Annotated in this window: 31 protein-coding genes and 2 tRNA genes (1 of these 33 only partly in view); 14 read left to right on the top strand and 19 right to left on the bottom strand. The window is 42.9% G+C overall.

What is annotated here, in order from left to right; all coding sequences use genetic code 11:
• The 3 genes from fabD to AC2HW8_RS06915 form a co-directional block, all read right to left on the bottom strand.
• Window positions 1-385: the 5' end (the start) of an ACP S-malonyltransferase gene (gene fabD, locus AC2HW8_RS06905; RefSeq protein WP_484327334.1), read on the bottom strand. It extends 518 nt beyond the left edge of the window; 385 of the gene's 903 nt are visible here — the first part of the coding sequence; its start codon is at window positions 383-385; its stop codon lies off the left edge, out of view.
• Entirely contained in the window at window positions 373-1323 is a 951-nt protein-coding gene (gene fabK / locus AC2HW8_RS06910; protein ID WP_021883534.1) for an enoyl-[acyl-carrier-protein] reductase FabK, read from the bottom strand. Before fabK ends, fabD begins: the two co-directional genes overlap by 13 nt.
• 210 nt (window positions 1324-1533) lie before the next feature.
• A complete protein-coding gene (locus AC2HW8_RS06915) occupies window positions 1534-1863 on the bottom strand; it encodes a hypothetical protein (protein ID WP_484327335.1) in 330 nt (109 codons plus the stop codon).
• Window positions 1864-2187: 324 nt separating this feature from the next.
• On the opposite strand from AC2HW8_RS06915, the gene AC2HW8_RS06920 reads away from it, so the two are divergent.
• Genes AC2HW8_RS06920 through AC2HW8_RS06930 form a run of 3 tightly spaced genes read left to right on the top strand, consistent with a single transcriptional unit; the run spans window position 2188 to window position 7152 of the window.
• On the top strand, window positions 2188-4641 hold the full coding sequence (locus AC2HW8_RS06920) for a transglycosylase domain-containing protein (RefSeq protein ID WP_484327336.1): 2454 nt from the start codon (window positions 2188-2190) through the stop codon (window positions 4639-4641).
• A gap of 45 nt (window positions 4642-4686) precedes the next feature.
• The gene (locus AC2HW8_RS06925) at window positions 4687-5922 is read left to right on the top strand and encodes a homoserine dehydrogenase (protein ID WP_021883530.1); all 1236 of its coding nucleotides are present in this window, start codon (window positions 4687-4689) and stop codon (window positions 5920-5922) included.
• 24 nt (window positions 5923-5946) lie between these two features.
• Window positions 5947-7152, top strand: a complete 1206-nt coding sequence (locus AC2HW8_RS06930; RefSeq protein ID WP_015522647.1) for an aspartate kinase — start codon at window positions 5947-5949, stop codon at window positions 7150-7152.
• 288 nt (window positions 7153-7440) lie between these two features.
• Here the strand turns inward: AC2HW8_RS06930 and AC2HW8_RS06935 are convergent, their stop codons facing one another.
• From AC2HW8_RS06935 to nrdD, 3 genes are all read right to left on the bottom strand, one after another.
• Window positions 7441-8154: a zinc ribbon domain-containing protein gene (locus AC2HW8_RS06935; protein ID WP_304007506.1), complete on the bottom strand. Its 714-nt coding sequence runs from the start codon at window positions 8152-8154 to the stop codon at window positions 7441-7443.
• Between the two features lie 138 nt (window positions 8155-8292).
• Window positions 8293-8829 carry an anaerobic ribonucleoside-triphosphate reductase activating protein gene (nrdG, locus tag AC2HW8_RS06940; RefSeq protein ID WP_046431920.1) on the bottom strand — a complete coding sequence of 179 codons (537 nt, stop codon included), beginning with the start codon at window positions 8827-8829 and terminating at the stop codon, window positions 8293-8295.
• Window positions 8829-11000 (bottom strand): anaerobic ribonucleoside-triphosphate reductase, encoded by a 2172-nt coding sequence (gene nrdD / locus AC2HW8_RS06945; protein ID WP_117522792.1) that lies wholly within the window; start codon window positions 10998-11000, stop codon window positions 8829-8831. The genes nrdG and nrdD overlap by 1 nt, the downstream gene beginning before the upstream one ends.
• Window positions 11001-11269: 269 nt before the next feature.
• Here nrdD and AC2HW8_RS06950 point away from each other — a divergent pair, with 269 nt between their 5' ends.
• From AC2HW8_RS06950 to ptsP, 6 genes are all read left to right on the top strand, one after another.
• On the top strand, window positions 11270-11911 hold the full coding sequence (locus AC2HW8_RS06950; protein WP_021883526.1) for a Crp/Fnr family transcriptional regulator: 642 nt from the start codon (window positions 11270-11272) through the stop codon (window positions 11909-11911).
• 390 nt (window positions 11912-12301) lie between these two features.
• The gene (locus AC2HW8_RS06955; RefSeq protein ID WP_021883525.1) at window positions 12302-13069 is read left to right on the top strand and encodes a DeoR/GlpR family DNA-binding transcription regulator; all 768 of its coding nucleotides are present in this window, start codon (window positions 12302-12304) and stop codon (window positions 13067-13069) included.
• Complete coding sequence (pfkB, locus tag AC2HW8_RS06960) at window positions 13047-13952, top strand: 1-phosphofructokinase (RefSeq protein WP_015522641.1); 906 nt, start codon at window positions 13047-13049, stop codon at window positions 13950-13952. The genes AC2HW8_RS06955 and pfkB overlap by 23 nt, the downstream gene beginning before the upstream one ends.
• Before the next feature lie 15 nt (window positions 13953-13967).
• The gene (locus AC2HW8_RS06965) at window positions 13968-15893 is read left to right on the top strand and encodes a PTS fructose transporter subunit IIABC (RefSeq protein WP_117979572.1); all 1926 of its coding nucleotides are present in this window, start codon (window positions 13968-13970) and stop codon (window positions 15891-15893) included.
• 146 nt (window positions 15894-16039) lie between these two features.
• On the top strand, window positions 16040-16303 hold the full coding sequence (locus AC2HW8_RS06970) for an HPr family phosphocarrier protein (RefSeq protein WP_015522639.1): 264 nt from the start codon (window positions 16040-16042) through the stop codon (window positions 16301-16303).
• 35 nt (window positions 16304-16338) lie between these two features.
• Entirely contained in the window at window positions 16339-18039 is a 1701-nt protein-coding gene (gene ptsP / locus AC2HW8_RS06975) for a phosphoenolpyruvate--protein phosphotransferase (RefSeq protein ID WP_021883523.1), read from the top strand.
• 100 nt (window positions 18040-18139) lie between these two features.
• On the opposite strand, the gene AC2HW8_RS06980 is transcribed toward ptsP, so the two are convergent.
• The 4 genes from AC2HW8_RS06980 to AC2HW8_RS06995 form a co-directional block, all read right to left on the bottom strand.
• Window positions 18140-18769, bottom strand: a complete 630-nt coding sequence (locus tag AC2HW8_RS06980) for an epoxyqueuosine reductase QueH (protein WP_295024494.1) — start codon at window positions 18767-18769, stop codon at window positions 18140-18142.
• Between the two features lie 4 nt (window positions 18770-18773).
• On the bottom strand, window positions 18774-19433 hold the full coding sequence (locus AC2HW8_RS06985) for an HAD family hydrolase (RefSeq protein WP_484327337.1): 660 nt from the start codon (window positions 19431-19433) through the stop codon (window positions 18774-18776).
• 10 nt (window positions 19434-19443) lie between these two features.
• A complete protein-coding gene (locus AC2HW8_RS06990) occupies window positions 19444-20037 on the bottom strand; it encodes a cyclase family protein (protein WP_021883520.1) in 594 nt (197 codons plus the stop codon).
• Window positions 20038-20303: 266 nt separating this feature from the next.
• A complete protein-coding gene (locus tag AC2HW8_RS06995) occupies window positions 20304-22196 on the bottom strand; it encodes a dockerin type I domain-containing protein (protein ID WP_303665483.1) in 1893 nt (630 codons plus the stop codon).
• Between the two features lie 227 nt (window positions 22197-22423).
• Between AC2HW8_RS06995 and AC2HW8_RS07000 the strand changes: the two genes are divergently transcribed.
• Window positions 22424-23800: a glycine--tRNA ligase gene (locus AC2HW8_RS07000; RefSeq protein ID WP_117520919.1), complete on the top strand. Its 1377-nt coding sequence runs from the start codon at window positions 22424-22426 to the stop codon at window positions 23798-23800.
• A 329-nt stretch (window positions 23801-24129) separates the two neighbouring features.
• On the opposite strand, the gene AC2HW8_RS07005 is transcribed toward AC2HW8_RS07000, so the two are convergent.
• The 7 genes from AC2HW8_RS07005 to AC2HW8_RS07035 all read right to left on the bottom strand — a co-directional run bounded on the left by AC2HW8_RS07005 (window position 24130) and on the right by AC2HW8_RS07035 (window position 37078).
• Window positions 24130-25320 (bottom strand): LL-diaminopimelate aminotransferase, encoded by a 1191-nt coding sequence (locus AC2HW8_RS07005; protein WP_117839113.1) that lies wholly within the window; start codon window positions 25318-25320, stop codon window positions 24130-24132.
• Window positions 25321-25363: 43 nt separating this feature from the next.
• Window positions 25364-26986, bottom strand: coding sequence for a CTP synthase (locus AC2HW8_RS07010; protein ID WP_303664520.1), 1623 nt, complete (start codon window positions 26984-26986; stop codon window positions 25364-25366).
• A 2-nt stretch (window positions 26987-26988) separates the two neighbouring features.
• The gene (gene carB, locus AC2HW8_RS07015; protein ID WP_484327338.1) at window positions 26989-31041 is read right to left on the bottom strand and encodes a carbamoyl-phosphate synthase large subunit; all 4053 of its coding nucleotides are present in this window, start codon (window positions 31039-31041) and stop codon (window positions 26989-26991) included.
• A 70-nt stretch (window positions 31042-31111) separates the two neighbouring features.
• Window positions 31112-32194, bottom strand: a complete 1083-nt coding sequence (locus tag AC2HW8_RS07020) for a carbamoyl phosphate synthase small subunit (RefSeq protein ID WP_021883514.1) — start codon at window positions 32192-32194, stop codon at window positions 31112-31114.
• 38 nt (window positions 32195-32232) lie between these two features.
• Window positions 32233-32802 (bottom strand): ANTAR domain-containing response regulator, encoded by a 570-nt coding sequence (locus tag AC2HW8_RS07025; protein ID WP_187300442.1) that lies wholly within the window; start codon window positions 32800-32802, stop codon window positions 32233-32235.
• Between the two features lie 348 nt (window positions 32803-33150).
• Entirely contained in the window at window positions 33151-34851 is a 1701-nt protein-coding gene (locus AC2HW8_RS07030) for an ammonium transporter (RefSeq protein WP_484327339.1), read from the bottom strand.
• 133 nt (window positions 34852-34984) lie between these two features.
• Window positions 34985-37078, bottom strand: a complete 2094-nt coding sequence (locus tag AC2HW8_RS07035; RefSeq protein WP_015522628.1) for a glutamine synthetase III family protein — start codon at window positions 37076-37078, stop codon at window positions 34985-34987.
• A gap of 619 nt (window positions 37079-37697) precedes the next feature.
• On the opposite strand from AC2HW8_RS07035, the gene gltB reads away from it, so the two are divergent.
• From gltB to AC2HW8_RS07055, 4 genes are all read left to right on the top strand, one after another.
• Window positions 37698-42239, top strand: coding sequence for a glutamate synthase large subunit (gltB, locus tag AC2HW8_RS07040; RefSeq protein ID WP_270204182.1), 4542 nt, complete (start codon window positions 37698-37700; stop codon window positions 42237-42239).
• A 13-nt stretch (window positions 42240-42252) separates the two neighbouring features.
• Entirely contained in the window at window positions 42253-43737 is a 1485-nt protein-coding gene (locus tag AC2HW8_RS07045; RefSeq protein ID WP_015522626.1) for a glutamate synthase subunit beta, read from the top strand.
• A gap of 183 nt (window positions 43738-43920) precedes the next feature.
• On the top strand, window positions 43921-45090 hold the full coding sequence (rlmD, locus tag AC2HW8_RS07050; RefSeq protein ID WP_484327340.1) for a 23S rRNA (uracil(1939)-C(5))-methyltransferase RlmD: 1170 nt from the start codon (window positions 43921-43923) through the stop codon (window positions 45088-45090).
• A 377-nt stretch (window positions 45091-45467) separates the two neighbouring features.
• The gene (locus AC2HW8_RS07055; RefSeq protein WP_117951103.1) at window positions 45468-46307 is read left to right on the top strand and encodes a hypothetical protein; all 840 of its coding nucleotides are present in this window, start codon (window positions 45468-45470) and stop codon (window positions 46305-46307) included.
• A 597-nt stretch (window positions 46308-46904) separates the two neighbouring features.
• On the opposite strand, the gene AC2HW8_RS07060 is transcribed toward AC2HW8_RS07055, so the two are convergent.
• Window positions 46905-46989, bottom strand: a tRNA-Tyr gene (locus AC2HW8_RS07060).
• Between the two features lie 51 nt (window positions 46990-47040).
• Window positions 47041-47116 (bottom strand) — tRNA-Thr (locus AC2HW8_RS07065).
• Window positions 47117-47848 lie beyond the last annotated feature (732 nt).

The following is a 47848-nucleotide window of genomic DNA, read 5'->3' on the forward strand; positions in this document are numbered from 1 at the left end:
CACCCGGATTTTCCGTTGCGGCTTTGTCCATAAGCTCGCCTCTTTTGCAAACGAGTCTGAAAGCCTCTTCATCGGAAAGGATTCCCGAAAAAGCAAGTGCAGAAATCTCACCGAGTGAAAAGCCGGCTACGCAATCGGGAGTGATACCCTTTTCAACAAGAGCTCTTGCGGCCGCAAGGTCGGCGGTAAAAATACACGGCTGTGTATTTACTGTCTTTGAAAGCTCCTCCATTGTACCCTCAAAGCACTGCTTTGAAGTGTTTTCTCTTATAGAATCAGCCATTTCGTAAACAGCCTTTGCGGCAGGCGAATTATCGTAAAGATCCTTGCCCATACCGCTGTACTGTGCGCCCTGACCTGAAAAAATAAATGCTATTTTACCCATTTTGTTGCTCCGTTCAATACTTCTTCTGCCTGTGAGAACATCTCTTCAATCATTTCTCTTGCCGGCTGTTCCTTTTTAACCATACTTGCAACCTGTCCTGCAAGAACGGTACCCTGAGAAACATCGCCCTCTCTCACGGCTCTTCTGAGTCTGCCGAGTCCCATATTTTCAAGCTCCTCATCGGAAACATTAGCCGAATCGTACTCAGCCTTTGTATATTCACGGGTAAACGAGTTACGGATTGAACGAACAGGATGACCGAGTCTTTTACCTGTTACAACCGTGTCAATATCTCTTGCTTTGAGAATTTTGTTCTTATATTCCTGAGAGATAGTACATTCCTTTGCAACGAGAAATCTTGTGCCGACCTGAACGCCCTGAGCGCCGAGCATAAATGCTGCGGCAATCTGTCTGCCGTCTGCAATACCGCCTGCGGCAATTACAGGTATATTTACTGCATCAACAACCTGAGGAACAAGAGCCATTGTTGTGAGATCACCGACATGACCGCCTGACTCGCCGCCCTCTGCGATAACGGCAAAAGCACCGTCTTTTTCCATTTTCCTTGCAAGTGCAACGCTAGGAACAACAGGAATAACCTTGATGCCTGCCTCAAGCCACTTTGCCATGTACTTGCCGGGGTTGCCTGCACCTGTTGTGATGACCTTGATGCCCTCTTCAACTACAACATCGCTTACTTCCTCTGCAAACGGACTCATAAGCATGATGTTTACGCCGAAAATTTTATCGGTCATTGTTTTGCACTTTCTGATTTCCTCACGGAGCTGTTCACCGTTGGAATTCATAGCTGCAATAATGCCGAGACCGCCTGCGTTTGAAACACCTGCGGCAAGCGATGCATCAGCCACCCAAGCCATGCCTCCCTGAAAAATAGGGAACTCAAGACCGAGCGACTGGTCAATGACAGTAGAAATCATATGTAATATCTCCTTTTCTGCATTTTTACTTGATTTTCAGAAACAGAAAATTTGCAAGATTTCATTATTTTGAAAAATTTACGGCAAATTCTGCACCTGATACCATACTTTATGGCATATCAGTCTGATTTTACTCCAAAAGCACAGAAAAGTCAATATAAAAGCACAGAAAAGTCAATATATATGAAGAATTATCTTACCATTAAGCCTTTAACTGCAATAGTCCTCAAGAGCCCTCATAAGGTTTTCTTTCCCCTTTATTTCAATTCCTCTTTCAAGGTAAAGTGCGTCGCCTTTCGGAAGATTTGATACTCTGCAGTCGGTTGTCAGATACGCTTTGTCCTCGCCTTTTTTGTACACTACAATATACCCTTTTTCAGCTTTTATGATGTAATCTCCTTCCGTTATACCGTTATTCTGCGATGACGAATAATTGCCTGTTGCAGAGGTGTTTTCCGCAGAATTCACGGGAGCAAAAAGCGAGCTTATCATCATACACGCAATCAGAATCACACCTGTTAATCCAACTATTTTTTTCATATTACAGCACTCTTTCCGTCAGTTTTTACTTTTATTTTTTCCCGAACCAACGGTTATATTCATCATTTTTATAAAATTCCAACCAAAAGGCCGCCTTAATTCTGCATATTTTTTAAGAGAAATTTGCATTAATATATTTATTTTTTTCTTTTCAGGTGATATAATAATCAAATGAGTATTTCTGCTTGTAATTTTGAACATATATGTTATTATATAATTTATGTATTACAGCCGGCGCACTGCGTTTGTGCAAATCACTCAGACAAATTACAAACCGACGGTTGTTCGTTTAACCGTAAATTGTGAATTGATAAAGGAGATAATATGCGAAACAAGCGTGAAACTGACATCAGTCAGTATAAGAAGGATATTCAGCAAAATGAATTATCCGAAAAAGCTGACGGAGGTGTAAAAAGATTTTTCAGGGGTTTTGGCAAGTTCCTGATTACCGTTTGTTCGGTATGCCTGGTTGCTCTGCTTATTACGGGCATTTCACTTGCTGTCTACATTTTCACCATTGCGTCCGAGCCTACGGGCATTGACCTCAAGGCAAAGTCTATGAACCAGACAAGCCGAATATATATTCAGAATGAGGATACAAAGGAATTTAAAGAGTATCAGAAACTATACGATACCGAGAACAGAATCTGGGTTGACAATCAGGATATTCCTCAGGCAATGAAAGATGCGGTTGTCGCAATTGAGGACAAGCGTTTCTTTGACCACAACGGTGTTGACTGGGGCAGAACACTTTCCGCCGTTGCAAATCTTGCAACCGGTTCGGACTCATACGGCGGTTCAACAATCACCCAGCAGCTCATTAAGAACATTACAGATGACAACGAGGTTTCAATTACAAGAAAGCTTCGTGAAATCACAAAGGCACTAAAGCTTGAACAGGAATACACAAAGGATCAGATTCTTGAAGCCTATCTCAATGTTGTAAACTTCGGCAATAACTGTCAGGGCGTTGAATCTGCGGCTCAGCTTTACTTCGGCAAGAGCATAAAGGACTGTTCAATTGCGGAATGTGCGGCAATTGCGGGAATTACACAAAACCCGTCAAGATGGAATCCGCTTGTTTTCCCCGAAAACAACAAGGAGCGCCGTGAAATCGTTCTCAATGAAATGTATGATCAGAAAAAAATTTCTAAAGACGAATTTGATGCGGCTATGAAAGAAAGTGCCACAATGAAATTTGTCGGCTGGCAGGCATCCGATGACGATGACGACAATGACGAGGCTGATGTTCAGAACTGGTATATTGATCAGGTCTTTCGTGATCTTCAAAAGGACATTGCAGAATATTACAACATAAGCGAATCTGCGGCATCTTCAAAGCTTTACACAGAGGGACTTAAAATCTACTGTGCAATGGATGAAAATGCTCAGACCTACCTTGAAAATGCGGCACTCAATATTGATAAATCAAATGATTCCGACCTTCAGATTGCGTCAACAATTATGGGATATGACGGCAGAGTAATCGCAACAGTCGGCTCTTCAACAAAAAAAGAGGGCGCTCTCAGCTGGGACAGATCCTACAACTCCGTACTTCAGCCGGGTTCTTCAATCAAGCCTGTTGTTGTCTACCCTTATGCAATCGAATCAAAGAAGCTTTATTTCTCATCAATGGTTCTTGATGAACCGCTTGACAACTATCGTACAAATGAAAGCGGTCAGCTTGTTTCGGGTCCTAACAACGCATACGGCTACTACAACGGCAATATGAGTCTTCCCGATGCAATCGAGTGGTCATCAAACGCAACAGCTGCTCAGACAATGGAGCTTATCGGCGGTCCGAGCGTTGCTTATCAGCAGGTTGTTACAAAAATGGGATTCCAGAATCTTACGGAACAGGATGCACAGAATACGGGTGCTCTTTCAATCGGCGGTATGAACGGCGGTGTTACAGTAAGAGAAATGGCGGCTGCTTACACATATCTCGGCAACGGCGGTCTTTACTACGAACCGTACACATACTACTATGTAACCGACTCAGAGGACAACATAATCATTGATAACCGTGACGCAGTTCCGAAACAGGCTTATTCAGCCGAAACAGCAGGAATCATGAACCGACTGCTTCACTACAATGTTACAAACAGCGCTCACACAAACGCACATTACGCTCAGATTTCAGGCTGGGACATTATCGGCAAAACAGGTACAACCGATGACGATAAGGATTCATGGTTCTGCGGATGTTCACCATATGCCGTAATGGCTACATGGTGCGGTTTTGATAAGCCTAAAACCATTTCCTACAGCGGAAGAACAACGGCAACAAAATTCTTTGCAAATGTTATGGGCAAGTACCTTAAAGGCAAAGAAAACAAGGAATATAAAATATCCAATAACCTGATTGAGGCAACATATAATCCTACAACGGGACTTATTGTTTCAACAGATAATATTTCGGGACGGTATGTGGGCTACTACACCGAGGACAATATGCCGAGTTCGGGAGGTTCATATTACAGCGGTAACTATGAATACGGCTCAGATGTCTCAGACTCCTCAAGCTACTACAATCCCAATTACGGCGGTGACAACAGCGGTAGCAATTACGGCGGCGACACAAGCAACAGCGGAGGAGATAATTCAGGCGGCGACACCTCCGGCGGAGGAGATAATTCAGGCGGAGAACCTTCCGGCGGAGGAGATAATTCAGGCGGAGAACCTTCCGGCGGAGGGGAATCCTCAGGCGGAGGCGAAAGCTCCGGAGGCGGTGAATCGTCAGGCGGCGGTGAGGAAGCTCCCCCTGCCGCAGAATAAAATAACAGGTTAAAACCAAAAACTCGAAAGGAAAGGTTTTTAGATATGGTTTCAATAGCAATTATGGGTCACGGTGTTGTAGGTTCGGGCGTTGCCGAAATCTTTACAACACACAAACAGAAGCTTTATGCAAGCATCGGTGAAGAGGTTTATGTCAAGAAGATTCTTGACCTTCGCGAATTCCCCGACAGCCCGCTTGCAGACAGATTCACAAAAAACTTTGAAGATATCATCAACGACCTCGAAATAAGAGTTGTTGTTGAAGTTATGGGCGGTCTTAATCCTGCTTATGACTTTGTAAAGAGATGTCTTAAAGCAGGTAAGAGTGTTGTTACTTCAAACAAGGAGCTTGTTGCCGCTCACGGTGCAGAACTCCTTGAAATTTCAAAGGAAACAAACACAAACTTCCTCTTTGAAGCATCGGTAGGCGGCGGTATTCCGATTATCCGCCCGATGAGCCAGTGTCTTGTTGCAAACAATGTTGACGAGATTGCCGGTATTCTTAACGGTACAACAAACTTTATCCTTACAAAGATGATTGAAGACGGTATGCAGTTTGACGATGCGCTCAAACTTGCTCAGGAGCTTGGCTTTGCCGAGAGAAATCCTGCCGCTGATATCGAAGGTCACGACGCTTGCCGTAAGATTTGTATTCTTGCATCTCTTGCATACGGAAAGCATGTTTATCCCGACTCTGTACATACAGAGGGCATTACAAAAATTACACTTGAAGATGTAAGATACGCTGAGGCTTTCCATTGCGTAATTAAACTTATCGGCAGTGTTAAGCGTCTTGCGGACGGCAAGATTGACATTATCGTTGCTCCTATGCTCGTTCCGAACAAGAGCCAGCTTGCTAACATTGACTATGAGTTCAACGGCATTATGGTAAGAGGCGACTGCACAGGCGATGTAGTATTCTACGGCAAGGGTGCAGGCAAGCTTCCTACAGCAAGCGCAGTTGTAGCCGATGTAATCGACTGCTGTAAGCACCTCAAGACAAGAAAGTTCCTTTACTGGGCAGACGGCAACGGCAAAAACATTCTTCCTTGGGAGGAGTCAAGCCGTGCCATGTATGTTCGTGCAAACGGCAGTAATGTTGCAGAAAAGGCAGAAAAATTATTCGGTGAGGTAACAGTAATCAATAAGGCTGACGCACCTGCCGACGAAAAAGCATTTGTTGTCAAGGCTATGCCGTACAACGAATTTGCCGAGAAGATTGCTCAGCTTGAGGCTGACGGTGTTTCGGTACTTTCAAGTATCCGTGTGGCTGATTTATAATTTTACAGAGGGAGTATTAAGTACATGAGTTTGATAGTTCAGAAATTTGGCGGCAGCTCTGTTGCCAATGCCGAAAGAGTAATGAATGTTGCATCAATCGTAACAGACACTTACGCAAAGGGCAATGATGTTGTAGTTGTTGTATCCGCTCAGGGCGACACAACAGACGATCTCATTGAAAAGGCAAACGAAATCAATCCAAAGGCTTCAAAAAGAGAAAAGGATATGCTTCTTGCCGCAGGCGAGCAGATTTCTATTTCACTTCTTGCAATGGCAATCGAAAAGCTCGGTTACCACGCTGTTTCTCTTCTTGGCTGGCAGGCAGGTTTCAATACCACTTCTGCTCACACAAGCGCAAGAATCAGAAAAGTTGAGCCTGACAGAATTAAGAAAGAGCTTGACAAGAAGAACATTGTAATCGTTGCAGGCTTCCAGGGCATTTCAAAATACGGCGATATTACAACACTCGGCAGAGGCGGTTCAGACACAAGTGCCGTAGCTATTGCGGCTGCAATGCACGCTGATCTCTGTCAGATTTTCACCGATGTTGAGGGTGTTTACACAGCTGATCCGAGAAAGGTTAAGAACGCTAAGAAGCTTCAGGAAATCTCTTATGACGAAATGCTTGAGCTTGCTACACTCGGTGCTCAGGTTCTTAACAACCGTTCGGTTGAAATGGCTAAAAAATATAATATCGAGCTTGAAGTGCTTTCAAGTATGACAAAGGCTTCGGGTACAATTGTAAAGGAGAAAACTAAAATGGAAAAAATGTTAATCAGCGGTGTTGCTAAAGATACAGATGTTGCAAGAATTTCTGTTATGGGTGTTCCGAATATCCCCGGTCTTGCTTTTAAGATGTTCTCAAAGCTTTCTGCTAAAGATATCAATGTTGACATTATTCTTCAGTCAATCGGTCATGACGGCAAGAAGGACATCAGCTTTACAGTTGCCAAGAACAGAGGCGAAGAGGCTGTTGCTCTTATGAAGGAATACACAGAGAACCTCGGTGCAGAGGAAATTCTCTATGACGATAAGGTAGCTAAGATTTCAATTGTCGGTGCAGGTATGGAAAGCCACGCAGGCGTTGCTACAAAGATGTTCGAGGCTCTTTATGACGCTCAGGTCAACATCCAGATGATCAGCACAAGCGAAATCAAGGTTTCGGTTCTTATTGATTCAGCAGACGCTGACAAGGCCGTAAGCGCTATCCACAGCAAATTCTTTGACTAATAGAAGAGCCGAGGTTCGCAGCCCTAAAATAACGACCGACGAGGACTAAGCCGTGAAAATTACGCAAGTAATTGAAACGGATTAGACGAGTGGAAGTTATTTTAGGAATAGCGGAGAACAACGAGGCTTGACATTAGAAGAGCCGAGGTTCGCAGTCCTAAAACTTTTTTATAACGCAAATGAAAATCCCTGTCCGTTATGGACAGGGATTTTTTTGTATCGGTAAACTTTGTTTTTAACATTATAAAGCTCTCTGTACGAATTTGGTACAGCGATTCACCGTTAAATTTAATGATAGTAATATCCTGAATTGGAAAATTCGTTGAAGATACTGATACCGCAGACTGCAAGTATAATTGAAATAACTACCACAAGCACAACTCCGATAAGAGCCAGGATAAGAGCGGCTCTTGCATAGTTTTTGAGTGACTTCTTTGTTGATGAGCTGAACGCCCAAACAAAGAGCATAATGAGGTTTACAATCGGCAGACAGGTTAAAAGCATAACGCCGATCCAACCACCTATGCTTACAGGCTGAGTATCCGGAGTACCGTATGGCGGTGCAACGGGCGGTACAGGTTGTGAGTTGTATGTCTGCTGATACTGCGTGTTGTACTGCTGATTATAGCCGTTGTTGTAGCTCTGATATTGATTGCCGTACTTGCTTTGATTTGCGCCGTAATCATTGTTCGGTGAGTTTGTAAACTGCTGACCGTATGAAGTTTTGTTAGACTGCGGTTGTTGATAATAAGTTTGATTTGGCTGACCGTACTGCTGAGAATACGGATTCTGCTGTGGCTGACTGTCGGCAGTCGGCTGTGCGTTATCAACCTCAGGCTGTGTAGTCTGCACATTCTCGTAAGGGTTCTGCGCAGCATCTTCGGTTGAAGCATTTTCAACAGGCTGTGTTTCAGGTTCCGGAGTCTGCTCAACAGGTGTTCCGCAGTAAGTACAGAACATTGCTCCGTTGTCAATTTCGTGATTGCAATTTTTACATACCATATATAATCGCTCCTTGCATAATATTCTATAAATAGTATGCTATCATTTTACACTATTTGCCTTACAAAATCAACAACATTCCACGCAATAATTCAATAATATTACAAAAAGCGACAGTTTTACGGCTGTCGCTTTTTATTACACTCCCCTTTTCATAAGCTTGTGGGGAATTATTTTATTTTCTTTGAGTGACGCTTTTACATCTATAATACGCTGATTTGACGAGCCTCTGAACGCAAGGCTTATATCGTGAAGAGCCTCAACAAATTCACCGTCAACAAGCACATCAATCATTGAAAGCATTTCATCCGTACATTCACACCTTGCTCTGCTGTCGGAAAGAAGCTCCTTGTCAAACAAATAGCCCGAATAACACCAAATTGTTTTGTCGGAATATTTTTCTCTGACACGCTTTAAAAACGGCACTAAGGCTCTTTGATTTGAAGGTTCAAAGGGTTCTCCGCCGAGCAATGACAAGCCGTCAATATATGACGGTTCAAGCTCTTTGAGAATTTTATCCTCAACCTCTTTTGTAAAAGGTTCGCCGTAATCAAAACTCCATGTCTGCGGATTAAAGCAGTTTTTGCAATGATGCGTACAACCGGATACAAAGAGCGATACTCTTACTCCCTCACCGTTTGCAATATCGCAGAGTTTAATTTCTCCGTAATTCATCAAAGATGAAGCACCCTTTCCTCAATTTCCTGAGTTCTGCCCTGATTCCAGAACTGAGTTCCGATATATCCACAGGTTCTTCTTGCAACATTCATCTTATCCTGATCACGGTTGCCGCAGTTAGGACACTCCCACACAAGCTTGCCGTCATCGTGAACGATCTTGATTTCTCCGTCATATCCGCAAACCTGACAGTAGTCGCTCTTTGTGTTAAGCTCTGCATACATAATGTTATCGTAAATGAACTTGATAACCTGTAAAACAGCGGGAATGTTATCCTGCATATTCGGAACTTCAACATAGCTGATTGCACCGCCCGGCGACAAAGCCTGAAATTCGGATTCAAGCTTCAGCTTGCTGAATGCGTCAATATTCTCGGTAACATGAACATGATAGCTGTTAGTGATGTAGTTTTTATCTGTTACGCCCTTGATAATGCCGAAACGCTTTTGAAGACACTTTGCAAACTTATATGTTGTGCTTTCAAGAGGAGTACCATAAAGGCTGTAGTCAATGTTTTCAGCCTTTTTCCACTTTGCACAATAGTCGTTTAGCTTCTGCATAATTTTAAGACCGAGTTCTTTGCCCTCTTTTTCTGTGAGCTTTTTGCCGATAAGGCTGTAAACGCACTCCCAAAGACCTGCATAACCGAGTGAAAGCGTTGAATAACCGCCATGGAGAAGCTTGTCAATCTTCTCACCCTTTTTAAGTCTTGCCAAAGCACCGTACTGCCACAAAATAGGAGCGGCATCCGAAAGAGTGCCTGTAAGACGCTCGTGACGGCACTGCAATGCTCTGTGGCAAAGTTCCATTCTCTCGTCAAAAATCTTCCAGAATTTATCAAGATCCTTGCCTGCGCTGAGTCCGATATCAATAAGATTTACAGTCACAACGCCCTGATTGAATCTGCCGTAATATTTCGGCTTGCCGTTTTCGTCAACATAAGGAGTAAGGAAGCTTCTGCAACCCATACAGGTAAAGCAATGGCCCTCACCGTTTTTATCAATTTTGCTCTGGAGCATAACCTTCTCCGAGATATAGTCGGGAACCATTCTCTTTGCGGTACATTTTGCAGCAAGCTCCGTAAGATACCAATACTTGCTGTCCTCTGTTATGTTATCCTCCTCAAGCACATAAATAAGCTTTGGAAACGCAGGTGTAATCCACACACCCTTTTCATTTTTTACGCCCTTGTGACGCTGTTTGAGTGTTTCTTCAATAATCATAGCGAGGTCGTGCTTTTCCTGCTCGTTTTTAGCCTCGTTAAGATACATAAACACGGTTACAAACGGAGCCTGACCGTTTGTTGTGAGCAAAGTAACAACCTGATACTGAATGGTCTGAACACCACGGTTTACTTCTTTGCGAAGTCTTTGCTCAACGATATCGTTGATTTTCTCTTCTGTGGGATGAACACCGAGTTCTTCGATTTCCGCAAGAGTTTCTCTGCGGATTTTCTCACGGGAAACCTGAACAAACGGTGCAAGATGAGCAAGGCTTATGCTCTGACCGCCGTACTGGTTACTTGCAACCTGTGCAATAATTTGAGTTGCAATGTTACACGCCGTTGAAAAGCTGTGCGGTCTTTCAATAAGCGTATCGCTGATAACGGTACCGTTTTGCAACATATCCTCAAGGTTTACAAGATCGCAGTTGTGCATATGCTGTGCAAAATAGTCCGAATCGTGGAAGTGAATAATACCTTCCTTATCAGCCTCAACAATATCAGCCGGCAAAAGCATTCTTCTTGTAAGGTCACGACTGACCTCACCAGCCATATAGTCACGCTGAACGCTGTTGACGGTAGGGTTCTTGTTTGAATTTTCCTGCTTTACTTCCTCGTTATTGCACTCGATAAGCGAAAGAATTCTGTTATCGGTAGTGTTTGCCTTACGAACAAGCGAGCGATTGTAGCGGTAACGCACATATCTTCTTGCAAGCTCAAACGCACCCTTTGCCATGAGCTGATCCTCAACCATATCCTGAATTTCTTCAACGGACACTGCTCTCCTGATTTTGTTGCACTTATATTCAACATAGTCGGCAACATCCTCAATCTGTTCGTCTGTAAGGAACTTGTGTTCCCCCGAACCGTTTGCTTTTTTAACGGCATTAATAATTTTTTCAATGTTGAAATCTTCTTCTGAGCCGTTACGCTTAATAATTCTCATAATCCTTCCCCTTTTTATTATTTTGCGGTACTTCCTTGGTAAAATATCCTATATCTGTTAATCCGAATAAAAAAATAAATTTTTCAATAATGCCGTTTAAAAAATGCGTTGTGCAATAAAATTGCAAGGAACCAAACCTTCCTTGCGATGTAAGACTAATTATACAATAATTGCAATATAAATACTGTTGCACAGGCAACAATTATGTGATATACTATACTATATCTTGTGGCAAGATAAAAAACGCCACACATTATGGAGTGTTGCAAATGATAGAAGAAATAGGCGGTGCAAGGCTTAAAAAATCAGATTTCATCGGGATAAACGAGTGTTTTAAACCTATTGAAAGAGAGTATAAAAGGGGTGAAATCATAACTACATATTCACCCGAAAATGACACAATTTGTATCATAAAAGAAGGAACTGTTTATCTGACAACCGACAATGCCGAAAATCAGCGGAGAATTATTTCTTTTTATGAAAAGGGCGACATAATCGTCACCTGCATTGTACCCGAATCAGACAACAGAATTTTTTATCTGAGTGCCAAAACAAACTGCAAAATTGATTTCGTGAAATACTCAAAATTTACAGCCTGTTGTGAAAAGCATTGCAGTAAACACCAGCGGATTATAAGTGCATACATCAAAAAATCTCATAAAAAAAGTCTTGCTCACACAGACATTCTCTGTCAGCAGACGCTGAGGAGCAAGCTTTTGACTTTTTTTGAATACATTAAAACCGAAAAAGGAAAAAACACCTTTTATCTTCCTCTCCCTCTTTCCGACCTTGCAGATTACCTTTCTGTTGACCGAAGTGCAATGATGCGTGAAATAAAAAAGATGAATGAGGAAAATATTATAATCTCCGAAAAACGAAAAATCACAGTCATTGAAGATTTGTCAGAATGACATATGACATATATGTATAAAAAAACATAAAAAACAAAAAATATAAATGCGTGATTTCGCCGTTTTGAGCCTGCAAAAAACTTGCAGGCTTTTTTTGTACACAACGATTAATATTGTAGTATAAAAACACCTTGCAGTCAACACGCTAAAAGAATTATAATCAAAATAATTAATTTGACTGATTTTGAATGAAGAAAAACAAAAACACCAATTTTAATTGCAAAAACGGTAAATTTATACTGTTTTTAAATAACGCTCGACACTTTTTTTGTTAGCTAATTTTGCTGTCTTTAAATTTTTTTGAATTTTTTTGACCGATTTTGCTTGACTTTTAAAAAACGGGTGTTATAATATAGTCAAGATAGTCAAGATAGTCAAGAGGTGAGGATAATGCTTACACAGGACAGATATCGTGCAATACTTGATTTGCTCGAAGAAAAAAATTCGGTCACGGTGTCGGAATTAACAAAGTTACTTGACTCATCCGAGTCAACAATAAGAAGAGATCTTTCCGCTCTTGATGAGATGGGAAAGCTCACAAAGGTTTTCGGCGGTGCAACTTCAATCACCAGAAACGAGGGCGTTTTTGAAGATGCGGTAAGCAATCGTGAAACCGTTATGAGCGATGAAAAAGATGCGGTTGCAGAATACTGTGCAAAGCTTATCCATGACTCTGACTTTGTTTATATTGACGCAGGAACAACAACATTAAAGCTTGTTGACCACATTACAAATACAAACGCAACATATGTTACAAACGGCATAACACACGCCAGAATGCTTATCCACAAGGGTATGCAGACATATATAGTAGGCGGAAAAATAAAACCGCTTACCGAGGCTGTTGTGGGTGCCGAAGCAATAAAAAGCATAAACTGCTTTAACTTTACAAAAGCTTTTATGGGAGCAAACGGAATTGACATCGGTTCGGGATTCACAACCCCCGACATTGAAGAAGGTCTTATAAAGGAAACGGCAATCAACAAATCTTATATGGCATTTGTTCTTGCAGACCATTCAAAATTTCGCAGGGTGTATTCCGTAACATTTGCCCCTCTGCGAAAATGTTGTATAATCACCGACAAACTGCCTACGCCGGACTTTTCGCAGGCAACGGTGATAAAGGAGGTAAAAAATGATTTACACCGTAACGCTTAATCCGTCAATTGACTACATTGTCAGACTTGATTCACTTGTTCCGGGAATAACAAACCGAACAACCGCCGAAGAATATTACTACGGAGGTAAGGGAATCAATGTTTCATGCGTACTTGCAGAGCTTGACCTTGAAAGTACGGCATTCGGATTTGTTGCAGGCTTTACGGGTGACGCCATTGAAAAGGGTATTCGCAACGACAGGATTATCACCGACTTTATTAAGCTTGAAAGTGGAATTTCAAGAATCAACATAAAAATCAAAGCCGGCGTTGAAACAGAAATCAATTGTCAGGGACCTCACATAAGTGAAGGCGAACTTGAAAGGCTGTTTTCAAAAATTGACAGAATATCCGACGGCGACACAATCGTAATTGCAGGAAACATTCCGAATACGATGCCTGATGATGTTTACGAAAGAATCCTTGAAAGAATCAAGGGCAAGGATGTACGAATTGTAGTTGACGCAACAAAAAAACTTTTACTCAACGCACTCAAGTACAAGCCGTTCCTCATCAAGCCGAACAGACAGGAACTTTCCGAAATGTTCGGAGTTGAAATCAACACCGAGGATGATATTGAAAAGTATGCAAAAGAGCTGCAGAAACTCGGTGCAAAAAATGTTCTGATTTCACTCGGCGGTGACGGAGCAATGCTCATTGACGAATTTGGAAAAAGGCACAAAGCAGGAGTCCTCAAAGAAAAGGTAATTAACACAGTCGGTTCGGGAGACTCAATGGTAGCAGGCTTTGTGGCAGGATATGAAAAAACAAAAAGCTACCCCTATGCGCTGAAATTGGGCAGTGTGTGCGGAAATGCAACGGCATTTCTTGACGGACTTGCCACAAAAGAAAAAATAAATGAATTGCTTGCAAAATTCAATTAAAAAGGAGAGAAAAATATGCGTATCACAGATTTATTAAAAAAATCGGGTATTGCTCTCGGCGTTAAAGTTGCCGACAAGAGCGAAGCAATTGACAAACTTGTTTCATTACATGAAAAATGCGGAAACCTCAAGGATGTTAAAGCCTACAAAGAGGGAATCCTCAACCGTGAAGAACTCGGCACAACAGCCGTAGGTATGGAGGTTGCAATTCCCCATGCCAAGAGCGAAGCTGTAAAAGCTCCCGCCCTCACAGCTATCACAGTCCCCGACGGTGTAGATTATGACTCGCCCGACGGTAAGCCCTGTAAGCTGCTCTTTATGATTGCCGCAACAACAGACGGTGATGTTCATCTTGAAGTACTTGCAAGACTTATGCAGCTTTTGATGCATGAAGATTTTACCGCAAAGCTTAAAGCCGCAAAAACTCCGGAAGAATTCATCTCGATTATTGACGCAAGAGAAACAGAAAAGTTCCCCGATGAACCAAAGGCAGAAGTTCCTGCAAAGAAGGGTTACAGAGTTCTTGCTATCACAGCCTGTCCAACAGGTATTGCTCATACTTATATGGCGGCTGAATCACTCCAGAAAGCCGGCGACAGCCTTAACATTCCGATTAAGGTTGAAACAAACGGTTCGGGCGGTGCAAAGAATGTGCTTACCGAAGAAGAAATTGCAAATTGTGACGGTATCATCATTGCCGCTGACATCACAATAAATCTTGCCCGTTTTGACGGCAAGCCCGTTTTACAGTGTGCCGTTTCAGACGGTATTCATAAGCCGGAAGAGCTTATCAACAAGATTGTAAACAAAGAAGTTCCCGTATATCATCACAAAGGCGGTTCTGCAGATGCTCCAAGGAAGAGAGGCGGCGCTTACGGTCACCTTATGAACGGTGTATCACATATGCTCCCGTTCGTTGTAGCAGGCGGTATCTTCATTGCAATCGCATTCCTCATTGATATTGCATGCGGTGTTAACGCACAGGAGGTTGGCAGTGCATTCGGTACGGTAACTCCAGCAGCCGCATGGTTTAAGACACTCGGCGGTGTGGCATTTAACCTTATGGTTCCTATCCTTTCAGGCTTTATCGCAATGTCAATTGCAGACCGTCCCGGTCTTCTCGTTGGTCTTGTAGGCGGTTTCCTTGCAACATCAGGCGCAACCTTTATGGATCCTGCCGCTGCAGAAACAGTTCCGTCAGGCTTCCTCGGCGGCTTGCTCGCAGGTTTCGTAGGCGGTTACTTAATGCTCGGTATTGAAAAAATGTGCGATAAGATGCCTAAGGCTCTTGAGGGTATCAAGCCCGTTCTCATCTATCCGCTTCTCGGACTCGGCGGTATTCTCGTTGTAATGTGCGCAGTCAACCCATTCATGGGTATGATTAACTCAGGTATGTCAAACGGCCTTAACGCTATTGCCTCTAACCCTGCAATGATGGTTCCGCTCTGTGCGCTCCTCGCAGGTATGATGTCTATCGACATGGGCGGTCCTTTCAACAAGGCAGCTTATGCATTCGCAACACTTAACCTTGCAAACGCAGACGATCAGGCATACATCATTATGGCAGCAGTTATGATCGGCGGTATGGTTCCTCCAATCGCAATCGCTCTTTCAAACACATTCTTCAAGAATCGTTGGACAGACGAAGAAAGAAAGAATGCTCCCGTAAACTATGTAATGGGACTTTCATTCATCACAGAAGGTGCAATTCCTTACGCAGCAGGTCATCCGCTTCAGGTTATCCCTTCATGTATCGTTGGTTCTGCAGTAGCAGGCGCACTTTCAGCTCTCTTTGGCTGTAAGCTTATGGCTCCTCACGGCGGTATCTTCGTATTCGCAACAATGCAGGGTACATGGTATTTCTACCTCCTTGCTCTTGCAATCGGTGCAGTAGTTACAATGCTTATGCTTGCACTTCTCAAAAGACCGATTAAAAAATAATTAATTTGCTATTACCCGTTTTTTGAAATGTTTTGTTCCTCGGCACCGGTGTAAAAGCCGGTGCCACCCCTCAAAACTCAAAGAACTTTCACGACATTAGATTCAAAACTTCAAAACACAAATTTATTTATAAAGGAGATTTTATTATGGTATCAAAAGAACTCGTACTCACAAATGCGCAGGGATTCCATATGCGTCCGGCATCGGTTTTTGCAACAGCTATGGGCAAATACAGCTGTGATGTAACAATCAAATTCAACGGCAATCAGTACAACGCAAAGAGCCTCCTCAACATTATTGCGGCTTGCATCAAGTGCGGCAGTGAAATTGAAGTTGTTTGCGACGGTGCTGACGAAAACGAGGCACTTGCAGAGGCAGTACAGCTCATTGAGAGCGGTCTTGGCGAATAATGGCCCTGACAGACCAGTTACAAGAGGTGAAGATTATGCTACACGGAACAGCCGCATCCGAGGGTATCGGAATCGGTAAGGTAATGCTTATTGAAGAACATTCGCTTGAATACACTCCACGAACAGTAACAGATACTGAGGCAGAGTCACAGCGTTTTAAGGCAGCAGTAGATGCTTTTTGCTACAATACTGAAAAACAGGCAGAAAATCTTCGCAGTTCAGCCGGTGAAAAAGAGGCAGAAATTCTTGCAGGTCACATTCAGATTATCAAAGATCCGTATCTCAGCGGTGAAATTGAAAAGCTGATTGCAGACGGTCAATGTGCGGAATCTGCTCTTGAGCATATGTGCGATATGTTTATTGCAATGTTCTCGGCAGCTGACGATGAGCTTACAAAACAGCGTGCGGCTGATGTCAGAGATATCAAGAGCGGTGTTCTTGGCATTCTTCTCGGAGTAAACGAAATTAAAGTAAGCGATGCGCCAAAAGGCACTGTGCTTGTTGCAAGGGAGCTTACTCCTTCTGTTACGGCAGGTATTGTAAAAGAAAACATAGCAGGCATTATTACTGAAACAGGCGGAACAACTTCCCACTCTGCAATTCTTGCAAGAGCGCTTGAGATTCCCGCCGTACTCAGTGTTGAGGGTGTCGCATCAAGCCTGAAAAACGGCGACACAGTTGTAGTTGACGGCAGTGAGGGTGCTGTAATTGTTAATCCGGATGATAACACAGTTGCAGAATACTCCAAAAAGCGTGACGCTTTTCTTGCAGAACGCAAAGAGCTTGAAAATTACAGGGGACGAGAAACAAAATCCGCAAGCGGAGAAGTTTATGAACTTTTCTGCAACATAGGAAAACCCGAAGACGCTGTCAAGGCGGTTGATGCAGACGGCGAGGGTGTCGGACTTTTTAGAACAGAGTTTCTGTTCATGGACAGAACTTCAATTCCGACAGAGGACGAACAGTTTGAGGCCTACAAAAAGGCGGCTCTTATCTTAAAGGGCAAGTCGCTGATTATCAGAACACTTGATATCGGCGGTGACAAGGACATTCCGTACCTTGGACTTGAAAAAGAAGAAAATCCGTTCATGGGATTCCGTGCAATCAGATATTGCCTTAAAAACCGTGAACTTTTCAAATCACAGATTAAAGCCATTTTGCGTGCAAGCGCATTCGGTGACATCAAGATTATGTTCCCGCTCATCACAACTATGGATGAACTTCGTGAGGGAAAAAAGCTTGTCGCAGAATGCAAAGCCGATTTACGCAATATGGGCATAAATTTCAACGAAAACATTCAGGTTGGTGTTATGGTTGAAACAGCGTCTGCGGCAGTTATCGCAGATATGCTTGCAAAAGAGGCAGACTTCTTCAGCATCGGCACAAATGACCTTACAGGCTACACAATGGCTTGTGACAGAGGCAACAACGATGTGTCTTACCTCTACTCCCCCCTTCAGCCAAGCGTTCTCAGAATGATTAAGCGCACAATTGAGTGCGGTGTTCAGAACGGCATTTCAGTCGGAATGTGCGGTGAGGCTGCCGCAAACAAGCTGATGATTCCGTTGCTTATTTCATTCGGACTCACAGAATTCAGCGTTTCCGCTCCGTCAGTTCTCAATGTGAGAAAAATAATTTCCACATGGACAAAAGAAGAGGCAGACAAAGTTACTGCAAAGGTGCTTGAAATGAGTACACAGCAGGAAATTGTCGAATACCTCAAATCGGTTGTGTAAAACAACCAAGTTAATATGCGTTAATCTCAGTTAAATAATTTGCAAACACGATTAATCCCCGTCAGAAATTCTGACGGGGATTTGTCTTTTGGTATATTAATTAGTTTTTTCTCTGCATACTATCCCTTTTTGAAAAGACGCAGCCGCAGTAGTTTTGGCGGTAGAGGTCATATTCTTTTGAAAGGATGATTGAACGCTTGTAGCCTTCACGCTTTTTGAAGTCGCTGTACAGCCACGAAATGCCGTACTTCTTGGCAAGCTCCGCACCGATTGCATTAAGCAACTGCGCATTTTTCAGCGGACTGATTGTAAGCGTGGTTGTGAAATAATCAAAGCCGTGTTCCTTTGCGTAGCGTGCAGAGGATTCAAGTCGCAGTCTGAAACATTTTTCACACCGCTTTCCGCCCTCGGGTTCATTTTCAAGACCTTTGACATACTCAAAGTAATCCTTGGGCAAATATTCGCCTTCAATTACCTTTACAGGATGTTCAAACGGCATAAGCGACACAAGACGCTTTTCTTCGCTCAGGCGGTAATTATACTCATCTGCAATCGAAATATTCGGATTGTAAAAATAGACCGTGATATCAAAATATTTTGAAAGATACTCAAGGCAGTATGACGAACATGGGGCGCAACACACATGCAAAAGCAGCTTCGGGACTTTTCCCTCCCCCGTTATTTTGTCAATTATCCTGTCGAGTTCTTTCTGATAGTTTATCTTGTTCATACTATTATATAAATTTGCAAATGTAATCAAAAAGTTCTTCGGCTGTGTCTGCAACAAACGGCGCACCTGCGTTCATAAGCTCGTTTTTTCCCCTGAATCCCCATGAAACACCTGCCATTTTTACACCCGCATTGTTTGCCGTAAACACATCGACATCGCTGTCACCGACATAGAAACATTCTTCGGGAGTTACACCGCTCGTATCGAGGAGTGCAAGCAGAGCATCAGGCTCGGGCTTTGTCTTGTACTGTGGTTTCTGCCCCCATGCCTGAGTAAACCTGTGATTTGGAAATGCTTTTTTTAGCATTTTATCAACAAATTCATCGGGCTTGTTTGAAAGCACACCTGTTTTTACACCCTTTTTTGCAAGCTTTTCAAGCATTTCGGCACAACCGTCATATGCGGCAGTGTGGTCGTTGCAATGAACGGCATAGTGTCTGTCGTAATCAGCCTTGACCTTTTCAAAAAGCTCGTGGTCGGTCCACGCATCTCCCATTGCCCTTCTGATGAGCATTTCTCTGCCGTTTCCGACATATGTTTTATAATTTTCAACCGGCTTTTCTTCAAGACCGTTAAGCTTCAGACCGTAGTTCACACTTATAGCAAGATCGGTAAGCGAATTCATAAGCGTGCCGTCAAGATCAAATACTACCATTTTTACCATAAATATCACCTTAGTTTAATCCTTTTTCCTGTTCAAAGAGTATTGCTCTGCATGGTGCCGCCTCAACTCCGCCGAGCTTTATCGGAAACGCACACAAATCATATTCGCCGTCAGCCACTCCCGAAAGATTGAGATTTTCGAGAACGGCAATATCCGCTCTGCCAAGTTCAAGATGTGTTTTAACTTCATCAAACGGAGGTGCGATTGACTCGGCATCCGTACCGACAAGCACCACCCTGCTTTGTGCAAGCACAATTGCGGCAGAATGTGAAAGGTATGTTTTGCCGTTCCCACGAAAGAGTATGCGTTTTCGGCAATACGGCAACAGCTTGTCCATATCTTCGCCCGTCAGCACACCCTTGACCGTTATTACGGTGCATTTTCCGTAGAAAGTGTTGAGCCTTAAATCGGTTATCCCTTTGCCGTCAGGGCAAAAGTGGAGAGGAGCGTCAATATGCGTGCCTGCATGAACGCACATAGAAATCTGCGAAAGATTGCACTCGTCATCTTCATCAATACTTCTCAGCGGAGTTACAACCGTTTCAGGATCACCCGGATATGTTTCGGTTGTAAGAGTGTCTCTCGAAATATCATGAATATACATACATCCTTCGCCTCTTTTCTTTTTGAACATTTTTAATTCACGCAGAGCATCAGCTCCTCGGAGTCTAAGAAAAATATAACTCTGCTTAAATTCAGAACGAACCCATAGTATGAGTAAAGCGGAACATCTGCACTATGATTATACCACATATTACTGCATTTTGCACCTTTATCGGCAAAATTTCCTTGTTTTACGGCAAAAAAATAACCCCACAGGAAAACCCTGTGGGGTAAATTGCAATTGTGAATTTAATCAACAGCGATTAATTATTCAACAGAAATCGGTAAACCGACATTGCCTGTTTCGTAACCGCCAACGATGTACTTCTGAACGAGAGTAGCATCCTTGATTGAGATTCTGCCATCCTCGTTAGCATCGCATGCCTTGAATGCGTTTGCATCATCAGCAGCAATACTCATAAGGTTGATAGCAATCTTCTGAATTGTTGTAGCATCTACAACTGTAATTGAGTAGTCACCGTCAGCATCGCCGAGAAGCGGAACACGGGCACCGTCAATCTTAATATTAGCCTTAGCACCTGAGCGTGACGGATAATCAAACTTAGTAAGATCAAGTGTGATTGTTACATCAACGAGTGAATCTTCCGGATAACCGGCAGAAACTGTGTTAAGGAGCATATTTTCACCATTGAATGTAAGGTCAAAATCTTTGCCTATAGTAGCTGCGCTCTGCTCAGGAAGACCCCAGTTAGCTGCCCAATCGTCGTTAACTGCAAACTTGAACTGGTATGCAGCATCAGCAGATTCAACACCTGTGTATGTAATCTGATAAACCTTGTCAGCAATCTGAGTCATGTGGTTAACTTCAGCGTCAACGCCCCATGCTACACCGTTAAGCCAGCTGTTTTCGCCGTTACCAACAACTGTAATGCTGTTGATTTCAAGGTCTGTAACCATTTTAACACCGTCACCTGTTACAGCAATCTCGTTTGTAGCAGGATTGAAAGTTACAGTTACATCACAAGCACTTTCTACATCGAAAGTTACATTGTTGTCTGTACCGTCAAGACCGATCCACTTCTGCTCGTCGCCTGTGTTTGCAACGACCTTGAGCTGATAGCTTTTGCCCACCGGAACAGCTGTAAATGTCTTTGTATAAACATCGCCGCTCTTTGTCATTACATTTTCGGGAGCGAGTGCAGGAGAACCCTGCCATTCATAACCTGTGAGTGACTCAACACCTGCTACAACATACTGTGTTGCATCAGCAGGCTCTGTTGCAGGTTCTGTAGTGGGTTCTGTTGTGGGTTCAACAGTTGTAGGCTCAACAGTTGTTGGCTCAACAGTTGTAGGCTCAACAGTTGTAGGTTCTTCTGTTGCAGGAGCTGTTGTACCTGAAGGATCAACACCGAGAAGTGTAGCTACTGTTGTAAGCGGAGCACAGTCGGGATAAGCTACGGGATCAGCAAGCTCTGTTGCATACATTTCAGCATAAGCGTTGTAAACATCCATTGGCTCAGCCTCAACCTGTGCACAAATGTCAGCTACAGTTTCGGGAGTGTAGTTTTTAGGATTCTTAACAGCCCAGTTGAAAATAGCCTGTGCAACCATTTCTGCTCTTGAAAAGTAAACCGGGAATCTGCCCTCAGTTACATGACCGAGTGATGTGATTGCAGCCTTTGGACCGTAGTTATCACTGTTATTCTTCCATGTTGCAGCAAAGTCACGCTTTGATGAATCTTCGGTATTCTCAACTGTACCGCCTGTGAGGTAAATTGTGTCGCCGAGACAAGGCTTGCCGAGTGTTACATTACAGGTCTGGTGACTCTGTGATTTAGTATCAATTGTTGAGAAAATTACAGCATAGTCAGCGTTGTCTTTAAGACCGCCGTGATTTGTGCCGTCAGCTGACTTCAATTTTGCAGTATCGAAGTAGTAAAGACCTGTAGCAGTATCCTTCTTACATTTCTCTGCCTTACCCTGCCAAGATGTTTCAGGTAAATCATCGCCTGCTACAGCGTAAAGGTGACAGTATACTGTCTTTGTTGTTCCCCACTCTGCAGGGAGATTAGATGCGTCAAAATAGATTTTTGTGTCGGTTTCTTCAGCTGATGCAGAGAATATGGTCAAGCCTGAAAAACAGGATACAGCCATAAGAACTGCAAGCACCAAACTGAGAACCTTGGATGATTTTTTCATCGCTAATTCCTCCTTTTTTGTTACTCAAATTTCGAGTAATTACATTATATATCAAAATGCTCACATTTACAAGTGGTTTTTGGCAAGTTTGTAAATTTTTTCTAGTTCTTGTTTTAAACCTATTGTTATGCGCTAACATTTGGTGTTTTTACTTGACAACAGTTGCAAATAATTGTATTATTTTAATGGTTATTTTTATCTATCTATCTGTTAAGAGAGGTTAAGTTATGGAAAACAGCAAAAAAACCATGGATAAAATCGTTGCCCTGTGTAAAAACAGAGGCTTTGTTTACCCAGGCTCCGAAATTTACGGCGGTCTTGCAAACACATGGGATTACGGTCCGCTCGGTGTTGCACTTAAAAACAATATCAAAAACGCATGGCTCAAAAAGTTTGTTCAGCAGAACAAATATAATGTAGGTCTTGACTCTGCAATTCTTATGAACCCGCAGACATGGGTTGCATCGGGTCATCTCGGCGGTTTCTCTGATCCGCTTATGGATTGTAAGGAATGTAAAACCCGTCACCGTGCCGACAACCTTATTGAAGATTTTGACGGCACAAATGTTGCAGGCTGGACAAATGAAGAAATGATGAATTACATCAAGGAAAAAGAAATTCCGTGTCCTAACTGCGGCAAGCACAACTTTACCGACATTCGTCAGTTCAACCTTATGTTCAAAACATTCCAGGGCGTTACAGAGGACAGCAAGAATGAAATTTATCTTCGTCCCGAAACTGCTCAGGGCATTTTCGTGAACTTCTCTAACATTCAGAGAACAAGCCGTAAGAAAGTTCCTTTCGGTGTTGCACAAATCGGTAAATCTTTCAGAAACGAAATCACACCCGGTAACTTTATTTTCCGTGTTCGTGAGTTTGAGCAGATGGAGCTTGAATTCTTCTGCAAGCCGGGCACTGACCTTGAATGGTTTGAATACTGGAGAGGTTTCTGCCGTGACTGGCTCTATTCTCTCAATATTAAGGAAGAAAATCTCCGCCTTCGTGACCATTCAAAAGAGGAGCTTTGTTTCTATTCAAAAGCCACAACAGACTTTGAATATCTCTTCCCGTTCGGTTGGGGCGAGCTTTGGGGCGTTGCCGACAGAACAGACTATGACCTTACACAGCACAGCAAAACAAGCGGTAAGACACTTGAGTATTTTGATCCGACAACAAACGAGAAGTACATTCCGTATGTTATTGAGCCGTCACTCGGTGTTGAGCGTCTTTTCCTTGCTCTTGTTGTTGAGGCTTACGATGAAGAAGTTATTGACGAAAAGGATACACGAGTTGTGTTAAGACTTCATCCGACACTTGCTCCGTACAAAGCTTGCGTTCTTCCGCTTTCTAAGAAGCTCAATGAGCAGGCAGGCAAGGTTTACGAGCAGCTTTCAGCCGACTTTATGACTGATTATGACGATGCCGGTTCAATCGGCAAGCGTTACAGAAGACAGGACGAAATCGGTACTCCGTTCTGTATCACATATGACTTTGAGTCTGTTGACGACGGTTGTGTAACGGTTCGTGACCGTGACACAATGCAGCAGGAAAGAGTTGCAATTGACAAGCTCAACGATTATATCGCTGAAAAGATTAAGTTCTGATTATAATATGATATCAAAAGGACATTCCAAATGGAATGTCCTTTTTTTATTGCGTATTGCATTCATCAGATGCCGAAAAATTTTCTATCAAGATTGAATTTATAAATGGCACAAATTAGTAGCGGCGAACCTTGTTCGCCGCTACAGTATGACAATTATTTTGCGGCATTTATATAATCTGTCTTATCACAAATATTGTGCCGTTACTTAGCGGGCGCCCAATGAGCGCCCCTACTGATAATAACCGATAACAAAAACAGCGGATAACCTCAAAATTAGGGTTATCCGCTGTGTGTTTTATTCAATATAATAATCTGAATTCAATCAAATTACTTTGAGAGGTTTGTGAGAACCTTTTTGATTCTCTCAACAGCCTCAATCGTGTTTTCTCTGTCACCGAATGATGTAAGACGGAAGTAGCCGGCACCGTTTTCGCCAAAGCCCTCACCCGGAGTACCTACAACATTTGCCTCGTTGAGGAGAAGGTCAAAGAATTCCCAACTGCCCATATTGTTCGGACACTTGAGCCAGATGTAAGGTGAGTTCTTACCGCCTGTGTAGTAGATGCCGAGTTCATCAAGAGCAGATGCGATAATTCTTGCATTTTCCTGATAGTAAGAAATGTTCTCCTTGATCTGCTTCTGACCTTCTTCGCTGAATACAGCGGCAGCAGCACACTGAACAGGCCATGAAACACCGTTGAACTTTGTTGCCTGACGGCGGTACCATGTTGCATAGATATTGTGACCGTCACGCTCAAGCTCCTTAGGAATTACTGTGTAACCGCATCTTGTACCTGTGAAACCTGCTGTCTTTGAAAGTGAGCACATTTCAATTGCACACTTTCTTGCACCTTCGATTGCAAAAATTGAACGAGGGAGATCCTCTGTGATGAACGCCTCATAAGCTGAATCGTAGAGGATTATTGCATCGTTTTTGAGAGCGTAGTCAACCCATGCCTTGAGCTGTTCGGCGTTGTATGCAGAGCCTGTCGGGTTGTTAGGTGAGCAAAGGTAGATGATGTCTGCCTTTACATTTTCATCAGGAAGAGCGGCAAAGCCGTTTGCCTCATTTGACGCGGCATAAACGATTTCTCTGCCTGCCATAATGTTTGAGTCAACATATACGGGGTAAACAGGATCGGTTACGAGAACAATATTATCTTTTGAGAAGATGTCGCCTATGTTACCGCAGTCAGACTTTGCACCGTCTGATACAAAAATTTCGTCAGCGCCTACTGCAACACCAAAGCTCTTGTAATAATCTGAAATAGCCTGTCTGAGAAACTCGTAGCCCTCATAATCGGGATAGCCCTTGAAGGTTTCCTTGTGAGCAAGATCCTCTGCGCCCTTTTTCATTGCCTCAACAACAACAGGAGCAAGCGGAAGGGTTACATCACCGATACCAAGCTTGATAACCTTTTTATCGGGATGAGCCGCAATATATGCATTTGTCTTTTTTGCAACATCTGCAAAAAGATAGTTAGGAACGAGATTGTCAAAATTTCTGTTAATCTTCATTAAAATCAGTCCTTTAAATCTGAAAGTTAAGTGGAAAAATCAATTACTTTTCAAGTGATGCCTTAATAAATTCTCTGAAAAGCGGATGAGCACGGTTCGGGCGTGACTTGAATTCGGGATGATACTGAACAGCAACGAAGAAACGGTTGTCGGGAACTTCAACAGCCTCAACAAGAAGTCCGTTAGGTGAAGTACCTGTAATCTTCATGCCTGCATTTTCAATTTCCTCTCTGAAATCGTTATTGAACTCATAACGATGACGGTGACGCTCTGAAATTTCATGCTGACCGTAAGCCTTAGCCATAAGCGAATCTGGATTGATAACACACGGATATGCACCAAGACGCATTGTGCCGCCCATATCCTCAATGCCCTCCTGTTCAGGCATAAGGTCAATAACATTATGCTTGCCCTCTGGTGTAAACTCACCGCTGTTGGCGTCAGCATAGCCGAGAACATCTCTTGCGTATTCGATTACTGCAGTCTGCATACCAAGACAGATTCCGAGATACGGAATATCATGCTCACGGGCATATTTTGCAGCCATAATCTTACCTTCGATACCTCTGTTACCGAAGCCGCCCGGAACAAGAATACCGTCAACATCACCGAGAAGCTCGTCAACCTTATACTTTGTGAGAAGTTCGCAGTCAACCCACTTGATTTCAACATCGGCGGAATTTTCATAGCCGCCGTGACGAAGTGCCTCTGCAACAGAAAGATATGCGTCATGGAGAGCAACATACTTACCGCAAAGAGCAATCGTGCATTTCTTTGTGCGGTTGTTGATACGGCTAAGCATTTCTTCCCACTCGGAAAGGTCAGGCTTTTTGTCTGTTACAATATTGAGCTCACGACATACAACATTTGAGAAATTGCTCTTTTCAAGCATAAGAGGTGCCTGATAAAGCGTTGGGAGAGTAATATTTTCGATTACACAATCCGGCTTTACATTGCAGAAAAGTGCAATCTTGTTGAAAATGCTCTCCTCAAGAGGTTCGTCACAACGAAGAACGATGATATCTGGATTGATACCGAGTGAACGAAGCTCCTTTACAGAATGCTGTGTCGGCTTTGATTTGTGTTCCTCACTGCCCTTGATATAGGGAACGAGAGTTACATGAATAAAGATGCTGTTCTCTCTGCCGACTTCAAGAGATACCTGACGGATAGCCTCAAGGAACGGCTGGCTTTCGATATCGCCCACCGTACCGCCGATTTCCGTAATTACAACATCGGCATTGGTCTTTTCACCTACATTGTAGATAAAAGACTTAATTTCATTTGTGATGTGAGGAATTACCTGAACTGTCTTACCGAGATAGTCGCCGTGACGCTCCTTTTCAAGAACATTTGAGTAAACCTTACCTGTTGTGAGGTTTGAATACTTGTTAAGGTCCTCATCAATAAAACGCTCATAATGGCCGAGGTCGAGGTCGGTTTCTGCACCGTCCTCCGTTACATATACCTCGCCGTGCTGATACGGGCTCATTGTACCCGGATCGACATTGATATACGGGTCAAGCTTTTGAGCAACAATCTTGAGCCCTCTTGCCTTTAAAAGTCTGCCGAGAGATGCGGCTGTGATACCCTTGCCAAGACCGGATACGACACCGCCTGTTACAAATATATATTTTTTATTTTTCTTATGTTCGGTTATCTCCACGATTACACCTCAACTTCGCCTTCAAATACTTTTTCCGCATTACCTGTCATATATACCGTTTCATCAGTATAGTTGATAATAAGATCGCCGCCCTTGAGCTTAATCTTGATGTCTTCGCCCTTTTTGCAAAAACCGTTTTCACAAGCGGCAACCGCAACGGCACAAGCGCCTGTACCGCAAGCCCATGTTTCGCCTGAGCCACGCTCCCACACTCTCATCTTGATTGTATGGTCATCGAGAACTGTTACAAATTCTGTATTCACTCTTTCAGGGAAGAGCTTATCGTTTTCAAACTCCGGTCCTACGGTTTCAATGTCAAGATTATCAATATCGTCCATAAATACCACGCAGTGTGGGTTGCCCATTGATACGCAGGTGATGTTATAGTTCTTGCCTGCAATTTCAACAGGTCTGTCAACAACCTTGTCACCGTCGAGAACAACAGGAATTTCCTTCGGATCAAGAATAGCCTTGCCCATATCAACTCTGAGGCGGTTAACCTTTCCGCCTGAAGTATAAGCCTTGAGTTTCTTGATACCGCTGAGTGTTTCAATTGTAATTTCGTCTTTTTCGTTGATATCAACCATACCGTGGTCATAGAGGAACTTACCTACGCAACGGATACCGTTACCGCACATCTTACCCTCTGAACCGTCAAGGTTGTACATTTTCATCTTTGCATCTGCAACCTTTGAAGGACAAACAAGAATAATACCGTCGCCGCCGATACCGAAATGTCTGTCGGAAAGTCTTACGGCAAGCGCTTCGGGGTTGCTGATTTCCTGATCAAAAGTGCTGCAATAGATATAGTCATTGCCTATACCCTGCATCTTAGTGAATTTTAACATAAGCTTTTCCTCTCTCATGTGGTTAATGTCGATAAGCTCCGTGCTGTGCTGTGAATAGTGGCTCTTGAGGCAATCTGCAAGTGCATTTGCCGTATCAAGAGATGTAAGACACGGAATATTTCTTTCAACAGTCTTACGACGGATTTTAACAGAATCTCTTGAAGGAATTCTGCCCTTTGCTGATGTTGAAATAACATACTGAATCTTGCCCGATTCAATGAGTGTAAGAGTATTGTTTGTCTTGGACTCGTGAATTTTCTTTACGCTTACGGCATCGATACCATACTTCTTGAGTACATCCGCTGTACCCTCTGTTGCGTAGATTCTGAATCCGAGGTCGTAGTATTTCTTTGCGATTTCACCGATTTCAGCCTTATCAGAATTACGGACTGTGATGAACACACCGCCCTTTTTCTTCATCTTGTAGCCTGCACCGATGAGTCCCTTATAGAGAGCCTCCTCAAGTGTGCCTGCAACACCGAGAACTTCACCTGTTGACTTCATCTCGGGACCGAGGTGGTTATCAACATTGATAAGCTTTTCAAAGCTGAATACGGGAACCTTAACCGCAATGTAAGGACTCTTTCTGTAAAGGCCTGTGCCGTAGCCCATATCTTTGAGCTTTTCACCGAGCATTGCTCTTGTTGCAAGGTCAACCATAGGAACGCCTGTTACCTTACTGATGTAAGGGATTGTTCTTGAAGAACGGGGATTTACCTCGATAACATAGAGTTCGTCTTTATAGATAAGGTACTGAATGTTTACAAGTCCCTTTGTACGGAGTTCGATTGCAAGGTTCTTTGAGCTTTCAATAATAATCTGAGTCATTCTGTCAGAGAGATTCCATGCCGGATAAACCGCAATTGAGTCGCCCGAGTGAACACCGGCACGCTCGATATGCTCCATAATACCCGGAATAAGAATATCTTCACCGTCACAAATGGCGTCAACTTCAAGCTCTGTACCCTGAAGGTACTTATCAATAAGAATCGGATTTTCAATATTCTGTGCAAGAATGATTGCCATATACTCTTTGACATCATCTTCGTTGAATGCAATAATCATATTCTGACCGCCGAGAACATATGACGGACGGAGAAGAACAGGATAACCGATTTTGTCTGCAACATCGAGAGCCTCGTCTGTTGTCATAACCGTTACGCCACGGGGACGCTTGATGTGATACTTTTCAAGAAGCTCGTCAAAACGCTCTCTGTCCTCTGCCATATCAATGGCATCGTATGATGTGCCGAGAATATTTACACCGTTGTCGCTGAGGAACTTTGTAAGCTTAATTGCTGTCTGTCCGCCGAATGCAACAACTACACCGAACGGATTCTCTGTCTTTATTATGCCCATAACATCTTCGGTTGTGAGCGGTTCAAAATAAAGTCTGTCGGCTGTGTCAAAGTCTGTTGATACTGTTTCAGGGTTGTTGTTTACGATAACAACATCGTAGCCTGCTTTTTTGAGCGCCCATACGCAGTGAACAGACGCATAGTCAAATTCGATACCTTGACCGATTCTGATAGGACCCGAACCGAATACGATAACTGTTTTCTTATTGCTCTTCTGCTCTCTGATGAATTCCTCAGCTTCATTTTCCTTATCAAATGTTGAATAGAAGTAAGGAGTTTCAGCCTCAAATTCTGCGGCGCAGGTATCAACCATTTTATAAACAGGAACAAGCGGATTTTCAACCTTCCTGCCTGTGATTTTTTCAATTGTTCTGTCAAGGAATCCATTGTTCTTGGCACGAACATAGAGATCCTCCGTAAGCTCGCCGTTCTTGAGTTCGTTTTCAACGGCAATAAGATTTTTGAGCTTTTCAAGGAACCACTCGTCAATGAGAGTGATGTTGTGAATCTGTTCTACTGTAATGCCTCTCTTGAGAGCCTCATATACGCAGAAGATTCTTCTGTCGTCGCAAACGCTGAGTCTGTCATAAACCGATGCGTTTGAAAGCTCTGCAAATTCCTTGTCATTGAGAGTATCGTGAGAAATCTCGGCACCTCTTACGGCTTTCATAATAGCCTGCTCAAATGTCGGAGCAATAGCCATAACCTCGCCTGTTGCCTTCATCTGAGTACCGAGTGTTCTCTTTGCATATACAAATTTATCAAAAGGCCATTTCGGGAATTTTACAACAACATAGTCAAGCGCCGGCTCAAAGCAAGCGTATGTTGTACCTGTAACGGCATTCTTGATTTCATTAAGTGTGTAACCGATAGCAATTTTAGCGGCAACCTTTGCAATAGGATAACCTGTTGCCTTTGACGCAAGTGCCGATGAACGGGATACACGGGGATTAACCTCGATAACCGCATATTCAAATGTTTCGGGGTTGAGTGCGAACTGGCAGTTACAACCGCCCTCTACCTTAAGTGCAGAGATAATGTTGAGAGCCGCACTTCTGAGCATCTGATATTCCTTGTCGGCAAGTGTTACCGTAGGAGCGATAACGATTGAGTCGCCTGTGTGAACGCCTACAGGATCGAAGTTTTCCATTGAGCAGACAGTAATAACATTTCCGTCGCTGTCACGCATAACCTCAAACTCGATTTCCTTCCAACCTGAGATACATTTTTCAACAAGCACCTGTGTGATAGGGGAAAGTTCAAGACCGTTTGATGTGATTTCACGAAGCTCTTCCTCGTTATCGACAATACCGCCGCCTGTACCGCCGAGTGTGAATGCAGGACGGATAATTACAGGATAACCGATTTCATCGGCAAACTTAACAGCTGATTCAACATCTGTAACAACAAGTGACGGAATAACAGGCTGACCTATTTCAATCATTGTGTCCTTAAAAAGCTGTCTGTCCTCTGCCTTGTCGATTGTTTCGGGGTTTGCACCGAGAAGCTGAACATTGTATTTATCAAGGAAGCCCTCTTTTGCAAGCTGCATTGAAAGGGTAAGACCCGTCTGACCGCCGAGGGTTGAAAGAAGGCTGTCAGGGCGTTCCTTTTTGATGATTCTCTTAACTGTTTCAAGCGTCAACGGCTCAATGTAGATTTTATCAGCCATTGCGTTATCAGTCATAATTGTAGCAGGGTTTGAGTTTACAAGAATAACCTCAAGTCCTTCTTCTTTAAGCGCACGGCAAGCCTGTGTGCCTGCATAGTCAAATTCGGCAGCCTGACCGATTACGATAGGGCCCGAACCGATTACCATAACTCGTTTGATATTCTTTTTGAGTGGCATATAATCATTCCTCGTTCAAGTAATTATTGTATCTGTTCTTATGCTGAATAGTAATCCGAATTTCGGACTCTTATTTTTTGTTGTTCTTCATCAATTCAATAAAACGGTCAAACAAAAATGCTGTATCATGAGGACCGCCGCAAGCTTCCGGATGGAACTGAACCGAGAAAGCAGGCATATTTGTGTAGTTTACGCCCTCGCAGGTGTTATCATTGCCGTTTACAAAGCTTACTTTGCCGTTTTCGGGCATACTGTCGCTTACAACAGCGTAGCCGTGGTTCTGTGATGTAATGTAAACTCTGCCTGTTTCAACCTCTTTTGCAGGCTGGTTTGCACCTCTGTGACCGTACTTGAGCTTTTCTGTTTTTGCACCCTGTGAAAGCGCAAGGAGCTGGTGACCGAGACAGATACCGAAGGTCGGAATCCCGAAGTCACAAAGCTTTTTGAGCTCTGCAATAATCTCTGTGTTGTCCGAAGGATCTCCCGGTCCGTTTGAAAGCATTACGCCGTCGGGATTCATAGCCTTAATTTCATCCGCTGTTGTGTGGGCGGGAACGACTGTAAGGTTACAACCTCTCTTAACAAGCTCTCTGCCGATGTTATGCTTTGCGCCAAAATCCATAAGCACAACATTGAGGTCGCCGTTTTCAGCGTCAAAATGCTCTTTTTCTTTTATAGTAGTGCTTTCAACAGCCTCTGTAATAACATAGTTCTTAATCTCGTCAAGTTCTTCCTTTGTTACATCGGGAGAATAGGAGATTTTGCAGTTCAGAACACCGTATTCACGCACAATTCTTGTGAGCGCACGGGTGTCAATTCCGTAAATGCCGGGAATTCCCGACTCTTTTAAAAAGGTGTCAAGATCACCCTCACAACGGAAGTTTGAAGGAACTTGGCACCATTCTCGTACAATATAACCTTTCAGTGACGGAGAGTCACTCTCAAAATCGGCAGGGATAACACCATAGTTGCCGATTAAAGGGAATGTCTGAATAACCACCTGACCGTAATAGCTGGGGTCGGTGAGTGTTTCAAGATAACCTGTCATTGCTGTAGTAAAAACAAGTTCTCCCGTAGTTTCTTTTTCGGCACCAAACGCCTTGCCCTCAAAAACTGTTCCGTTTTCAAGGATTAAGTATGCCGCACGGCTCATAAAAACACATTCCTTTCAATAAACTAAAAAAATCGCAGTCAGTTCTCATATGTTCTGATAACCTGCTTTGCAACCTCAAGCTTGCTTGTTCTGAGATCCATAGCCTGTTTTTCAAGATAGCGATGCGCCTGATCTTCGGACATATTAAGGCAGGTAATAAGCAGGAACTTTGCTCTGTTTATTATCTTCATATCCGCAACCATATGCTTGAGCTTTTCATTTTCCTCAATCACACGGAACATACGCATCTTAAAACATTCCGTAAACTGCAAAAAGTGGTGAAACAGGTGCTTGTTTACGGGCTTTGCAATAACAAGAACACCGTGCTCTGTAAGTGCGTCATTCACATAATCCGCATTACGCTGCGGAACGATAATCACAACACTTGAACGGGTTGTTCCGGCAAAGTACTTTGAAAGCTCAATGCCGTTTTCCTTTTCAAGCGGTGCATTGACGCAGATGAGGTCAAAAACCTCACCATTTGCAAGCTCCTTAGCCTCCTGTGAGGTTTGGCAGACGGAAATCTCCGTATAGCCTTCGCTTCCGAGCAATTGTGACAAAGAAGCGGCACTCTGTTCAGAGTGTGAAATCAACAAAGCATTTTTCAAGAACCTCACCACCGCATATTGTTTCATTCATCTTATTATTTTACAAGATTAACCCCTATTGTTATTTACTTAAAGGAATTATGACAATATTTTTTACAATTTTGTAAAAACATTTTCATTGCAAATTTGTTTTACACTTTTCAACATTTTTCGGGCTTTACAACAAATTGCCTTTTCATTATTATTTATGGTTTTAAGCTGTATAATTCAAATATCCTTCATATTGTAAACTTTGATTTTTGACACTATATATAGTATAGAGCCAAAACACCCCGAACAGCTATTGCCGTTCGGGGCGTCTCGGTTTATGTGAATTAAAAAGGATAGGGTTAATTAAGCTACCATGGATTATTCAATATCCTGCATAGCGTCGTAGCCTGTTTCGCCTGTTCTAACCTTAACAACATCTTCAACATCATAGATAAAGATTTTGCCGTCACCGATGTGACCTGTGTAAAGTGCCTTAACAGCCGCATCAACAACTGCCTTTACAGGAACCTTGCAAACTACGATTTCAACCTTCATCTTAGGAAGGAGGTTACTTTCAATAGCAACACCACGGTAATACTCTGCTTTACCCTTCTGAGCACCGCAACCGAGTACCTGAGATACTGTCATACCTGTGATGCCGAGCTTATCCATTTCTTCTTTAAGAGCTTCAAGCTTTGACTGCTTGAGAAGAATGTCAATCTTAGTAATCTTTGTTCCGTCTGTAGCCATATCATACTTGCCGGCAAGCTGAACGGGAACTGCCTGAGTTACAGGAACATTGCTGTCAACATCAAATGTTTCGTCAAGTGAAGCTGTACCGACACCGATTGGCATAAAGTCTGCATATGCGCTGATAAGACCGTGCTCGCAGATATCGAGGCCCTTCATTTCTTCGTCCTTTGTAACACGAAGACCTACTGTCTTTTTGATGATTGTGAATACGATAATCATGCAAACAACTGTCCAAGCTACGATTGTAACAATACCGAGAGCCTGCTTACCAAGCTGAGCAAAGCCACCGCCGTAGAAAAGACCTGTGATGCCGTTCTGACCGTTACCTGTTGCGAAAAGACCTACTGCAAGGCCACCCCACATACCGTTTACGCCGTGTACCGAGAATGCGCCGACAGGATCATCTATTTTAAGCTTAATATCAACAAATTCAACTGCTACTACGATGAGGACACCTGAAACGATACCGATAACTGCTGCGCCGATTGCATCAACATCTGCACAACCTGCCGTGATTGCTACAAGACCTGCGAGTGATGCGTTAAGACACATTGAAACATCAGGCTTGCCGTTCTTGATCCATGTAAAGAGCATGGTTGTTACTGTTGCAACTGCCGGAGCAATTGTTGTTGTAAGAAGAATCTGACCGAGACGAGCGCCGTCTTCAGCAGCGGCACCGTTAAAGCCGTACCATGCAAACCAAAGAATGAATACACCGAGAGCACCGAGTGTGATGCTGTGACCGGGGATAGCGTTTACCTTGCCGTTCTTGCCGTACTTACCGATACGGGGTCCGAGAATGATTGCGCCGACAAGTGCCGAGATACCGCCGACCATATGAATTACGATTGAACCTGCAAAGTCGATACAGCCGAGCTGTGCAAGCCAACCCTGACCGTTCCAAACCCAACCTGCTTCAATCGGGTAAACAACGAGTGAAATAATTGCGCTGTAAACACAGTATGCCGAGAATTTTGTACGCTCTGCCATAGCACCTGAAACGATAGTAGCTGCTGTAGCACAGAATACAAGCTGGAATACGAATGAGTTCCAATCAAAGTTCATCCAGTCTGTGAACATATTGAGGTTGGGAACACCGATGAATCCTGCAACATAGTCCTCAGACATCATAAGTCCGAAGCCTAACAGGCTGAATACAACCGTACCGATACAAAAGTCCATCAGGTTTTTCATAATGATGTTACCTGCGTTTTTAGCTCTTGTAAAACCGGTTTCAACCATTGCAAATCCGCACTGCATAAAGAACACGAGTAATGCGCCGATCATAAACCAGACGCCTGTGCCTCCGTAAATTAGTTCTGCCATATAAATCTCTCCTTTTATCAAAATAACAAAAACGGCGTGGAGTTGACAGTTTAATTCTGTCAATCACACGCCGTTGTGTTACCTGTTATACAATATAAATAATGTTATTTAGTATAAATAGAGGTTCTATCAATCACACACCGAAAAGAAGTTCGCCGTATGAAGGATAAGGCCAGTATTCCGAAGCTGTTTCTGTTTCCATTGCGTCACCGACAGCTCTGAGTTCCTGCATAAGTGCAAATACTGTTTCTCTGTAGTACTTAGCATACTTGAGGTTATCATCGCTGTAGTCGCTTGCCTTGATAACAGCCTCTTCAAGCTCTGCAGTTTTCTTTGAGAAACATACAAGTTTGTTTGAAAGGCTTGTAATAAGGTCTTCCTCAACACTTGTAGGAATAGCGTCTGAAAGTGCCTTTTTGGCAAGTGCTGTATCCGTAAGATCTCTTACATATGATGTAACGGCAGGAAGAATGTTCTTCTTAGCCATATCAATCATTGTGAGAGCCTCAATGTTAATCTGCTTAGAATAGCTTTCAAGCTCAATTTCATATCTTGCACGGATTTCGTCTGCCGAACAAATCTTATTCTTAACAAAGAGGTCAATATTCTTCTTGTCAAGGAAGTGTTCCATTGCGTCAGGAAGTGACTTGAGGTTAAGAAGTCCTCTTCTTTCAGCCTCTTCAACCCACTCGGGAGCGTAGTTGTTGCCATTGAAGATAATGTTCTGATGTTCTGTAAATACTTTCTTAACAAGAGCCTTGATAGCTGCGTCCATATCATCCGCATCTTTAAGCTCATCGTAGAACTCTGAAAGTTCTTCGGCTACCATAGTGTTGAGCATATAGTTAGGACAGGCAATGTTAAGTGAAGAACCAAGTGCTCTGAATTCAAACTTGTTACCTGTGAATGCAAAAGGTGATGTACGGTTACGATCCGATGTGTCCTTCATAAAGTCAGGAAGAACATCAACGCCTGTTCTCATCTTCTGCTTACCCTTGCTTACATATTCTCTGTCATTGATGATTGAATCAACGAGTTCGCCGAGGTCATCACCGAGATACATTGAAATGATTGCAGGCGGTGCTTCGTTAGCGCCGAGACGGTGGTCGTTACCTGCCGATGCAACCGTGATTCTGAGAAGATCCTGATACTCGTGAACAGCCTTTACAACTGCTGCAAGGAAAAGCTGGAACTGAAGGTTGTTTTCAGGAGTCTTGCCGGGATCAAGAAGGTTTTCGCCTGTGTTGGTTGAAATTGACCAGTTGTTGTGCTTACCGGAACCGTTAACACCTGCGAACGGCTTTTCGTGAAGAAGACAAACAAGACCGTGTCTTTCGGCAACCTTCTTCATAACTTCCATTGTAAGCTCGTTGTGGTCGGTTGCAATGTTTGTTGTTGTGAAGATAGGAGCAAGCTCATGCTGTGAAGGAGCAACTTCGTTATGCTTTGTCTTTGCAAGGATACCGAGTTTCCAGAGTTCCTCGTCAAGGTCTTTCATATAAGCAGCAACTCTTGTCTTGATTGCACCGAAGTAATGGTCGTCAAGTTCCTGTCCTTTAGGAGCTTTTGCACCGAAAAGTGTTCTGCCTGTATAAATAAGATCCTCTCTCTGATCGTAAGCGTCCTTATCAATAAGGAAGTATTCCTGCTCCGGACCTACTGTTGTTGTAACTCTTGTAACATTTTCTTTGCCGAGAAGATGAAGAATCTTTACAGCCTCTGTATTAATTCTCTCCATTGAACGAAGAAGAGGAGTTTTCTTATCGAGAACCTCGCCTGTATAAGAACAGAATGCTGTAGGAATGTAAAGTGTTCCATCCTTAACGAATGCATATGATGTCGGATCCCATGTTGTATAGCCTCTTGCCTCGAAAGTGGCACGAATACCGCCGCTTGGGAAAGAAGAAGCATCAGGCTCGCCCTTTACAAGCTCTTTACCTGAGAACTCCATGATAACCTGACCTTCACCGTTCGGTGCGATAAAGCTGTCATGCTTTTCGGCTGTGATACCTGTCATCGGCTGGAACCAGTGTGTGTAGTGGGTACAGCCCATTTCAACTGCCCAGTCCTTCATAGCAGCCGCAACAACATTTGCAACGCTGAGGTCAAGCGGTTCACCGTTCTGGATTGTCTTTTTCAAAGCCTTGTAAGTTGACTTTGGAAGTCTTTCCTGCATCTTCTGGTCATTAAATACCATGCTGCCAAAAATTTCGGGAACTTTTGCCATTTTAATTCTCTCCTATCCATTTTGAAAATAAATTTTAATGGTCTGATTTTTGCTTTATAAAAACAGAAAAGGACACTGTAAGCCTCAGCTCACAGCGCCCTTGCTGTCTTTGATGTTGTTAGTATATTCCACTTTTGCGAATTTGTCAATACATTTTTTGAAAAAAGTTTTGAAATTGCAAGTTTTATTAAATTTCCTGCAAAATTAAACTGAAACACCAGTAAGAGTTGCATATTTTCTACAACAATCACAGTAAAATGAAAGTTTTACCCTTAAAAGTTGCAATTTTCCTCTATTTTCCCTTGACAAAGCACAATGTATAGTTATATAATCTAAGTGCTGATTTTTCTTGATCAACGATGACAGGGCATTTCAGAACATTAGCCGACCTGCACATTCACCTTTGCAGGATATAGCACAGGCTGAGCATAGCGGTTTTACCGCTGAGAAGAGATTGGGCATTTTACAATTACATATATATGATTGATTATTAACCGGCAGAACATTAATTGCCACTTTGAACCGATAAGTTTACGAAAGCAAACTTCCTTTTACATATATATGTATATAAAAAGTCCGCTGAATAATTTTTGTGATTAACAGGAAAGGGTGATCATTAATGGAACAGACAGTCAGAGAGAACAACAAGACTCTGTATTCTCCGAAGTTTGAACATGATAACTGCGGTATCGGAGCTGTTGTTAATATTAAGGGTATCAAGTCACACGACACCGTGGCAAACGCTCTGACAATTGTTGAAACTCTCGAACACAGAGCAGGTAAGGATGCCGAAGGCAAAACAGGTGACGGCGTAGGTATTCTTCTCCAGATTTCACACAAATTTTTTAAGAAGGCAGCTGCTGAAATCGGCATTAAGCTCGGTTCCGAAAGAGATTACGCTGTAGGTATGTTCTTCTTCCCTCAGAATGAGCTTGCAAGAAATCAGGCAAAGAAGATGTTTGAAATCATTGCAGAAAAAGAAGGTCTTACAGTTCTCGGTTGGAGAAATGTTCCGTCAAAGCCCGAGGTACTCGGTCACAGAGCTGTTGAATGTATGCCTGCAATTATGCAGTGCTTTATCAAAAGACCTCACGGTGTAAAAAGAGGTCTCCCGTTCGACAGAAAGCTCTATGTTGCAAGAAGAGTTTTTGAACAGAGTAATGAAGACACATATGTAGTTTCGCTTTCAAGCAGAACTATTGTATATAAAGGTATGTTCCTTGTCGGCGATCTCCGTAACTTCTTCCTTGATCTTCAGGACGAGGATTACGAGTCTGCAATCGCTATGGTTCACTCCCGTTTTTCAACCAACACAAATCCAAGCTGGCAGAGAGCTCATCCTAACAGAATGATTGTTCACAACGGTGAAATCAACACAATCAGAGGCAACGCTGACAAGATGCTTGCCCGTGAGGAAACAATGCGTTCGGAGCATCTCAAGGGCGACCTTGACAAGGTTATTCCTGTTGTAAACACAGAGGGTTCAGACTCTGCAATGCTTGATAACACACTTGAATTTCTCGTAATGAGCGGTATGGAGCTTCCTCTTGCCGTTATGATTACAATTCCGGAGCCGTGGGATAATAACGGCACAATGAGCCAGAAGAGAAAGGACTTCTATCAGTATTATGCAACAATGATGGAGCCGTGGGACGGTCCTGCGTCAATCCTTTTCTCTGACGGTGACATTATGGGTGCGGTTCTTGACCGTAACGGTCTGCGTCCGTCAAGATATTACATCACGGATGACGGCAACCTCATTCTTTCATCGGAAGTCGGCGCACTTCCTATTGATCCCGCAAAGATTGTTACAAAGGAAAGACTTCGCCCGGGCAAAATGCTCCTTGTCGATACGGTTCAGGGCAGACTCATTGATGACGATGAACTCAAAGAGTATTATGCGTCAAAACAGCCTTACGGTGAATGGCTCGACAGTAATCTTGTTTGTCTTAAAGACCTCAAAATTCCTAATATGAAGGTTGAGGAGCATTCATATAAAGAAAGACAAAAACTCCAGAAGGCTTTCGGATATACCTACGAAGATGTTATGACATCAATCCTTCCTATGGCAAAGAACGGCACAGAGTCAATTGCCGCAATGGGTACAGACAGTCCGCTTGCAGTTCTTTCAAAAGAACCGCAGCCGCTTTTCAACTACTTCAAACAGCTCTTTGCACAGGTTACAAACCCGCCGATTGACGCAATCCGTGAGGAAGTTGTAACATCAACAACAATTTATATCGGCGAGGACGGCAACATTCTTGAGGAGCGTCCCGAAAACTGCAAGGTTATGAAGATTCACAACCCGATTCTTACATCAACCGATATTCTCAAAATCAAGAATATGCACATTCCGGGCTTTAAGGTTGCGGTTATCCCGATTCTCTACTACAAGAACACAAGACTTTCAAAGGCTGTTAAGCGACTTTTCATTGAAGCTGACAAGGCTTACAATGACGGTGCAAATATTCTTATCCTCTCCGACAGAGGAGTTGACGAAAACCATCTTGCAATTCCGTCACTTCTTGCAGTATCCGCTCTTCATCAGCACCTTGTTGCAACAAAGAAGAGAACTTCACTTGCAATGATACTTGAAAGCGGTGAGCCGAGAGAAGTTCATCATTTTGCAACACTTCTCGGTTACGGTGCAAGTGCAATCAACCCGTATCTTGCTCAGGAAACAATCCACGAGCTTATCGGTGACGACCTTCTTGACAAGGACTACTACGCAGCAGTTGACGATTACAACAGCGCAGTTCTCCACGGCATCGTAAAGATTGCGTCAAAAATGGGTATTTCAACAATCCAGTCATATCAGGGCTCACAGATTTTTGAGGCTATCGGTATCGGCAAGGATGTTATTGACGAATACTTCACAGGCACGGTCAGCAGAATCGGCGGTATCACAATCAAGGATATCGAAAAGAATGTTGACAAACTTCACACAGCGGCATTTGATCCGCTCGACCTCGGTGTAAGCGATGAGCTTGAATCCCGTGGTTCACACAAGTTCAGAAGCGGCAAAGAGGAACACCTCTACAATCCGCAGACTATATATATGCTCCAGCAGGCAACAAGAACAGGCGATTATGAGCTTTACAAAAAGTATTCTCATATGATTTCCGAAGAAATGGATCCTGTAAATATCAGAGGTCTTTTCGACTTCAACTTTGCGGAAACTCCTGTTCCGCTTGATGAGGTTGAAAGCGTTGATTCAATCGTAAAGCGTTTCAAGACAGGCGCTATGTCCTACGGTTCAATCTCACAGGAGGCTCACGAAACACTTGCGATTGCAATGAATCAGCTTCACGGCAAGTCAAACTCCGGTGAGGGCGGCGAAAGCCTTGAAAGACTTCTCACAAAAGGACAGAAGGTTGACAGATGTTCTGCAATCAAGCAGGTTGCGTCAGGTCGTTTCGGTGTTACATCAAGATACCTCACATCCGCAAACGAAATTCAGATTAAAATGGCTCAGGGTGCAAAGCCGGGCGAAGGCGGACATCTTCCGGGCAAAAAGGTTTATCCCTGGATTGCAAAAACCCGTCATTCAACACCGGGTGTATCGCTCATCTCTCCTCCACCGCACCACGACATTTACTCAATCGAGGACCTTGCACAGCTTATCTACGACCTCAAGAATTCTAACAAAGACGCAAGAATCTCTGTTAAGCTCGTTTCGGAATGCGGTGTAGGTACGGTTGCCGCAGGCGTTGCAAAAGCAGGTGCAGGCGTAATCCTTATTTCAGGTTATGACGGCGGTACAGGCGCTGCTCCGAGAAACTCAATCTACAATGCAGGTCTGCCGTGGGAACTCGGTCTTGCCGAGGCTCATCAGACGCTCATTATGAACGACCTTCGTAACAAGGTTGTTATTGAAACCGACGGTAAGCTTATGAACGGCCGTGATGTTGCAATTGCCGCAATGCTCGGTGCAGAGGAATTCGGTTTTGCAACTGCTCCGCTTGTAACTCTCGGTTGTGCAATGATGAGAGTATGTAACCTTGATACCTGCCCGTTCGGTGTTGCCACACAGAACCCCGAACTCAGAAAAAGATTCTGCGGCAAGCCCGAATATGTAATAAACTTTATGAAGTTTGTAGCAAGCGAACTTCGTGAATATATGTCAAAGCTCGGTGTAAAAACCGTTGATGAGCTTGTCGGAAGAATTGACCTCATCAAGAGAAAAGAAGGCATCACAGGACAGGCTGCCGAGGTTGACCTTTCTAACATTCTTGATACAAACTTTGTTTCGGAAAAGGTTGAATACAACAAAAAGAGCCTTTATGATTTCAAGCTTGAATCAACACTTGACGAGAGAATCCTCTGCAAAGAATTTGCAAAGGTTCTTGCAAAAGGCACAAAGAAAAAGGTTGAAGTCAATGTTAAGAACACTGACCGTTCATTCGGTACAATCTTCGGTTCTGAGGTTACAAGAAAGCATTACAACAACCTTGATGACGATACATTTACAGTAGTCTGCAACGGTTCGGGCGGTCAGAGCTTTGGCGCATTCATTCCAAAGGGACTCACACTTGAACTTGTGGGCGACTCAAACGACTACTTCGGCAAGGGACTTTCAGGCGGTAAGCTGGTAGTTTATCCTCCGAAGAACTCAACATTTGACGCAGGTAACAACATCATCATCGGTAATGTTGCACTTTACGGTGCAACAAGCGGCAAGGCATTCATCAACGGTGTTGCAGGCGAGCGTTTCTGCGTAAGAAACTCAGGCGCAACGGCAGTTGTTGAGGGTGTCGGCGACCACGGTTGTGAATATATGACAGGCGGTCGGGTTGTTGTTATCGGCAAAACAGGCAAAAACTTTGCCGCAGGTATGTCCGGCGGTGTTGCCTATGTTCTTGATGAAGAAAGAGATCTTTACACAAAGCTCAACAAAGAAATGGTTCTCTTCTCTGAGGTAACAGAAAAGTACGATATAATCGAACTCAAAACGCTTATAGAAGAACATGTTGCAGCAACAGGTTCACAGAGAGGCAAGAAAATCCTTGATAACTTTGACGAGTATCTTCCGAAATTCAAGAAGATTATTCCGCACGACTACAAGAGAATGATGGCTGCAATTGCCGCTTATGAAGAAAAAGGTCTTACAAACGAGCAGGCACAGATTGAAGCTTTCTACGAAATTGTGAATAATAAATAAGGAGGGGATATTTATGGGAAAGCCAACAGGATTTATGGAATATAAGCGTGAGGATGCCCCGGCATACTCCGTAAAAGAAAGAATCAAAAATTTTGACGAATTTCACGATCCCCTCAGCAAAGAGGATCAGCAAAAACAGGGTGCAAGATGCATGGACTGCGGTGTGCCTTTCTGTCAGGCAGGAATGCAGATTGGTTCTGCATTCTCAGGCTGTCCGCTTAACAACCTCATTCCCGAATGGAATGACCTCATCTACAAGGGCAACTGGGAACAGGCTTACAACCGTCTTAAAGTTACAAACAACTTCCCCGAATTCACATCCCGTGTATGTCCCGCTCTCTGTGAAAAGGCATGCACCTGCGGTGCAAACGGTGACGCTGTCAGCGTAAGAGCCAACGAATACGGAATCATTGAAAATGCCTATGAAGAAGGTCTTGCAGACGCAAGAATTCCAAAGGTAAGAACAGGCAAGAAAATTGCAATCATCGGTTCGGGTCCATCGGGACTTGCCGCTGCCGACCAGCTCAATCAGCGCGGTCACTCTGTAACGGTATTTGAACGCAATGACAGAGTAGGCGGTCTGCTTATGTACGGCATTCCGAATATGAAGCTTGAAAAAGATGTTATCGAACGCAAGATTAACATTATGGAAGAAGAAGGCGTAACCTTTGAAACCTGCTCAAATGTCGGCAAAGACATCAAAGCAAGCGAAATTCTCAAGGACTTTGACCGTGTAATCCTTGCTTGCGGTGCATCAAATCCAAGAGATATCAAAGTTCCCGGCAGAGAGGCTAACGGCATTCACTTTGCCGTTGACTTCCTTAAATCAACAACAAAGTCACTTCTCGACTGCAACCTCAGAGAGGGTACATTCATCAGCGCAAAAGGCAAGAATGTAATGGTAATCGGCGGCGGCGACACAGGTAACGACTGCGTCGGCACAAGCATCAGACACGGCGCAAAATCCGTTCTTCAGCTTGAAATGATGCCTAAACTTCCCGACACAAGAAGTGCCGATAACCCATGGCCGCAATGGCCGAGAGTCTGCAAAACAGACTACGGTCAGGAAGAGGCTATTGAAGTTTACGGTCACGATCCACGAGTTTATCAGACAACCGTTAAGCAGTTCATTGCTGACAAGAACGGTAATCTTGTAGGTGCGGAGCTTGTTAAGCTCAAACCAGAAAAGGATGCTAAAACAGGCAGACTTATGATGAAAGAGGTTGAAGGCTCAGAATACAAGGTTGATGTTGAACTCGTACTCATTGCGGCAGGATTCCTCGGCAGTGAAAACTATGTAACCAAGGCATTCGGTGTTGAAACAAACGCAAGAACCAATGTTGCAACAGCAGAAGGCTCACACAAGACAAATGTTGAAAATGTATTTGTTACAGGCGATATGCACAGAGGACAGTCACTTGTTGTCTGGGCGATTCGTGAGGGCAGAGATGTTGCCAAAGAGGTTGACGAAAGCCTTATGGGATACACAAATCTTTAATTGATTACAAACAACCTGATAATCCTCAATTTTTCGATATACCGGTTAATAATCAGAAAGCGCAGGAGCGGATTTCCCTCCTGCGTTTTTCTTTGTCATTTAGGGTTTGTTTCTGTTGCATATCAATATGATTGATGATAAAATAAAGGATATATACAATGCAATAAAATGTGAGGAAATATTATGAGTAACAGACCTGAAACCAATAAACAAAGCTGTCCCGTTTACAAAAAATGCGGCGGTTGTCAACTGCAAAATCTGTCATATCCCGAACAGCTTGAATTCAAGCAGAGGAAAGTAGAAAAACTTCTCAAACGCTTTTGCACCGTTGAAAAAATTATCGGAATGAAAACTCCCTACCACTACCGCAACAAGGTTCAGGCGGCTTTTTATACGGACAAAAAGGGCAAAATCATTTCGGGTGTGTATCAGTCGGGCAGTCATCATGTTGTCGGAATTGACAGCTGTCAGACAGAGGATATTATTGCCGACAAAATCATCGTTGCAGTACGCAAGCTCCTCCCCTCTTTCAGAATGACAACCTATAACGAGGACACAAGCAAAGGTTTTCTCCGTCACATTCTTGTGAAAAGAGGCTTTGCGACAAATCAGATTATGCTTGTGCTTGTGACAGGTACACCTGTTTTTCCGTCAAAAAACAATTTTGTAAAAGCGATTCTGAAACAGTTTCCCGAAATCACAACCATTGTGCAAAATATAAACCCCTACCGCACCAACCTTGTACTCGGTGACAATCAGAAAGTGCTGTACGGCAAGGGTTATATTGAGGATATTCTCTGCGGTTGCAGGTTCAGAATTTCGCCGAAAAGCTTTTACCAAATTAACCCCGTTCAAACCGAAGTTTTGTACGGCAAAGCAATTGAATTTGCAAATCTCAAAGGCAACGAAACCGTGCTTGACACCTACTGCGGAATCGGCACAATCGGCATAATTGCCGCCAAAAACGGTGCAGGCAATGTTATCGGTGCAGAACTTAACGGCGATGCCGTGAGGGATGCAATCGTAAACGCAAGAGCAAATAATCTGAAAAATATCCGTTTCTACAAAGCCGATGCGGGCGAGTTCATGAGAGAAGCTGCAGACGAGGACGAAAAGCCCGATGTTGTGTTCATGGATCCGCCAAGAGCCGGAAGTGACCGAAAATTTCTCGACTCACTAATCAAAATGTCTCCGAAAAAGGTTGTCTATGTTTCCTGCAACCCCGAAACATTGGCAAGAGATTTAGCCTACCTAACCCAAAACAGCCCCTACAAAGCCCAAAAAATCCAACCCGTAGATATGTTTCCCCACACCGCACACATTGAGACGGTAGTCTTGATGTCAAGAAAATAATTAAGCAATATAAAATTCGGCTTGTTTGATGACTTTTTCTAAATCTAAAATTATATATTTAACCATCAAAAGCACTCGGGTATATCTTATCGAAACATATCCAACGCAAAATTTCTTTCAGGTTGTAACCTCGGGTTAGATAATGCAAATTGAGTGAGTGGATTAGATGTCAGGGTGTTTGGAAAAAATTTTATAGAACAAAAAGCTGACGACCAATCCTGCAATTCGACCGTTTTGAGGGGTTCATGAACAGTGAAATAGATGTTAATAGAAATTAGATAAATCGGAAGTTGTAGGGATGATTAAATATAGTTGAACGGAAGTAAAATAGACTTTTGTTGTAATGAAGAAACAAAGTTTATCGAAAGGGAAAATTTATGGCTATTTGTATAAAAGAAAATCAAGCTCAATCCTATTTCTATTTGTGTGGTATAAAACCTATAAGAGAAGTAAAGATATCCGAAGGAATAACATTAATGCCAGCTACATCTACTCCTAATCCTGATGATATGATTGATAGCATTATGAAAAGTAACCATGCTTCAGAAGTGGAATTAGGGGTACTCATAGCTACTTTAAGAATGACAACATCTCAAATAAGAATTGAAGGTGCTGTGGGTAAAGAACTAGCTGTGAAAACATGGAACGTACAACAGATATGCGTAATGATGAGTGCAATACTTAATTGTGATTTGGCATGGTATTTTCAAGCTGATAGATCAGTTGAAAAGTTTAGTGCAGATACAGATATTCATATAATTATGGAGAATATGTATAAGATGCCTAATGAATGCATTGAGTTATCTGATGAAAAATGTTCTTTTTTAGAAACGAGAATTGAAAAGGCATGTAAACTAGCCGAAGTTAATGAAAAATTTTATTTAGCAACAAATGCAATGTGGAGTTATAGATTGAATTTTATGCCAGCAATAAAAATCAGTGTTATTTGGAGTGGAATAGAAGCGTTATTTATGATAGACCATAATATCAAAAACACAATAGCAACAGTGTCATCTAGATTTATTTATGGTAACGATGATAAAATAGAAGACATAAAGAATTTGTATAAAGAAGCTAGGTGTAAAGCAACTCACGAATATCAAAATGGAACATATGATTTATACAAAAAATCAAATGAATTACTATATAAATTAATACTTAAATGTATAGATGAAGGACATACCCCTGATGTGAATTATATCTTGACAATTTTCTAGTTCTAAGCAACAAATTCCAGTTTGTAGGGGTGACATGAAAAATGAAGTTTAAGGAACAGAGCTTTACCCTGTTTGCCTATACAAATTATAGGACAATTCAAGGTTGTCACAGGCTCGAACCACTAGATTTTAAGGGAAAAGGTGCGTTCCACCATTCCCTTGTACAATAGGGGTTGAGTATGTTTTTCGTTGAACAACCGTGCCACATCGAGACCGTAGTCTTGATGTCAAGAAAATAATTATGCAATATAAAATTCGGCTTGTTTGCTGACTTTTGCAGCAGTTTAAATTATACGCACAACTGCTGCAAATGCTTGGCTGTATCTTGCGGAAACATATCCGCTAATGTTAGGTATCTAAACAGCACAAAACAATTCGAATTAGATGCAGTGGCTCTGTTTTTATCGGGGTACCCCTATTTATTTACATTGAGCCTAATTTTCATATATTTCGTTTTTTCGGGTTATCCCAACTATTGACATTGAGCCTGCTTAGTTAGCGTTATGTTAGACAAACAGATTTTCAGAGGGGTTTTATCTCTGCTGAACGCAAAAGAAAAACGCCCTAAACTTCAATGTTTAAGGCGTTTTTTAAGCTTGGTGGGAGAAGATGGATTCGAACCATCGAAGCAAAACGCAACAGATTTACAGTCTGCCCCCTTTGGCCACTCGGGAATTCTCCCATATAAAGTTTTTCAAAAATCAAAGCCTACTGCCTAAACAGTAGGCTTCAATGGAGCTGGTGGACGGACTTGAACCCCCGACCTGCTGATTACAAATCAGCTGCTCTACCAACTGAGCTACACCAGCGAATTTAGCTTTCGCTCTTGCATTCACTCTTTAATTTCGAGTGCTCATATAATATATCACATTCTTCATCATTTGTCAACACTTTTTTTAAATTTTTTTAATTTTTTTGAAGCATTTTCATTTTTTGAAGATGTCCTCGAATGAGTCAGCTTGACTATTATATCATCCTCAATCCTATTCGTCAAGGGTTTTTGCAAAAAAATTTTTCATTGTATTTTTCAACAAAATATCCTATGAATTTTTTGTCGCTCCGTTGCTAAATTGCAAACCTTTCGGTTTACAGCTAAATTAAATTCACTTTTGCTGTCCGCCAGGACAATTTAGCTATCCGTAGGATAATTTAGCTTGCGTAGCAAATTTAGCTCGCGCTTACGTGAATTTAGCTGAAAAAAGCACGCCCCCGTAGGGTGTCACACTTTCATCTTATCACTACTTCTGCCCGAAGTACTTTGTGCGGATTTAAACTTTCCGCCTCGCTTGTTGCGTCCTGTGCACAGCTATGCCTCCATAAACGCTCCTCCCTAAAAATGCCCCACAGGGGCATTTTCTTTACGGTCGGCTTCAAATCCCTTCGGATTCTAAAAAGACCAAAAAAAGACACCCCGTAGGGTGTCACACTTTCATCTTATCACTACTTCTGCCCGAAGTACTTTGTACAGACCTAAACTTTCCGCCTCGCTTGTTGCGTCCTGTGCATAGCTATGCCTCCATAAACGCTCCTCCCTAAAATTG

It is taken from the genome of Ruminococcoides sp., assembly GCF_057037865.1.

Excerpts from the sequence above, each read along its gene's own strand:
- rlmD (WP_484327340.1), top strand. The coding sequence starts at position 43,921 with ATGAGTAACAGACCTGAAACCAATAAACAAAGCTGTCCCGTTTACAAA.
- AC2HW8_RS06935 (WP_304007506.1), bottom strand. The coding sequence starts at position 8,154 with ATGGTATGTAAAAATTGCAATCACGAAATTGACAACGGAGCAATGTTC.
- AC2HW8_RS07030 (WP_484327339.1), bottom strand. The coding sequence starts at position 34,851 with ATGGCAGAACTAATTTACGGAGGCACAGGCGTCTGGTTTATGATCGGC.
- AC2HW8_RS06970 (WP_015522639.1), top strand. The coding sequence starts at position 16,040 with ATGGTATCAAAAGAACTCGTACTCACAAATGCGCAGGGATTCCATATG.
- AC2HW8_RS07020 (WP_021883514.1), bottom strand. The coding sequence starts at position 32,194 with ATGAGCCGTGCGGCATACTTAATCCTTGAAAACGGAACAGTTTTTGAG.
- AC2HW8_RS07045 (WP_015522626.1), top strand. The coding sequence starts at position 42,253 with ATGGGAAAGCCAACAGGATTTATGGAATATAAGCGTGAGGATGCCCCG.
- AC2HW8_RS06965 (WP_117979572.1), top strand. The coding sequence starts at position 13,968 with ATGCGTATCACAGATTTATTAAAAAAATCGGGTATTGCTCTCGGCGTT.
- AC2HW8_RS06920 (WP_484327336.1), top strand. The coding sequence starts at position 2,188 with ATGCGAAACAAGCGTGAAACTGACATCAGTCAGTATAAGAAGGATATT.
- AC2HW8_RS07005 (WP_117839113.1), bottom strand. The coding sequence starts at position 25,320 with ATGAAGATTAACAGAAATTTTGACAATCTCGTTCCTAACTATCTTTTT.
- AC2HW8_RS06950 (WP_021883526.1), top strand. The coding sequence starts at position 11,270 with ATGATAGAAGAAATAGGCGGTGCAAGGCTTAAAAAATCAGATTTCATC.
- AC2HW8_RS07000 (WP_117520919.1), top strand. The coding sequence starts at position 22,424 with ATGGAAAACAGCAAAAAAACCATGGATAAAATCGTTGCCCTGTGTAAA.
- gltB (WP_270204182.1), top strand. The coding sequence starts at position 37,698 with ATGGAACAGACAGTCAGAGAGAACAACAAGACTCTGTATTCTCCGAAG.
- AC2HW8_RS06915 (WP_484327335.1), bottom strand. The coding sequence starts at position 1,863 with ATGAAAAAAATAGTTGGATTAACAGGTGTGATTCTGATTGCGTGTATG.
- fabK (WP_021883534.1), bottom strand. The coding sequence starts at position 1,323 with ATGATTTCTACTGTCATTGACCAGTCGCTCGGTCTTGAGTTCCCTATT.
- AC2HW8_RS06955 (WP_021883525.1), top strand. The coding sequence starts at position 12,302 with ATGCTTACACAGGACAGATATCGTGCAATACTTGATTTGCTCGAAGAA.
- nrdD (WP_117522792.1), bottom strand. The coding sequence starts at position 11,000 with ATGAGAATTATTAAGCGTAACGGCTCAGAAGAAGATTTCAACATTGAA.
- AC2HW8_RS07035 (WP_015522628.1), bottom strand. The coding sequence starts at position 37,078 with ATGGCAAAAGTTCCCGAAATTTTTGGCAGCATGGTATTTAATGACCAG.
- AC2HW8_RS06995 (WP_303665483.1), bottom strand. The coding sequence starts at position 22,196 with ATGAAAAAATCATCCAAGGTTCTCAGTTTGGTGCTTGCAGTTCTTATG.
- AC2HW8_RS06985 (WP_484327337.1), bottom strand. The coding sequence starts at position 19,433 with ATGGTAAAAATGGTAGTATTTGATCTTGACGGCACGCTTATGAATTCG.
- AC2HW8_RS06930 (WP_015522647.1), top strand. The coding sequence starts at position 5,947 with ATGAGTTTGATAGTTCAGAAATTTGGCGGCAGCTCTGTTGCCAATGCC.
- AC2HW8_RS06925 (WP_021883530.1), top strand. The coding sequence starts at position 4,687 with ATGGTTTCAATAGCAATTATGGGTCACGGTGTTGTAGGTTCGGGCGTT.
- AC2HW8_RS06980 (WP_295024494.1), bottom strand. The coding sequence starts at position 18,769 with ATGAACAAGATAAACTATCAGAAAGAACTCGACAGGATAATTGACAAA.
- AC2HW8_RS07055 (WP_117951103.1), top strand. The coding sequence starts at position 45,468 with ATGGCTATTTGTATAAAAGAAAATCAAGCTCAATCCTATTTCTATTTG.
- AC2HW8_RS06990 (WP_021883520.1), bottom strand. The coding sequence starts at position 20,037 with ATGTATATTCATGATATTTCGAGAGACACTCTTACAACCGAAACATAT.
- pfkB (WP_015522641.1), top strand. The coding sequence starts at position 13,047 with ATGATTTACACCGTAACGCTTAATCCGTCAATTGACTACATTGTCAGA.
- carB (WP_484327338.1), bottom strand. The coding sequence starts at position 31,041 with ATGCCACTCAAAAAGAATATCAAACGAGTTATGGTAATCGGTTCGGGC.
- nrdG (WP_046431920.1), bottom strand. The coding sequence starts at position 8,829 with ATGAATTACGGAGAAATTAAACTCTGCGATATTGCAAACGGTGAGGGA.
- ptsP (WP_021883523.1), top strand. The coding sequence starts at position 16,339 with ATGCTACACGGAACAGCCGCATCCGAGGGTATCGGAATCGGTAAGGTA.